Raw genomic sequence first — 57,671 nt, forward strand, 5'->3', positions numbered from 1 at the left:
CAGTGTTATCTGGCCTTTCATTCGCTCAGTAACCAAAGGGAGTTTTGCGCTGGCACTACTACTGGCACTTGGCGATGTTGCGGTTTTCTCTATTTTTGGTAACAACACCTTCGCCACACTCCCCTGGCTGATTTATGGTTACGCGGGTAGCTACCGTATGGCGGAAGCCGCTCTGGCCTCTCTGCTTCTGCTGGCAATCTGCGCACTTCTGGTCTTTATATTCGAGCGTCACCAAAAGACACAGACAGCCACTTCTGCCTCTGACAAGATGACCAGGACCCCGAAAAATGACTGAGATGATCAAACTGAGTGGAACAGATACCACACACAGCGCTGCGCCAGAAACTCAGGGACTGCTTGTGGATCAGCTGGTGGTTATACTGGATGGCTATCGACTGCAATACAATCTTCAGCTGGCTGCAGGTGAATGCCTGGCCATTCAGGGACGTAGTGGGGTTGGCAAAAGCACACTACTGAATACCTTAGCGGGTTTCGAAACCGCTAAAAGCGGACAGGTGCTCTGGCAGGGTAAAAACCTTCTGAGCCTCTCGGCCCAACAACGGCCTGTCAGTATGCTTTTCCAGGATCACAACCTGTTTGAACACCTGAGCGTCCTCGATAATCTGAAATTGGGCTTTAAGATACCGCCATCACGACAACAGCTGGAAGAAGCTGCTGCTGCACTGGATGTAGCCGATCAACTGGATAAACAACCGACAGAGCTATCAGGCGGGCAGCGCCAGCGTATCGGGTTGATCCGAACACTGCTCAGACCAGAGCCTCTGATTCTGCTGGATGAACCTTTTGCAGAGCTGGACCAGCACACCCGACGCAAAGCCGCCCACTGGACAGCAGCAACAGCGAAAACACAGGGTAAGACTCTGATTTTGGTTACTCATCAGGATGAAGACGCTGAGCGTATTGCCGATCGAACCCTAGAGTTGGAGTACTCTCATAAAAAACTAGGAAAATAAGAGACTAGAAACAAGCTTTCGTTATAAATCCGGAGCCGGCTCACTAAACAGGTATCCCTGAGAAAAACGAATTCCCAGTGCATCAACCACCCGCTGTACAGACTCTGAATGAACAAACTCGGCCACAACTGGGATGCCTGCATTTTGAGCAAAAAAGACAATGGCACGGGTAATTTCGTAACTGGTTTTATCAGTGTCAATGGACTTAATATATTTGGCATCGATCTTAATAACATCGACATCCAGCTCAAGAATTCGCTCAAAATTAGAATACTCTGTGCCAAAGTCATCAATTGCGAGACGGAAGCCTTTAGCCTTCAGAGTTGCAAGCTGCTTGATATGGTTTTTCTTGCCATCGGCACTGACACCCTCCAGAATTTCCAGGGTAATCCGTTCAGGAGCAATATCGTACTGAGCGCACTTTTGTGCCAGATAAGCCTCCAGGTACTGATGGCTCAGATCATCCTCTGTAATGTTAATGGCGAATTCACAACGGTTCGACGACATCGCCCGACAGCTTTTATCAATGACAATACGCGTAATAACCGGTAACAAACCTGACAGCTTAGCCGGTTCTAAAAACTGATAAGGACCATAGACCTGGCCATTAATCTGCATCCGAATCAAGCATTCATAATAGCTGATATTGCCGGTTTGGTTGTCACGAATCCCCTGAAAATAGGGCACCAGACAATCCTCACTCAGAGCCCGGTGCAGCAGTGCATTCCACTGCATATACTCCAGTCTCTGATGCTGCTCCAGTTCATCCCGTTGATCCGCATAAAGATAGAAGCGACCACGACCACCTTGCTTCGCTTTTTTCAGTGCCATCAGCGCCTTACGAATAAGATCATCATGTCCTACGGCACCGCCATATGAAAAACTAATATTGAAATTAAGACTATCGACCTGGATCTGTTGCAGGAAAAAGTTTTCCCGGATTTTATTAAAAACCGATTTCAGAAAAACATCTTTTTCATAATGGATAGCAAACTCATCAGCATTTAGCCGGTAGATCCGGGCACCCGCCAACACACGCTGCAGCCTTTGAGTAATAGCGGCCAGAAGTCGATCAGCAAAGTCCAAACCATATGCGGAATTAATCAGACTGAAATTATTAACATTAAGCACCAAAAGAGCACTATCGCCATGACAATGGTTCAGTGCTTCCTGTAATTGGCTCTTATTGGGCAAGCCTGTCAAAGTATCTGTGGTCAGAGCCGCCAGATGACGATCACGCTCTTTTCTGATATCACTCAGATCCGTAAAAATTCCGATATAGTTCTGCACCTTTCCTGCGCCATCGCGCACGACACTGATACTCAGCCACTGGGGCGATAACGAGCCATCTTTACGCCGGTTAACGACTTCACCACTCCAGTGATTGTGAGTAAGAAGGCCGTGCCACATTGCGTCATAAATATGCGCATTATCTTTATCAGATGACAGCAAAATAGGGTCAAGGCCGACAACCTCATCACAGCTATAACCTGTTATTTTCTCGAAAAAGGGATTAACGTCCAGAATCCGATTATTAGCATCGGTGATCACAATACCTTCAGAAGCGCTTTCTAAGGCATGGCCTAACAGCTGTAAGCGCCGGTTCTGTTCTGCCATATACTCATCTTGTTGCTGTCGTGCCAGAACAAGTCCCGCCATATCAGCCCCAACCTGAAGAATTCTTTTATGAAAGCTAGAGGGCAAACGATGCTCAAAAGAGGACAGTGCAAAACTACCTATTGCCTCGCCAGATGCATTTCTGACCGGTATTGACCAACAAGCACAAAGATTAAAATCATAGGCCAACTGACGCAGATCCTGCCAACGATCATCCGTGAAAGTATCACGTACATAAACCGCTTCATTACGCAGTACTGCGTTACCACAAGATCCACTACCCGGGCCTATCTGAAGCCCGGACAAAGCTTGATGTCCTTCGACGGGAACACTGGGAGCCGATAAGACCCGGAGACTATTCGACGAGGAATCCTGCACCATAAAAGATGCAACAGAGTTTGGTAGAAGCTGCTCTGCTAATAAACATAAATGATCCAGAACTTTGACAACGGGCTGGCCACTCATTACATCACTAAAAATAGACTGCTGAAATGCCAAAACCTGTTCCTGCTGCTCAACCGTAACCAAAGCATTGCCAGAACTGCCACCGGAGCAGACTTCACTCAATGGGGTATCCTTCAGCAAGTTTTCTGCACCCTTCATAAAATACCTTTACCCATTGCCATATCACGCTATATCCCGGAGATTGATACTACCCAGCATTATATTTGCCTTGCCAATAAGCCTATCCAGCTCTGTTTTAACCTTACTTCAGCTACCATAGAATCTAGACTCTAGAAATATCATTTACACCAGATACCTTCCAGAGTTTTTATGTAATACCTACATAACACCTACATCTTTTTCTGTTACAAAAGAAAAAAAACAACTGCATATCGAGTAAAACTTGCCATATATGAACAAGAGGTTACAGTTCTGTATAATCCTTACATTTTGAAGGACTTTTCCTATATTCCCTAACAAAACCCCACATTTTGAAGCCCCCCTCTACAGAGGACAGCATGCAAGGACAGCATAATTTATGTTTCGACAACTGATTCTGCCAACCATCTTTCTGGTACTCGGCTACGGTTTCTGGATCAGCCCGGACTTTAAAGAGATCGCCGCCGGTGTTGCGGTCTTTCTGTTTGGGATGCTCTCCCTAGAAGAAGGATTTAAAGCCTTTACCGGGGGATTGCTGGAAAAGCTACTGAAAAGAACCACCAACAAACTCTGGAAAAGCCTGAGCTTCGGTGTCATCAGTACCACGTTAATGCAGTCCAGCTCTCTGGTGTCAGTCATTACCATCTCCTTTTTATCAGCCGGACTTATTTCACTGACCGCCGGCGTCGGCATTATCTTCGGAGCCAACCTGGGCACTACAACCGGTGCCTGGCTTGTTGCCGGACTCGGGCTGAAGGTAAAAATATCGGCCTACGCAATGCCTATGCTTGTTTTCGGTATTTTGCTGATTTTCCAGAAGAGTAAAGAGCTAAAAGGTATCGGCTATGTTTTAGCAGGCCTTGGCTTTCTGTTTCTCGGCATCCACTATATGAAGGAGGGCTTTGAAGCATTCAAAGATACTCTTGATCTTACCGCCTACGCTGTAAGAGGCTACCCCGGCGTATTCCTGTTTACGCTGATCGGCCTCTTTGCAACTGTGATCATGCAGTCCAGTCATGCAACCCTGGTACTCATTATCACAGCACTTTCAGCCCAACAAATCACCTATGAAAATGCTCTGGCACTGGCCATTGGTGCCAATATAGGTACAACGATCACCGCTATTATCGGCTCATTAAGCGCCAATATTGAAGGGCGGCGCCTTGCTGTTGCCCACCTGATTTTTAATACAGTGACAGGCTTCGTAGCCATTCTTTTTATCTACCAGCTAACAATGGCGGTAGACAGCATCAGTTACTTTGTCGGCATCGAAGCGGATAACTACACCCTGAAACTGGCTGTTTTTCATACGATCTTCAACAGTATAGGCGTTATTCTGATGTTACCTGTGATTCCTTCGATGGTACGTTTTCTGGAGCGACGTCTTAAAGCAAAAGAAACCAGCAGACGATCTGCACCCAAATACCTGAGCCAGTCGGCATCAGACCTGCCGGAAGCGATGCTTGCAGCAGTTCGTCAGGAGACTCAACATCTCTACGACAATGCTGCAAGCATCATCGCAGGAGGCCTTAGCCTGCCGCTGAACGCGATCCACAGTAATAAATCTCTTGAGGATGTGATATTTAATGCCCGCACCGTTATACCGACCAATATCGACCAGCAATATGAAGAGTCGGTAAAATCCCTGTATGCGGATATCGTAGACTTCAGCAGCTCTTATCAGGGGGAGTTATCTGCAGACCAGGTTGAGGAGTTGTTTCGCCTGAGGGCAGCAGGCCGAGATATCGTTGAAGCCATTAAAGACACCAAACACCTGCAGAAAAATCTCTCCCGCTACTTTATTGCCGACAACCCTTATATTCACCACGAATATAACACCCTTAGAATGCGGCTAGCGTCAGTACTGAGGGAGCTACATAAAGTTCGCCAGAAAAGTGAAAATGACTCAGCCACAATTCTTTCACTCGACCGTCTGAGGCTGGATATGGAAGAGTACGATCAAAACCTGAACCATAATCTCAGTAGCCTGATCCGGCAAAAACTGATCAGTGGGCCTATGTCTGTATCCCTGATGAATGATAGCGGTTATGCCTCAGACGTTACCCGCAAACTGGTACAAATGGGCGAGGTTCTCTTCTCTGAAAGCGACCTCAGGACCAAAAGTATTGAGCAAAGCTTGTCATTGAGTGACGAAGAACTGACAGAAATGATGCACAGCCAGCACAATAACGGCAAGGACAGGAGCATACTTTAAATGAAAATAAGTAAACTGATCAAAAAAGCAGAAACCTATGCCCGATCTGATGAGCTAAAGCGCAAAGAGAAAAAAAAGTATCTGAAGAAGGTCATCAAAAAGCTGCGCAAGCATGAGGACAAACTCAGACAGGAATACGACAGCTGCACAGACTTTGAAAAAAGCCGTCAACTGAAACAGGAGATCGCCTTGGCTTATAATCAGCGCAAGAAAGGCGTCAAAATACTGAAAAGCCTGAAAAAGAAAAAAAGAGACCGGGACTAATACCCATTCAAGTCAGCTCTCTGTCAGGTGTATTGCTGTTATCAGAGGAGCCATCAGCTCTTAAGAGATATGAAAAGCCATCAGCTCTTAAGGGATATAAAGCCGGTCAATCCAAACCGGCTTTTCTTTTTCACGCCCCGACAACTCATTTTATCAACCCAGTATCAAGCTGGTATTATTACTGTGTATCAGCCGTCAGAGGTGCTTCATACTGAATATTACGGGTTACCAGCCAGCAGAGCAGCGACAGTAGCGCGAAGGCAGTAAACAGTGGATATAAAGTACCATTGTAAGTCTGGCCAAAAGCCATCCCCACCACCATCGATATAAGAGTGGTTACCGAGCCAATCACCGATGAAGCTACACCCGCTATATGTCCCAAAGGCTCCATAGCCAGGGCATTCATATTACCGAACAGTAGTCCGATACAGCCAAAAATCACCGCACCAAACAGCATAAACAGCCAGATAGAGACACTACCGGCAAGTAAAGTCAGCAAGATCAGAAAAATGACTGAAGAAAAAAACATTACGATCAGCGCCCTATTAGCCAGTAGCTTCATACCAAAGCGCATGACCAGACGGCCATTAAGAAATGAGGCCACACCAACGGAAAGCGCCAGCACCGCAAAATAAAGGGGGAACGTTTTTTCGATCTGAAAAACTTCTTTAAACAGCAGCTGCGCCGTGGACAGGTAAGCAACGAAGGCACCGAAGATAAGCCCCGCACCTATGATATAACCCAAGGTCACCCTATGGGTCATCGTCTCTTTAATATTACCCCAGACATTAATAAATGAGAGTTTGACTCGGTGCTCCTTCGCCAAAGTCTCTGGCTGACGGATAGCAAACCAAACCAGAGCAACTAAAGACAGTAAGACAAAAAACTCATAGATCCCCCGCCAATCAGCCAAAATCAGCACACCAGCACCAATACTCGGAGCAACGGCTGGCATAATAATAAAAACAGCCATCACAAAGGACATTACCCGAGCCATAGCTCGACCCGCATAACGATCCCGAACCAGAGCAACAGCCACAACTTTAGGGCCCGATGCACCTATCCCCTGAATAAAGCGCCCCACCAGCATCATCTCGTAACTTTGCGCAAAAGCTGAGACAAGAGATCCCGCCAGAAAAATAACCAGCCCCAGATAGATAGCCGGTTTACGACCAAAACTATCTGATAACGGACCATAGAGAATCTGACCAAAGGCCAGGCCAGCAAACAAAATACCTACAATCCATTGCAGATCTTCAGCGTGTACCACGGAAAAGTCCTGACCGATCACGCTCATTGCAGGCAGCACCGCATCAATCGCCAAAGCGACCATAGACATTAATAAAGCCAATAGTGCAATAAATTCAGCAAATGGAGGTTTAGAAGGGGTTGTTTCAATTTCCCCCTGAGATCGAGGCGTCATAGAAAACCTATTAGTTACAACACGATACGTGTTTAAATTGTTGAATGTTCAGGTTTCTGAAGAAAGTCAGAATAAATACCGAGGGATGCCTATTCTAACAAGCCTTATCTGCCGTCACCTGCAAATAATTATTCACAGGCAAATCTTTTGCCCATAAAAATCCCCCACGTATCAGGCTAGGGCAATAAACTTTTGTCTCAGATCACTGGATGCCCGCGCAAGGCTTTGCTAACGTTCAGTGAAAGAGCTGGCAACGTTAAGTGCTGATACTTTGATAAAACAAAAATAAGACAAAAGACCCTAGGGTCAGGGGGACACCATGCCTGAAGAGAAATCCACAATCAGCCGCAACACCTTGTTCATTATTATCGGTCTGATTCTTTGCGCTGGCACATTAATGAAAATTACCAGTGGATGATATGCGCTCCCAGCGCAATCAAACACTGGCTTCCTGCATGAATTAACGGAGTCACATATGGGTAACAACGCTTTTATGCAGAAACTGATACTAGTGGTCGTATCTATCACCTTACTGGCGGCCATGGCTATGCGATTATTAGACAGCATCTGACTGGATGCTTCTTTTATAGCTAACTTAGCAGATAGCCTGAATGTACGCGCTCAGGCTGATTTTAGCTTTCGATAAAGTGTACGTTCACTCACGCCTACTTTGTGAGCAAGCAGAGCTTTGTCCCCTTCCAGCTGCGCGAGAGCCCAAAGCAGGTAACGATTCTCCAACTGCTCCAAACCAACAATATTTGGCTGATAAAAACCAGATCCTCTGCGAGAGGCCTCAGTACTTCCTGCCGTTATGTCCAATGAACATCCCTGCTTACAGACCACAGGCAAGTGCTGAGACTCAATCCAGTGATCGTCAACCAGCAAACAGGCACGCTCTAAAATATTACGCAACTCCCGTATATTGCCCGGAAACTGATACGCCTGAAGCAATCGCAGAGCTTCCTGGGAAATTTTAATCTCCCTCCCTGCAGAAAACTGAGGCAAAAAGCTATCCACCAGTAGAGGGATATCGGTCACCCTTTCTCTCAATGGCGGCAAAACTACCGGAAAAGCATTAATCCGGTAATAGAGATCCATTCGGAACTCACCATCCGCCACCTGCTGATCTAAATTACGATGCGTTGCACATACCAGTCGGAAATCCGCCTTTAACGGCTCAACCCCCCCTACCCTACGGTAAGTTCCGGTTTCCAAAAGGCGTAACAACTTCACCTGCAGGGATAAAGGAATATCCCCCACCTCATCAAGAAATAAGGTTCCTCCCTTCGCAGCTTCAACTAAACCTGTTTTGCGACTATGCGCTCCGGTAAAGGCTCCCTTCTCATGACCAAAAAGCTCACTTTCGAACAGAGTTTCCGTCAAACCTGAGCACTCCACCGGCACAAATGCGTTCTGGCTTCGGAGACTACCTTGGTGAACCGCTTGTGCCATAAGCTCTTTACCGGTTCCGGACTCCCCTAACAAAAGGACGGTCGTTTCACTGGAAGCAACCCGCTCGATAAGCGCCAGTGAATCTATAAAAGCAGAGGATCGCCCGATTAAGCCCTGCCCTCCAGCTCTGGGACTGGCCAATTTGCTGTAACGCATAACTTCAAGAAAATAACGAACCTCACCCTTCCCTGCCTCAACCGGGTAAAGCTCTACATCCACATGCTCTTCACCATTCGGCGTATGGTGCAGATGAAAGACTCTTTGCGCTTTATTCGTTTGCATACATTGAAGCATCGGACAAGACTCCCCCATCTGATCGCAGGGCCGATCATAGTGATGGGAGACCTCATAACAGTGACGTTTTGTCACGCTGACATCACCATAGCTCTGGCGGTATGCTGCATTCGCTGAAAGAATTTCATAGTCTGCCGACAGCAGAACAGCGGGATCTGGGTAGCTTTGCAGCATCGAGACCAATTCTGCCGGAGGCTGACCGGAATGGTCCGAGATAGGCATTTTCATAACGGGAATCTGAGCGTTTTCCGTTTTGTTCATAATACATCCTGAAAAGCAAAATTGACCTGCGAAACAGGTATTACTCCGAGAATCCAGCGCTGCTGGTCTGCTTATTCAGCTCAACCAGTCATTTCAGCACCCTATTTTTTAATGACAATTATGACGCTTCTGCCTGATAATTGTCATAATTGACAATAACAAAAATAAACAATCGCCCAGAAAAATAAAAAATCCATTAAAAACAAAAAGTTAGAAAAATCATAAACGGGCATATACCTTGCTTAACGGTAAGTAACAAGTCTGTCTCAGGCTTTGTACTATCATCGAAAAAACATTTTACCCTATCCAAAAGCGAGTTATCGCTAACGGCTACTGCAGGTGAGAAGGTTATGCAACGGAACATGCTGTTTGAGCAAACAAAGCGGGCTTTCAGTCAACGCTGGAAAACATCTTTGTTTGCCCGACAAAAACTGGTACGGGAACTCAGCATCGTACTTCTGATAAAGCTGGCTCTGCTCTATGGCATTGTGAACTTTATCGTTCCTTCAGCTACCGTCGTTGATGGCAGCGATGTCAGCACTCGCCTGCTTAACTCTCAACTACCGGCTCCGAATACACCGCAAGAGAATATCGATGAATCGGCGATTCACTTTAAGGTGTCCGGAGAAAACCTGACAAAGACCGCTACCTCAGAAACAGCGGTCTCCATACAACAGGAAACACCATGATTACAGAAGAAGTTGTTGATCTGTCCCGGTTACAGTTCGCGATTACCGCACTGTATCACTTTATCTTTGTACCTCTGACACTCGGCCTGGCTTTCCTCCTGGTCATTATGGAGTCTGTTTATGTGATGACCCGTAAGCAGGTCTACAAGGATATGACTCAATTCTGGGGTAAGCTCTTTGGTATTAACTTTGCTCTTGGTGTGACAACAGGTCTCACCATGGAGTTCCAGTTTGGTACAAATTGGGCCTACTATTCTCATTATGTAGGGGATATTTTTGGCGCTCCTCTCGCGATTGAGGGCCTGATGGCCTTCTTCCTGGAGTCCACTTTTATTGGTCTCTTCTTTTTTGGCTGGGATCGCCTCTCCCCCCGTCGCCACCTGATGGTGACTTTCCTGATGGCGCTGGGCTCCAATCTGTCTGCACTCTGGATTCTGATCGCCAATGGCTGGATGCAGAACCCGGTAGGTGCCGAGTTCAGCTATGAAACCATGCGTATGGAGATGACCAGCTTTGCTGATCTGGTGTTTAACCCGGTCGCTCAGGTGAAATTTGTTCACACCGTGGCAGCAGGCTATGTAACAGGCTCTATGTTCGTTCTGAGTATCAGTGCTTATTACCTACTGAAAAAGCAGGATCTGCCTTTTGCCCGCCGTTCCTTTGCTATCGCGTCAGCCTTTGGCCTGGCGTCCATTTTATCAGTGATCATTCTGGGTGATGAGTCTGGCTACGAGCTGGGTGATGTTCAGAAAACCAAGCTAGCTGCAATTGAGGCCGAATGGGATACGCATCCGGCTCCGGCGTCTTTTACCCTGTTTGGTATCCCTGATCAGGAAAATCAGACCACAGACTACGCCATTAAAATCCCCTATGCTCTGGGTCTGATCGCTACTCGTTCGCTGGACGAAGAAGTGACAGGTATTAAAGACCTGATCAAAGAGCATGAAGTACGTATCCGTAACGGCATGGTCGCCTACGGTCTTTTGGTTAAGCTACGCTCAGGCCAAACCGACCCGGAAACCATCGCCGCCTTTGAGGACGTGAAGAAGGATTTAGGATACGGTCTATTACTGAAACGCTATACAGAAAATGTGGTTGATGCCACTGAAGAGCAGATTCAGGCAGCAGCTCACGACACGATTCCTAATGTTGCACCTTTGTTCTGGAGTTTCCGCATTATGGTGGCTTCCGGCTTTACCATGTTGCTGATCTTTGCGTTGGCCTTCTACTTTAACGCAACCCGCAAGCTTGAAAGTAAGCGCCGATTCCTGAAAGCTGTTCTCTGGTCTCTTCCACTACCTTGGATCGCAGCAGAAACAGGCTGGGTAGTTGCTGAATACGGTCGCCAACCCTGGTCGATTGGTGAAATCCTGCCCACTCATCTCAGCACGTCTACACTGGAAGCTGGCAGCCTTTATACCAGTATTGGCGCTATTGTGGCCTTCTATACTCTCCTTCTGGTCATTGAGATGTTCCTGATGTTTAAATACGCCCGCCTTGGGCCTAGCGCTCTGCATACGGGCCGCTACCATTTTGAGCAGGGTGCAGCAAAGGATACATCCGATAAAGAAGACAAACCTGAAATCGCCGGAGGTGCGGCATGATTCTGGATTATGAAACCCTGAAACTGGTCTGGTGGGTGCTTGTTGGCATCCTTCTGGTCGGCTTTATGATTACTGATGGCTTCGATATGGGTGCAGGCATACTGCTACCGTTTCTGGGCAAGAATGATGCAGAGCGGCGCATTATCATCAATACAGTAGGCCCTCACTGGGATGGTAACCAGGTCTGGTTTATCACCGCGGGGGGGTGCACTCTTCGCTGCCTGGCCTGCAGTATATGCTGTCGCATTTTCCAGCTTCTACTTTGCCATGATGCTGGTACTGTTTGCTCTTTTCTTTCGTCCGGTAGGTTTTGACTATCGCAGTAAGATTGCCGACCCACGCTGGCGCAGCACCTGGGACTGGGGACTGTTTATCAGTGGTGCAGTTCCGGCACTGGTATTTGGCGTCGCCTTCGGTAACCTGCTACTTGGTGTTGATTTCTATCTGGATGATTTCCTGCGTCCACATTACACCGGCAGTTTCTTTGATCTTTTTCATCCTTTTGCCCTGATATGCGGCGTGGTCAGCCTGACGATGCTGGCAGCCCATGGCGCAATCTGGCTTCAGATGCGTGCTGACAAAGTAGTGGCTGAGCGTGCCGGGCGCGCGGGTATTCTGATGTTGCTGGTTATGCTCGCAGCTTTTGCTGCAGGCGGTTTAGTACTCCTGAAGGGGCTGCCTGGCTTACACATTGATATGATGCCGCCGAAAGATGCATTACCCAACCCACTGAGCAAACAGGTTAGTGTGGTTGAAGATGGCTGGCTGGCAAACTACACCACCTATCGCTGGATGATTGCAGCGCCGGTTATCGCCTTTGTAACTGGTTTGCTAAGCTTGCTGTTGATAAAAGCACGTCGCTCAGGACTGGCCTTTGCAACCCATAGCATTACAATGACCGCGATTATCTGTACTGCAGCTTTTTCATTATTCCCATTTGTACTGCCTTCGCTATCAAACCCGAACAGTAGTCTGACACTATGGGACGCAGCCTCCAGCCACTTGACACTGAATGTCATGTTTATCGCGGCTATGATCTTTGTACCCATTATTCTGCTGTATACCCTATGGACTTACAAAGTGATGTGGGGACGTGTAACCAGCAAGCAGATTGATGGTAACCCACTGGCTTATTAAGCTCTGTATTGGTAAAAGAGCCTGACTGACAACTAAGACAAGAGGAAGCCGCCTTTGAAAGATAAGCGGCTCTCTCAGGAGAAATGATATGTGGTATTTTGCCTGGATTTTGGGTGTATTACTGGCGATCTCATTCGGTATTATCAATGCGATGTGGTTAGAGTCAGACCCAGATTTTGACCTGGATAATGATCAGCCTCAAGTCTGAGGCTATATCTTTAGCCAGCAACCCTAGCCGGGTGCTGGCTTTTCTGACGAAGCCCCCCTTCCCTTCAGGAACTGCTGTTATGACAATTCCTTACCCACGCTCCCGCTGGACACAAGCGTTATCTCTTATCAGTGCTATCATAATCAGTGTTGTACTGACCGCCTACCCAAGATTGATAGCCGACTCCATTCATGAAGTGGATCATGGCTTGTTCACTCTGTTTATGTGGGCAATTAGTGCAGGATTTATTCATGGCGTTGGTTTTGAACCCAAAGCCATCATCTGGCGACTGATATTTAACCCCATCATTGCCTGGCTGATCATTGTATATGGCCTGGTTGAGTATCTGATTTATTAAGAATGCCTGATAGCCTAACAAGCCACCGATCAAATCTGCGAAAAAATACGCACCCTATTTTTCATAGCTTCTTTAAGTCTGCCAACACTTGCACTTAAAAAGGTTGTTATCTAAATTTAGAAGGTACTGCAAAAATCACTCAAGGAGGAAGTGATATGTCCTGCAATGGAAACCTGATCAAGGCTAACGGCCTCACAAAATATTCTGCAAAAGCGAAACAGAGCCGGCGTTATCGGATAATCTGCGGCTTAGGGGCCCTCTCTTTGTTTGCCCCCTCCAGTCTATGGGGCGGTACACTTCCCCCTCCATCCGATAACTCCCCCTTGCCACTCATGCTGGCTAAGCACTACCAACAACAGGACAATATCCGAGACTACTGGGTGAGCGAAAAACTCGATGGCGTAAGAGCCTTCTGGGATGGTTCACAACTCAAAACCCGACAAGGTAATCCTATCCATGCCCCCCAATCAATGCTGAATGCCCTGCCCAGGACGCCTCTGGATGGTGAACTCTGGCTGGGCCGTGGTCGCTTTGCAGAAGTTTCAGGCCTGGTACGTCAACATGAACCCGTGGCAGCCGACTGGGCTGATATTCAGTATCGCATCTTTGATCTGCCAGACCAGCTCACCCCTTTTGACCAGCGGGTAAGAGCTATCGAAGAGCTTTGCCAACAGCTAAATCTACCCTGGTTACAGCCGGTACATCAGTTCCGCCTGCCTGACCGCGAAGCCCTGAACCAATATCTGGAGCAGCTCACAGAAGAGGGAGCAGAAGGTCTTATGCTGCACAGAGGCAGTGCTCTGTACCAGGTTGGGCGCTCCGATGATCTGATGAAAGTAAAACTCTACGAAGATGCAGAAGCCGTTGTTTTAGGCTATACCGAAGGTAAGGGCCAGTTTACCGGCATGATGGGGGCGCTGAGGGTTCGGCTGGCGGATGGCCGGGAGATAAAAATAGGCAGCGGGTTCAGTCATGCTGAACGCAGAACACCACCATCAATTGGCAGTGTTATCACCTATCGTTACAACGGTCAAACCTCCACCGGACTACCCCGTTTCGCACGTTTTATGCGCATCCGGGATGACTACGAAGCAAGGGATTTGAAGTAAAGGCTTACATAAAATCAGAAAAGGCTCCTCGGCGAGAAGCACGGGAGCCTTTTTCAGCAAAGTAACCTGGGCAAGTTACTTTTTATAAATCCGTGGAACACGGGATGTGATACCGGTAAACAGGGTATAAGATATGGTATCCGAACAGGCAGCAACCTGATTCACATCCACCTGTTCACCCCATAGCTCAACAGGATCACCGATTTTTGCCTCCGGTTGATCCGTTAGATCAAGGGTCATCATATCCATAGAGACCTTACCGATAAGCCGGGTCATCTTGCCATTCACCGCCACAGGCGTACCATCAATGGCATGGCGGGGATAACCATCGGCATACCCCATAGCGACAACACCCACACGGGTTGGTTGCTCAGAGGTAAATCGACGCCCATAACCCACAGGCTCACCTGCAGGAAGTTCACGGATAGCAATAATCTCAGAACTCAGGGTCATCACGGGTTTCAGACGGGCGGCATTTTCAGTTTGCTGATCCAGTGGTGAGGCACCATACAGCATGATACCGGGGCGCACCCAATCACCGTGGGCTTCCGGCCAGTGTAGGGTTACTGCGGAGTTTGCCATACAGTGCTGCAGACCAAAACGGTCACAGGCAGCATGGAAATTAGCCATCTGAGTTTGAGTGTACTCACACTCCAGCTCATCGGCACAGGCAAAGTGCGTCATCGCGATCACATCTGAAATATGATCCATCTTCTGTAAACGCTCAACCGCTTTAGCAAAACCTTCTGCATCAAACCCCAAACGATGCATACCAGAGTCAAATTTCACCAAAACCGGTAACGGCTGAGAAAAAGCATGCTGCTCCAGAGCTTCCAGCTGCCACTCACTGTGTACGGCAGTCATCATCCGGTACTTATCAACAAACTCCAGCTCATCGGCGGTAAAAAAACCTTCCAACAGAACCACGGGCTGCTTAATACCGTTTTCAGCCAGCTGCAATGCCTCTTCAATGCAGGCAACACCAAATGCATCGGCCACATCCGACAGATATTCTGCTGCTTCTACCGCACCATGGCCATATGCATTCGCCTTAATAATGGCTACAGCCTTACGGCCCGGAGCCAGTTCTTTTGCCAACAGATAGTTATGCTTTAATGCAGTCAGATCAATTACAGCTTTTGCCGCCCGCGCCATGAGCAGGTCTCCATCTCGTTATGATATTGAGTGTCAGATACAGGATTTTGCAGTACAAAAATCAGGAAAGAAACAGAGCGGTCTACTCTAGCGCAAACAGCTCTGTCACGCAGCGCATCAGGCACTGCATGAGCAAAAAAACGGTTGAATTAAAGTGCCAGAATGCCTTCAACTTCAACATCAACCCCTTTAGGCAGCTCTTTAACGCCCAGTGCGGCACGAGCCGGGTAAGGTGCAGAGAAGTAACGCTCCATCACTTCGTTAACCTTGGCAAAGTTACCCAGGTCTGGCATATAGATATTCAGCTTAACAACGTTCTCCAGAGAACCGCCTGCCGCTTCAGCAACAGCCTTCAGGTTTTCAAACACCTGCACTGTCTGCGCTTCAAAGGATTCCGTAATCACTTCCATTGTTTCAGGGTTCAGAGGAATTTGGCCAGACATAAAGACCAGATTACCTACCTGTACCGCCTGTGAGTATGGGCCAATTGCTGCAGGAGCATTATCAGAATGAATGATTTTTTTATCTGCCATGGTAAAAAAGCCTCTTTTAGAGCAGTGTATGATAAGTCATAAAAAAGGCAGGCCCGAAGACCTACCTAAGCACAAGATGTGAGTAAGAACAGAACAACAAGTGCAAAAACTTTGCAGGCTGAAGCCTTACTTCAGCCTTAGGAAAATCAGTTGTAGCGGGCAACATCCAGATCAGCCGGATCAATACCTGTTTCATTACCTGAGATCAGGTCTGCCAGCAAACGTGAGGAGCCACAGGACATGGTCCAACCCAGGGTTCCGTGACCAGTATTCAGGGACAAGTTAGAGAACTTAGTTTTACCAATGATAGGTGTACCATCCGGTGTCATTGGCCGCAGACCTGTCCAGTATTCAGCCTGAGAAATATCCCCGCCATCCGGGAACACATCAGAAACGACCATGGAAATAGTATCCAGGCGCTTCTGTGGCATCTCCAGGTTATAGCCAGACAATTCAGCGGTACCTGCCACACGAATACGGTCATCAAAACGGGTAATCGCAACCTTATAGGTTTCATCCATGACAGTAGAAGCCGGTGCCGCATCATAATCCGTGATCGGCATCGTCAAGGAGTACCCTTTAATCGGGTAAACTGGCAGGTCAATACCCACCTGCTTCATCAGCTGACGGGAGAAACTCCCCATGGCAACAACATAGTGATCAGCTGTCAGCGTGCCAGCGGATGTCTTAACCCCTGTCACCTCTCCGGCTTTATCCTGCAGGCCGTGGATCTCAGTATCAAACATAAATTTCACGCCCATCTCTTTACAGAGATCGGCTAGCTTGTTGGTAAAGGCGTAACAGTCACCGGTCTGGTCTCCCACCATACGCAGGCCACCAACAAACTTATCTTTCACACGGCCCAAAGCAGGTTCGTATTGCAGGACGCCATCCATATCCAGTTCCTGGAAATCAACACCAAAGTCACGCAGCACAGCAATATCTTTCTGAACAGCCTCAACCTGTTTCTCAGTCCGGAACAACTGGGTCAGACCTTGCTGACGATCCTCGTAACGGATGCCGGTTTCTTCTCGAAGCGCATCGATTGAAAGGCGTGCGTATTCAGATACACGTACCATACGAGCTTTGTTAACGGCGTAACGGCTCTCGGTACAGTTAGCCAGCATCTGTGTCATCCAGGCGTATTGGAACGGATCCAGTGTAGCGGACATTTTCAGAGGCGCATGTGTCTGAGTCAGCCACTTCATCGCCTTAAAAGGGATACCCGGTGCCGCCCAGGGAGTGGAGTAACCAAATGAAACCTGCCCCGCATTCGCATGACTGGTTTCCATAGCAGGAGAATCCTGACGGTCAACAACGGTTACCTCATGGCCCTGTTTTGCCAAATAGTACGCTGTGGTAACACCCACAACACCGCTACCTAAAATCAGAATATTCATACGTATCCACTCCAAAGAGTCCTGGCTTTCACTCACCAGACAGGTTTAAAACGAAGTTGTTGTTTTTCTGGCAAGCCTCTAAGGAACAGATGATTTTCCTAAACAAAAGCAACTAACCAGCGAATACGCATAGATTATTATACTTCAACCAAAAAATGACACTTATTTAAACCTATAAAAAAGACTAAAAAACCTTTAAAAACAACAACAACAGAAAAAACCATCTGTCTCCAAATCAAAAACCAGCTTATATATCCATAAGTAGGTAGGACGCCTGAAATACGGCGCCGCCCAGAAAGCTTTTAAAGAGGTTGTCGAAGGCCGGGCAGCACAATGTGTCTTATAGACCCGAAGACATTGGGTCACCAGAACAACAGGAGAAATGGATAAAGATGAAAAAAAACAGATTTACAACAAGAAAAAAGGGCAGGATCGAAATTGAGTTATGGGAGGAAAAAAGACATGCAGATTTTATTTGTACACTCAGGGGCCAAGCTTTATAAAACCCGACCTAACGCGGGAGTTCAGTGCTGACAAGATAGTCAGCATCCTTGCCGACCATACCCCACATCACCTCCATGTGTGGCGTATCATAGGTCGAAAATAGCGTAGAAAATACTATTTCAAACCCTAAAAAACCCAAGGGAATTCCCTAGTTAGAGCATTTTAGTGGATTTAAAATGCTCGCCTGAAAGGCGGTAAACTATTTAAAATCTGTTTGCCATAGCGTTTAGTCTGCACCCGGCGATCTAATAACGAGATCCTGCCGGTATCCGACTCCGTTCTCAGCAAACGCCCCACGGCCTGAACCAACCGAATTGACGCATCCGGAACCGTGATCTGCAGGAAAGGATTACCACCTTTCGCTTCGATCCACTCAGACAGAGTCTTTTCCACAGGATCATCCGGTACTGAAAATGGAATGCGGGTAATCACGACATGGGAAAGATATTTTCCGGGCAGATCGATACCTTCAGCAAAACTGGCAAGGCCAAAAATAATACTGCCTTCATCCTTATCAACACGGCTACGATGTCGCTCCAAAAGCACCTGTTTAGTGAGATCATCCTGAACCAGAATGGAGTTTACTAAGTGGGCAGGCATTTTATCCAGCACATCCCGCATCTGGCGACGGGAAGAGAAAAGCACCAAAGTACCTTCATCAGTAATAACTTTATTTTTGATGAAGCTGACAATCTGACGGGTATGGAGGTCAGCCTGGGTTGGATCGCAAGCCTCTTCCGGCAGTTCCAAAACACCGTTGGAGGCAAAGTCGAACGGGCTAGGCACGACAAGACAGTCCGCATCTTCCGGGAGTCCTGCACGGGTGCGAATGCGCTCAAAACTTCCCAAAGCTGTCAGAGTAGCGGATGAAAGCACGGCTCCAAAGCAGGGCTGCCAGAGGTTTCGGGCCAGCGTGCCTGCAGCGCTGATGGGGCTGCAGGATACCTCCAGATCAATATCGACCTGTTGATTCTGCAGCGTAATCCAGCGTGCAATCGGCATAACATCCTCTGCCTGAGGCGTGGCATACATCCCCCAAAGCTCCCAGGCAGCCACTGAGCGACTATGCAGCATGGTTGCCAGAGGTAGCCATTGCTCCCCTTCCTCACGCCCCAAAGGGCCAGAGGTTTCCGGGTCCATGGCATCTTTTAGCTGCTTAACCATAATCTCAAGTTTCTGACACAAGCCGGCAAAGCTTATCTTCAGATTCAAAGCACTCTGAACGAGTGCTTCCGGGACAACCCCTTTCTCAAAACGATGGACCGGGCGAATATCCCGATCCATGTTCTCCGGTGAGAACTGAGTGATTTCATGCAACTGGCGATAACACTCCGCCAGCTCCACCTCAAGATTATTCAGAATGTCCGGCAGCTGATTCAGCTGTTTCACAATCAGAGGGTCCTGCCCCAATTCACTGTTCAGGTCCGATAGTGACTTTTTCAGCAACCGTAACCACTGCAGAGAAGCGTTCACACGGAAGCTTCCGGCAAAATGATCAATTGCTTTATCCGGCAAGTGGTGGCCTTCGTCAAAAATATAAATGGTATCCTGAGGGTCTGGCAGCACAATACCTCCACCCAAAGACAGATCCGCCAGCACCAGATCGTGATTCGCCACGATAATATCCGCATCATCCAGTTCGTTACGGGCTTTGAAGAAGGCGCAGCTGCTAAAGTTGCTGCAGCGACGATTAGTGCACTGATTATGGTCCGTGGTAATGCGCCGCCAAACCGGCTCTTCAAGGGAGTCCTTCCAGCTATCCCTGTCACCTTCCCATTTGCCGGACAAATAATGCTGGGCCATCTCCTGATAAAGTGCAGTCGCTTCTTTTGATGTATTAGTCTGCAGAAACTCATCAAACAGAGAAAGCGTACTCTGGGCAGGATCAGCGCCGTTAGCATCTTCTAAGGCCTGCTCAAGACGGCTCAGGCACAGATAGCGGCTGCGACCTTTTGCCAGAGCATATTTAAACTGAATTTCAGCATAGGTTTTCAGGTCCGGCAAATCTTTAAAGATCAGCTGCTCCTGTAATGCAACTGTTGCGGTGGATACTACAATGCGCTTGTCACGCTCTTTCGCGACCGGTAGTGATGACACCAGATAAGCCAGAGTTTTACCGGTACCGGTACCGGCCTCAATGGCGCAAACATGAGGGCCAGATGTGCGTATACCATCTGACGCAGTCTGGATATTACCCAGTGTACGGGCGATCTGAGCCACCATAAGACGCTGCCCTTGTCGGGCTCTCAGCTCACGGTTTTTCAGGAAGGTAGAATAGGCAGTCTGGATATCAGATTTGATGGCGTCGGTAAGCATGCTGGCCTCTTTTCGATAAGGCAACAATTTTACCCGATGGTACTCTGCGGTAACAGCTTATTCCAAGGAAGGCTGAAGGCAGCCAGTGAATCGGCTACCTTGTTTATCAGAGACGATTACCCCTGAAGCTCAGCTTCAGCTGCAGAGAGTATCGTTTTCAATGCCTGAGCATGCTCTGTTGCTGTATGCCCAAGGGAGGTCAGATAACCACCATCCTCCTGAGTAATAAGACCTTTCTCAAACAAACGGCAGGTTGCTGCAATCAGATCCGGTTCGGCATTGGAATGAACCTTAATCCCCTCCTGCATAGAACTGAGATTAAACTGGAGTAACACGTTAATTTCCTGATGTTGCGCTTCACTTAACAGCATAGAGGTTGCCTCATTTATTGTTATCACACTTACTTTAGTTACCGTACTTACTTTAGTTATCGTACTTACTTTAAATAGTGTATTAAGACGTCAGGCCTACCCATCAACTCTAGCAAGTTTCCAGGGATAAGTGTTAGGGAAAAATCAGCGCGGAGTCACTTGCTTCAGTTCAATAACAGAATAAAAACAGCAGGATAAAAAATTCAGATAAAAAAACCGGAGACTAAGCTCCGGTTTTCATCTGAACAGAGGGCGACCTACACTCAGCCGTTATCAATCAGACTGATATCCGGTTGCTGACTCTCAATTTTCTTGCCAATAAACTCTTCAATATCCGGTAGGACAAAAGCATCTTCCTCACCGATAAAGCTGATAGAAACCCCAAGAGAGCCTGCTCGACCTGTACGACCGATCCGGTGCACGTAATCTTCAGGATCATCCGGTAGTGTAAAGTTCACCACATGGCTCACGTCATCAATATGAATACCTCGGCCTGCAACATCTGTGGCGACTAATACCTGAATGGAGCCATCGCGAAATTTCTCCAGCGTCGCAATACGCTTTCTCTGCTCCACTTCACCGGACAGCATCGCAACACTAACACCGGCTTTTTTCAGCTGGTCGCACAGATCCCTGACACGATCACGTCGGTTAGCAAACACGATAACCCGATCCCAGCCCTCTTTCCGCATCAGGCTGATCAGCAGTTTCTCTTTATCAGAATCCGCAACAATGTAGGCGTGCTGCTCTACGTTGACGTTAGTCTGCTCTTCAGACTCGATCTCAATGCGAACAGGTTCATAGGTCCACATATCGGCCAGATTTTCCACATCCTGCGGGTAGGTCGCACTGAACAGGAAGGTCTGACGCTCTTCCTTCTTCGGTGTAGCACGAATAATACGCTTCACATCCGGGATAAAGCCCATGCTCAGCATGCGATCTGCTTCGTCCAGAACCAGTACTTCCACTTCACGCAGATCCAGATCACGTTTCTGGTGGAAGTCCAGCAGACGACCCGGTGTTGCCACCATGATATCGATCTGGCCTTTCAGCTGATCACGCTGCTTCTGGTAGTCCATGCCCCCAACGATAGACACCACGTTAAAGCCGCAATGTTTATTCAGCTGGTGAGCATCTTTCGCAATCTGCATAACCAGCTCACGGGTCGGCGCAATAATAAGAGCACGGGGTGCTCCATTTTTCTGCAGACCAGGCCCTTCCTCTTCCAGGAAGTAGCTCAAAATACTGATCAGGAAAGCCGCCGTTTTTCCGGTGCCGGTCTGGGCTTTACCAATCATATCTTTGCCCAGCAGAGTATGCTCCAGCGACTGCCCCTGAATCGGCGTGCAATACTCAAAGCCAGCTTCATGAATTGAACGCATCAGCGGCAATGGCAGGTCAAAATCATGAAAACGATGCTGACCTTCTACTTCCGGTACAACAAACTGAGAGAGATCCCAGTTATTCGTTGGTTTTTTCTTTTTGAAAGGCGGGCGGCGGCGGCGCTTACGGCTCCGCTTGGCATTAGCGGATTTAGCCCTGGATTCATTACGTTGCTGTTCGTTATTTGATTCGGAAATTTTCTGATTTTCGGATGGGTTTGACACGGGTTTTTCTGCTCCTGAAACCCTGAACGCATCAGGGCTTTGTCATTAATCTGTTCGCCGTTTGGCGTATTGTCTCAGTTTTTACGCCCCGACACATTTTTTTCTGCAAAAAAAACAGCTGCCAGAGCAATATATAAGTAAAAATTTATCAGAACCCTGAGGAAATTTTATCCCTTTAAAAGTGCAGACTCTAATCTGCTTTTTCCCTCAGTGGCACATAATTCCCCGGATAAAGCACCGCCAGATTCTCCGATAGCCCCGAGGCTGTTACCATCTGACCATGGTGACGACGAAGCTCACGAGGTTCACGGGCACCACAGGAGTGAGCAATCACACCAACTTCACTGATCAGGTGCTGGTGGTAACTGGCAACACGGACCGATTTATCCTGAGGATTCAACCCCTCCTGCAAATCCGGGTCATGGGTTGTCACACCCGATGGGCAGGTATTTCTGTTACACTGCAGAGCCTGAATACAGCCCAGTGCAAACATAAACCCTCGCGCTGTTACCGTAAAGTCTGCACCAATTGCAATGGCCCAGGCCACATCCGTTGGGTTAATCAGCTTGCCGGATGCGATAACCCTCACCCGGCCCCGCAAGCCAAAGGCCTTCAGCATATCCACCACCAATGGCAGGCTCTCTTTCAGAGAAAGACCAACACTATCCATTAATGGCATAGGGGCTGCACCCGTTCCCCCCTCAGCACCATCCAGAGTGATAAAATCCGGAGCACTCTCCTCACCTCTGTGATTAATCTCGGCAAAAAGCTCATCCAGCCAGGCGTGGCTGCCTAAGACAAATTTAATGCCCACAGGCTTACCTGTCACACTCCGTACCCGGTCTATCATATCTAAAAGATGAGACGGGCTATTAATATCAGGGTGGCGATTGGGACTAATAGAATCCTCACCAACCTTAATTCCCCGAATTTCGGCAATTTCCGGCGTGACTTTTTCACCAGGAAGAATACCGCCTTTACCTGGTTTTGCGCCCTGACTCAGCTTGATTTCAAACATGCGAACCTGATCAATCTCAGCAATCTTCTTCAGTTTTTCATCACTGAGCTGACCATGTTCATCACGAACCCCATATTTAGCCGTCCCAATCTGAAAGACAATATCGCAGCCCCCGGAAAGGTGATAAGGGGATAGTCCGCCCTCACCGGTATTCATCCAGCAACCCGCTATCTGAGCACCCGAGGACAACGCTTCAACCGCCGGGCGAGACAGAGCACCAAAACTCATACCGGAAATATTAACAATAGATTTAGCGTAAAAAGGTTTATCACAGTACATACCCACCTGAAGCGGCGGTGACTCCACAGCATCTTCTTTCAGCGTTGGGTAAGGCGTATTCAGAAAAATGACAGCACCCGGTTTGTGAATATCCCGACTGGAACCAAAGGCGACGGTATTATCAACATTCTTAGCCGCACGGTAAGCCCAACTCCGCTGCGCGCGATTGAAGGGTAACTCTTCCCGATCCATAGCAAAAAAGTACTGACGGAAAAACTCCCCAATATATTCAAAGAAATAGCGAAAACGTCCCAGAACCGGAAAATTCCGGCGTATAGTGTGCTGTGTCTGATGTTTATCGACGTAATACATCACCCCTACAGTCACAATACCCGCCAGCAGTAAAAGTCCAAGGCCGATCACCAGAACATCTAAGATTAATATAGCAAACTGATCCATGAGCGCTCCTTTATTCCAGAAGAACTGATCATACCTGATTCAGTAATTTGTGTACCGTATCCCCCTATGTTTATCCATAGAAGCTAATAAGTCAGGGCGGGTCTTACACCTGAAAAATGAATAACATCAATTCTTATTCATAGAATGTATTGATAAGAGTTCTCATTTGTATTTTAATAGGCAGCACCATCCGAATTAAAACTAACCTATCCATGCAAAGGGAATACGATGCAAAAACGTACACTGGCTCTTGCCGTTGCACTGGCAGCTGGCATTTCTGGCTGCAGCCTGATGCCATCTGCAGAGAACAACCTGACTCAGGAGCAGCAGGTTGTTAAAACTTATGCTGATGTTGCCTATGCCACTTTCGATGATGCTTATCTGACAGCTGTTGAGCTACAGAAGTCAGTTGACATGTTCCTGGCTGCTCCAAGCGCAACAGGTCTTGAAGAGCTGAAAGGCAAATGGAAAATCGCCCGCGAACCTTACCAGCAAAGTGAAGTATTCCGCTTTGGTAACGCTATCGTCGATGACTGGGAAGGGCAGCTGAATGCCTGGCCTCTTGATGAAGGTCTGATCGACTACGTTGATGACAGTTACTACCAGCACGAACTTGGTAATCCTGGTGCGGAACTGAACATCATTGCTAACAGCCAGGTTCAGATCGGTTCTGATACAATTAATTTTGGTGACATTACACCGGACAAGCTGGCTAACATCAATGAGCTGGGTGGTTCCGAAGCTAACGTAGCAACAGGTTATCACGCAATTGAGTTCCTGCTTTGGGGTCAGGATCTGAATGGTACCCGTAGCGGAGCTGGTGAACGTCCTTATACCGATTATGTACAGGGTGCTGGCTGCTCCGGTGGTCACTGCGACCGTCGTGGGGCATATCTGAAAGCCGCAGTGGATCTACTGGTTGCCGACCTGGATTGGATGCGTAAGCAGTGGAAGACCGGAGAATCCGATAACTATCGTGCAACCTTGATGGCAGAGCCTGCCGATCAGGGTCTACGTAAGATGCTGTACGGCATGGGTAGCCTATCTCTGGGCGAACTGGCCGGTGAACGCATCAAGGTTGCGATGGAAGCAAACTCTACAGAAGATGAGCACGATTGCTTCTCTGATAACACCCACTACTCACACTTCTTCAACGCAAAAGGTGTTCAGAACGTTTATCTGGGTAAATACACCCGGGTTGACGGATCAGTTGTAAACGGCACCAGCCTGAGTGACCTGGTGCAACAGCAGAACCATCCTCTGGATACAGCTCTGCGTCAGCAGTTAGCACAAACTCAGCGGACATTACAGGATGTTGTTGATCTTGCAGAAGGCCCACAACAGATCAAGTTTGATATGATGATCGCACCGGGTAATAAACAAGGTGAGCAGTTGCTGACCAGCACTATCAATACCTTAGTACAGCAGACCCGCTATATTGAGCAGGTTGCCGGTACACTGGGCGTTGATGCCCTAAACCCTGACACAGCTGATCACGAGTTCTAATCTAAGCTGTATTTACAGGCTTTACCACAAACGACCTCCGGGTCGTTTGTGCGTTTTCAGAGACCGAAAAAAAATGATTCAGATCAAAATTCAAGACCTGTACAGCAAATGCAAATACCCAGCTAAAACAGGCCTCCTGGCAAGTAATTCAACAACTTCAACCACGTTTCTGGCAAGCAGCTTACTACTGGCACTGACCATCAGCCAGGTGTCGTATGCCGAACCACAAAATCCACGTTTAGGCGGCATGACCAGCGTCAACCAAAATGATCGTAACGCCTTTTCACGCCCCTCTGCGAATCTATCGCCACTGCGCCAGCTGGACTTTAAAGTTGGCAATAGCTTTTTTAAAGCCCCCTGGGTCATGGCACCGGCCAGTACAACGGCAAGGGACGGCCTTGGTCCCTTAATCAATACCAATGCCTGTCAAAACTGTCACCTGAAAGATGGCCGGGGTCATGTGCCTGCATACAACCCAGACCGTGATGCGATGACCGACCAGGCTGTCAGCCTGTTTCTCCGGCTGAGTCGCCCAGCGCTCACAGAAGCCGACAAACAGCAGCAGGCCAAATATGGCCCGCTACCGGACCCGGTTTATGGCGGACAGCTACAAAACATGGCAACGCCGGGAATCACACCGGAAGGTGAAATGAAACTCACCTATACCACCAAAACAGTGACGTATCCGGATGGTCGCGAGACAGAACTACGGGTGCCTCATTACGAACTGATCAACCCGGCTTACGGTCAACCTACCGCAGGCCTGCATATGTCTCCACGGATTGCTCCACTTATGGTCGGTCTTGGGCTTTTGGAGCTGGTTTCCGAGCAGGATATTCTGGCTAACGCCGACCCTGATGACCGTAATAATGACGGTATTTCCGGTAAAGCAAACTATGTCTGGGATAGGCAGAAGCAAGCAACAGCTCTGGGCCGCTTTGGCTGGAAAGCCGCTGAACCATCACTTAAACAGCAAAACTCCGGTGCTTTTGCCGGTGATATGGGACTCACCACATCATTACACCCTGACACAGACTGCACCAGCAGCCAACCTTGTGAAAAGAGCGTATCCGGTGGTACCCCGGAAGTACCGGATAAAACGCTGAACCATGTAACCTTCTACACTCAGCACCTGGCTGTTCCGATACAGCGCGCAAGTGACTCTGAAGAAGTACAGCAGGGCTATCAACACTTTAAGAATGCAGGCTGCAATCAATGTCATATTGAACACTGGACAACGGGAAAAGCCTCTGACCGGCCTGAGTTATCAAATCAGAAAATCCGCCCATTTACCGATCTGTTACTGCATGACATGGGAGAAGGATTAGCCGATAATCGCCCGGAATATCTGGCCAATGGCCGGGAGTGGCGTACCGCACCACTGTGGGGAGTCGGCGTAAATAAAGTCGTCACGGGCCAGGAAAACTACCTGCATGATGGTCGCGCCCGCACTCTGGAAGAGGCGATTCTATGGCATGGAGGCGAAGCCGAAATATCCCGTAATCATTATATGGCACTTGATAACGACCAACGCCAACAACTGTTACAGTTTCTGGAGTCTCTTTAATGCTACAACCATTCAATATATTGCGGCTTTCTCAGAGCCTTGGCTCTGCGCTTGTTCTCCTATACAGCGTATCACTGCAGGCCGCAGAAAAACCCGCATTTAATTATGATGCTTACACACACTCCGTTGAACAGACACAGCTGCAACAAATACAGGAGTTCATCGGTCTGAGTACCCGCCTGAATCAGACAACGCAAAAAGCCTGTACATCTTCAGGTCAGCAAAATCATGCACCATTACAGGACTGGCCATCCTTACCAACCCTGCAAGAGCAATGGCGCAATACCTATCAGCAATGGCAAAGGCTGCAGGTCTTTCCTTTAGGACCGAACAATGATGTTACGACCCGACTGAATATCAGCTTCTGGCCGGATAAGAAAAACCTGGTTGAACGCAAAGCCCGTGCACTTTTAAAACAGGGTGATCAGGCTGAACTGAAAAATGGCGGTATTGCGCTACAGGGCCTGACCGCCAGTGAGTATCTGCTGTTTGACCCCAAGCACCTGAAACACTCAACACCTGCAGATAGCTGTCACCTGTTAATGGCTATCACATATAAAAGTCAGGAAAACGCTACGGCGATGTTAACCCGTTGGCAGCAAAGTGAGTTTCTGAGTCACTGGCATGATGCAGCACTGGGTAACGACAGTTTTGCCAGCACAAAACAGGCCACAGGCTATCTTATGGATGGCCTGGCTCAAACCCTTGAACAGATGGCCAAGTACAAACTCTACAAGCCCTTCCGCCTAAATGATGCCGATGCACAGCCAAACCCTTACCTGGCAGAAAACTGGCGCAGCGATCAGGGACTGGTGAGCCTGAAAACCAACCTGGATCAGATCGAAGACTACTATTTCGGCCTGACCGTGCAGGGGCAGACACAGCCAGTGAATGGCCCGGATCTGTTACTGCGTCATTTAGGTTTTGCCGATGAAGCTGATGCCATCAAAGATGCTTTCAAGCAAACACAAAGTCAGCTGGACACCCTGATGGCGATGGGCTCAGAGGCTTATCAGACCATGGCAGGTAAAACCGAAGCCACGGCCCTTAACCTTCAGATTAAAACCCTTGAGCGGGCACTGAAAAAACCACTCCCTCATTTCCAGCTGGCACAGCGTTTTAACTCTGCCGATGGTGATTGATATGCCGGATGACACCTCCAAAGATATATCCACTGTCAGCAGAAGGCATTTCCTGCAAGGTATAAGCGGTAGTTTTTTGCTGGCTGGTGGCTGTATTCTGGGTGGCGTAAAACCTCTCCACGCGGACTCTATGCCATTAGCAAACAGCCTTGCACTGCACCTGGCCAGCAGCGTCAAAACCGATAGCGCAGGCCATCAGCTGCTGACTCTGCAAAGGGATCAACCCAACCTGCAGAAAAGTGGCTGGCGTGGTCACCAGGCGGTGGCGTCACCCGACGGCCACTTTTTGGTTTCTGTTGCCCGCAGGCCCGATGCCCAATTGCTGATAGAAGATATCAAAAGCGGGCAAAGCTATTTTGTAAACGCTGATGAAGGGCGACACTTCTATGGCCATGGCCTGTTTACTCCAGATGGCCGTTGGTTTTACGCCCCAGAGAATGACTATGATGCGGCACGTGGTGTTATTGGGCGATATGATCCGCAAAACAACTTCAAAAAGGTTGCGGAGTGGGATAGTCATGGCATTGGGCCTCATCAGATCGCCTTTTTGCCACTGACTGAAGCTGAAAGCAAAGCTCACCCCATTATGGTGATAGCAAATGGCGGCATCGAAACCCACCCCGACTACCCACGCATTAAGCTAAACCCTGAGACCATGCAGCCCAACATTAGCTATATCAATGGCAATGGTGAATTGCTGGAACAGGTAGAGCCACCACATCATCAACTGTCGTTACGCCATTTAGATGTGTCTGTCGACGGTCAGGTTTGGGTCGGTGCTCAATATCAGGGGGAGGTTTTTGAAAGCCCGAATCTGATTTTCAGCCATCGAATGGGAGATACCAGCCTGAAGTCAGTTGAAGCAGTCAGCACCCTCTGGCCTCAGCTCAGAGGGTATATTGCCAGCGTAAGTTGCCATACAGGGAGTGACACGGTCTGCATCACAGCACCCCGTGATAACTCCGTCACTTTCTGGCAACGCTCAACAGGCAAGCTGATTAAGACACAAAAGCTTGAGGATTGCGCCGGAGTCTGTGCGCACCCTGAGCTTCCGATCTACTATGTCAGTAGTGGTAATGGTGACCTTGCCGCTTTTGATGCCAAAAGTGGTAAAAAAATCTGGCAACAGAACTTTGCAGGCATTCACTGGGACAACCATCTCACCTGGATCTCCTAATCTGAAGGCATTCTGCTGCAAATACAAAAGGGACAGAAGAGGGTGGGTTTTAGCCTGCTCTCTTCGACATTACCGACAAACTGTCAAATTAAAGCAACATGGATAAATGAGATGGCCGTTGTATCCAGGCGGCCTCTGTCCTAAAATGCCCGCCCTCTGGCGCTTTTTCGTAAAACGTCCTGAAAAGACCTTTCCCAGCAAGATTTATTGCGCCAATTACCCATTTATCCAATGATAAAAGTGAGCCTGATATGTCCCGTTCTAAGAAAAGCCGCTCGCTGAAAGGCAAGGCCAATATCCGCACCGGAAAAAAAGAAGACTTTAAAAAATGGCGTGAAGAGCAGAGTGCTTTAGGCATTGTTGGCCCAAAATCTGCCGCCCATAAAAAGAAAGATAAAAAGCGCAAAGAACAAGCTGCTAAAAAACTGGCACGCATGGGTGTGAAAAAAGCCGATAGTTAAAAGCAGGTCATCAATTTCTTTTAATAACAGGATTTTTTACTGTGAAAATTGTCAGCTTCAATATCAATGGAATCCGAGCCCGCCTACACCAGATTCAGGCGGTTATTGACCAGCTGCAACCTGATGTCATCGGCCTGCAGGAGATTAAAGTTCACGATGACGCCTTCCCGCTGGCAGATATTGAAGCCACGGGTTATCACGTTGAGTTCTACGGCCAAAAAAGCCATTACGGTGTCGCACTGATGTCGAAAAATAAGCCGCTGAATATCCGAAAAGGTTTTCCGACAGATGATGACGATGCCCAACGTCGCATGATTATCGGAGATTATGAGGCTGCCGATGGCTCTGTGGTAACTGTAATGAACGGTTACTTCCCTCAGGGCGAAAATATTAAGCACGAAACAAAATATCCGGCCAAGCGTAAGTTTTATACTGATCTGCAAAACCTTCTGGAAAGCGATTACAACAAAGATCAACAGGTCGTGGTGATGGGTGACTTTAATATCTCCTCCACAGACTGGGATATCGGTATTGGTGAGCAGAATGCCAAACGCTGGTTACGCACCGGCAAAACCAGCTTCCAGCCGGAAGAGCGCGAATGGTTTGATCGCTTACTGGGTTGGGGCTTAGTCGACAGCTACCGGGAACAGCACCCGGAAGATAACAGCAAGTTCAGCTGGTTTGATTATCGCAGCAAAGGCTTTGCTGATGACCCCAAGCGCGGCCTGCGTATCGATACTCTGCTACTAACGGACAGTCTGATGCAAAAGTGCACAGATACCGGTATCGACTATGAGATCCGGGCCATGGAAAAACCATCGGATCACTGCCCGGTTTGGGCTGAGTTTAAATTCTGAGCATATTGACCATTGCACTAATATGCTCTAGTATTGCTGTTAACAACACCCGCCACGCTTCTTGTCAGAAATGACTAGCGCAAATAGGCGGGTTTTTTTGCTTATGGAATGAGTCTTAAATGAGTCAGTCGAGCCAATTCAAGAAAAAATACACCAAAAAAACAGAAAAAATCGACATACTCACACAAAAGCTACAGTCGAGAGGGTTAACAATTAATAACCGCAAGACAGCATTAAATGCTTTAACTTTTATAGGCTATTTTAGATTAAGAGGGTACTTCTATCCCTACTACCATAAAACAACAGAACGCAAACCTAAGCCAATCGAGCCTAAAACATTTAAAGCTGGGACAACCTTCGACGATATAATCGCACTGTACGAATTTGACAGGCAATTCCGCTTACTAATCTTGGAAGAAATTCAAAAAGTTGAAATCGGCTTGAGAACAGCTTTATCAGAGCACATGGCTGAAAAATATGGCCCTCACTGGTTCATGAATCTCTCTATACTTTCAAGTGATTTCGACTATGAAGGTTTTTTCAAGAGAATTAAAGATGCGAAAGAAGTTTTTATCAAGCACTACGAAGAAACTTATTCTTTCCCCAAACACCCGCCTTCATGGATGATAACGGAGGTTCTTACATTCGGTACTTGGTCCAAAGCCTACAGCGAACTTCAAAGTTCAGATCAGAAGCACATTGCCAAAAAGTTTGGAGTTAACTCAATTGATGTAATGACATCATGGTTCCACAGTTTAACTCACCTCAGAAACCTTTGCGCTCACCACAACAGGGTCTGGAACCGAGATATGCATGTTTTTATTCCTAAAGATACAGACTTTCTGAAAGAACACATGAAGCAAAAAAATACCATATATAGCAGGTTGTGTATTTTGAAATACCTTTCAGATCAAATCGATATCTCTGATAACTTCCTCGGTAGATTACAAAAGCTTTTTTTGAATGCTCCAGCCATCATCAACAGCAAGACAATGGGGTTCATTGATAACTGGGAAAAAACAGCCCTTTGGAGGCCAACACCGGTACTTGCGAGCCAAAAAGTAAGGCTCCTTCTGGCGGAAAAGAGGCGCGGTAGAAGCTAAAAAACGCCCCGCAGGCTTAGAGCCTACGGGGCGCTTTGTGTTCTGACTTCCCGTAAAGATGTTGGGAAGCCTGCGATTGAACACATAGCTATCAGGTAGCTATTAAGTAAGCCGTATTTACAGCTTACCTTCCAGCTCAGGCAGAGCGGTGAACAGATCACCCACCAGACCATAGTCTGCTACCTGGAAGATCGGAGCTTCTTCATCTTTGTTGATGGCAACGATCACTTTAGAGTCTTTCATGCCAGCCAGATGCTGAATCGCACCGGAGATGCCCACCGCGATATACAGCTCAGGAGCCACAATCTTACCGGTCTGGCCAACCTGCATATCGTTCGGTACAAAGCCCGCATCAACCGCTGCACGTGATGCACCAACCGCTGCACCCAGCTTGTCAGCAACCTTGTTCAGCAGCTCGAAGTTCTCACCGTTGCCCATACCGCGACCACCGGAGATCACCACCTTAGCAGCGGTCAGTTCAGGACGATCAGATTTCGCCAACTCTTCACCAACAAAGGCAGACTTGCCAGCGTCCTGGGTATTGTCCAGAGCTTCAACGGCAGCAGATCCGTCAGCAGTTACGGCATCAAAACCTGTGCCACGAACAGTGATGACCTTGATCGCATCTTCAGACTGAACCGTAGCAATCGCGTTGCCCGCGTAGATAGGACGCTTGAAGGTATCCGCAGATTCAACCGCAATGATGTCAGAGATCTGAGCAACATCCAGCAGTGCAGCAACGCGCGGCATAATATTTTTACCGTTAGACGTTGCAGGAGCCAGAATGTGAGAGAAGTCTTTACCAAGATCAGCAACCAGCAGGGATACATTCTCAGCTAACATATGCTCATAAGCAGCGTTATCAGCAACAATAACTTTTGCAACACCGCCCAGTTTTGCTGCTTCTTCAGCAGCTGCAGCGCAATTACTACCCGCAACCAGTACCGTGATATCACCGCCGATCTGCTGTGCTGCTGCAACTGTGTTTGCAGTGGCACCAATCAGAGCGGCATTGCTGTGATCAGCTACGACTAAAATACTCATGATCAGATCACCTTCGCTTCGTTTTTCAGTTTTTCTACCAGCTCGTCTACGCTACCCACTTTAATGCCAGCGCTGCGTTCTGCAGGCGGCTCAACTTTCAGGGTCTTCACTTTAGACGCCACATCAACACCCAGATCAGCAGGGTTTTTAACATCCAGCGGCTTACGCTTCGCTTTCATGATGTTTGGCAAAGACGCATAGCGCGGCTCATTCAGACGCAGATCTGTGGTCACGATAGCTGGCAGGTTCAATGCAACCGTTTGCAGGCCGCCATCAATTTCACGGGTTACGTTAACTTTTTCGCCATCAACAGCAACCTCAGAAGCAAACGTGCCCTGTGGCATACCGGTCAGCGCACCCAGCATCTGACCGGTCTGATTGTTATCAGAATCGATAGACTGTTTACCCAGAATCACCAGACCCGGCTGCTCTTCCTCAACCAGCTTAGCCAGAAGTTTGGCAACACCCAGAGAGTCTACTTTTTCTTCAGTCTCAACCTGGATTGCACGATCTGCACCCAGCGCCAGAGCCGTACGCAACTGCTCCTGAGCGGTTTTAGGGCCAACAGATACAACAACGATCTCTGTTGCGATACCTTTCTCTTTCAGACGAACCGCTTCTTCCACTGCAATCTCGCAGAACGGATTCATCGCCATTTTAACATTGGTCAGATCAACGTCAGAGTTGTCCGCTTTAACACGAATTTTGACGTTGTAGTCAATGACTCGTTTGACAGCAACTAATACCTTCATAAATTCCTCGTTCTTTGTTCTTACATAACTTAACGTGACGAGCTTTAGCTGGCAGGCGCTCTGAAATAAGCTATAAATCCTGCCACATTCTTTTGGCAACACAGCTCAGCACACGGAGGGTTGCAATTAATAGCTATGCTACCGGAATTCGTTTCAAACGAGCGTTTGCTGCACTCGCAATCCCATAATGACTATTTTTTGGGTTTAGGTCAAATTCCTTTCTAAACTGACGGGTCACAATTTAGCCGCTATACTTGCTGCACCGCATTAAACACTCGGTTTAATTTATCGACTGTTTTTTCTGCCTTGTCCGGACACCCTGTAATCAGCCTGAGACTTACCTTCTATTAAAATAAGGGTTGACCAGAAGCAAACGTCCGTTTTAAATGAGACTATAAAATAATTACATGCGCCTTATCCTAGTTTACTGCGCCCCCCCGGCGCGCAGATATACAGGCGCACTACGCTGTTTGAGGAGTGTATCGTGGAAAGAGAAGCGATGGAGTTCGATGTTGTCATTGTTGGTGCTGGCCCTGCAGGGCTTTCAGCAGCTATTCGTTTAATGCAACAGGCGAATGATGCCAGCCAGGAGCTTACAGTTTGCGTGGTAGAAAAGGGCTCTGAAGTGGGCGCCCATATTCTGTCCGGCGCTGTTATCGAGCCTACAGCCTTAAACGAACTGATTCCTGACTGGAAAGAGAAAGAAGCACCGCTCTTAACAGCAGTGACTAAAGATCAGGTCGTCATGCTGAAGGATCCCAATAGCGCTAAGACTTTCCCGAATGCTATCGTGCCTAAAAATATGCACAATGATGGCAATTATATCGCCTCTTTGGGCAACGTTTGCCGCTGGCTGGCCACTCAGGCTGAGGCGTTAGGCGTTGAAATTTTCCCGGGCTTTGCTGCGGCTGAACCCCTCATCGAAGATGGCGTCGTTAAAGGTGTTATCACCGGCGACATGGGTGTTGCGGAAGACGGCAGTGAAAAACCTGGCATGTATATGCCCGGCATGGAGCTTCGCGCTAAATATACCATTTTCTCTGAAGGTAGCCGTGGCCACTTAGGTAAACAACTGATCAGTCAGTTCAAACTGGATGAGGGTAAAGATGCTCAGCACTACGGCATCGGTATCAAAGAACTTTGGGATATCGACCCGGCGAAGCATCAACCGGGTCTTGTGGTTCATGGCTCCGGCTGGCCACTGACTGAAAATGGTGCCAGCGGCGGTTTCTTCCTCTATCACGCGGAAAACAATCAGGTCGTGGTTGGCCTGATTACGGATCTGAACTATGACAATCCGTACCTGAGCCCGTTCGACGAATTCCAGCGTATGAAGCACCACCCGGAACTGAAGCAACACCTGGAAGGTGGTAAGCGGGTGTCTTACGGAGCCCGCGCCATCACAAAAGGTGGCTACAACTGTCTGCCTAAGATGACCTTCCCGGGTGGTATTCTGATCGGTTGTGATGCCGGTACGCTGAACTTCTCCAAGATTAAGGGCACACACACTGCGATGAAGTCCGGCATGATCGCAGCGGAAACCATTTTCGAAGCGGTGAAAGCAGGCGATGAAGGTGGTCAGGAACTAACGGCGTTCACAACTGCATGGGAACAGTCCTGGGCCTTTAAGGAACTGTATGCGACCCGTAACTTCGGTCCTGCAATGCATAAGTTTGGTCCTATGCTGGGTGGTGCCTTCAACTTTATCGATCAGAACCTGTTCAGCATTCCAGTGAACCTGCATGACACCCATGAAGATTACGCCATGCTGAAGCCTGCAGCTGATTTTCAGCCAATTGATTATCCGAAACCGGATGGTGTACTGAGTTTCGACAAGCTATCTTCCGTATTCCTGTCTAACACGAACCACGAAGAAGACCAGCCATGCCACCTGAAGCTGAAAGATGAAACCATACCTCTGCAGGTCAATCTGCCAAAGTGGGCTGAACCAGCACAACGTTTCTGCCCTGCCGGGGTATATGAAGTTGTAAAAGATGAGGAAACCGGTAATGACCGCTTCCAGATCAACTCACAGAACTGCGTGCACTGTAAAACCTGTGATATTAAAGACCCATCCCAGAACATCAACTGGGTAACACCGGAAGGTGCTGGTGGTCCGAACTATCCAAATATGTAACATGGCCAGGTACATACGAGTGCTATCCGGCAATGGTGGCCCGACCGGATAACAAAAGGGGAAAGCAGTGCTTTCCCTTTTTTATTGGCCGAAACTCTGGCGCAACAAATTATCCATAAGCAAGGGAAAGGCTTTGCTCAACTCTGATTCAAGTCTTGGGATCTCAATAAACGCTTCAGCCAACTTGTTATCTCGTCGCATCCGCTGTGACATACCCACCAGCGACCGGCGTATCTGATCTGCCTCGGCATAAGAAGCCAGCCAGTCATTTTTTACCATATAGCGCACCATATGCTGCATAGAATCCGGCTGTAAATCACGGTATCGAGTCAGAAGCTGATATTGATGGGACGCAAACACCGATAGAGGGAGGTCAGAATAGGCTGCCCATGAGCGGGCCAGATGATAATCCCAGGCCATATCCAGAACGATGCCTGCATAACGGCGATACTCTTTAGAAAACTGCTCCCGCAGCTCACGAATAAGAGGCGAATGATCAACAGTATGGTCAATAAAGCGATGGTAACGGATACCCGCCAGCAATTCCTCTGCAGGAACATCAGGATGCCCCTGGAGTAGAAAATCCGGCACGTTATCTACCGGGCCTTTGATATGGTCCGCCATCAGATTACCCAAGCGGAAGACCTCTCCCTTCTCACGGGCAAGAAAAGCATGTGCCAGATAATTCATATCAATAAGCCTCAGTATCTAGCCGATAAGGCGTCTGATCGGCGCTTTATCTGCCAACAGCACTTTAGTTCCCTGACCAAAGCGAACCGTGATTCGGGTCTGAGCTCCGGGCTCAATATGAGTTAACTCCCCGCGACCAAACACTTCATGCTCTATCTGATCACCAATTCGATAAAATGAGCTCTGCCCGACTTTAGAAGACAAAGGCTCCTGAGATCGTACTGGCTTTGCTTTCTCTGGGGACCGGGCACTCACTTTGACACCCGCAAGACCGCAGGCTGACAGGTATTGCTGAACCAGTCCGACATTCTCCACCCTAAGTTCTGTATTGTCAGAGGGATTAGACCTGAGCCTGCCAGCAACAAGACGGCTGTCTTCCAGGTTCATCTCCGTGACAAAGCGACTAGGGCGTTTTTTACGCTCTTCAGAAAGCCCATGGTCGGTCAATAACCAAAGCGTCTCCCGGGCCCGGGTCATTGCGACGTAGAAAAGACGCCGCTCACTTTCCTCTGCTTTTTCATCGAAGTCTGCAACGTTCTGATAGCACGGGAAACTCCCCTCTGTCAGGCCCGCGAGCACCACATGGGGCCACTCCAAACCTTTGGCACCATGAACCGTGGTAATCGTGACGGCATCGCTATGATGATTCTGACTGGCTCCGGATTGCTTCTGCAACTCAATATGATTCAGCAACTGGGAAACATTCATTCTCTGCTGCCGGATATAGTTAACCAGCGCCTGCAAAGTTTGTTTACGCTCCTGCGCCTGGTCCTTGGTTGCAGCCGCCTTATCAATCAGGTCATAAGCATCGGTATCCTGAAGCACACGAATCGCCAAAGGCCCAACAGGCTGGTCAGCAGGCTGTCGTTGCAGTTCAAGGAGTAGTTCCAGGCGTTTTTTCAGGCGTTTTGCCGTATAGGGCTTCAGATCCATACCTGAAACAATCGAGTCAGGGCTTAAGCCATGATGTTGCACCTGCTGTTGAACCGCCTGCTGCTCACCCTGACTGAGAAACAAAGGTGGAAAGCTAAGCATCTGTCCAAGCATCTCTGAACCAATCGCGGCATTGGCTTCGCCTGCTGCCAATTGCAGATAGGACAAGAACTGGCTTATCAATGGCTGATTAAAAACAAAATGCCCCTGCTGATGCAGACGAAACGGAATCTGCTGCTGCAGAAACACCAACTGAATTGGCATACTTAATGCCCAGCTTCTGACCAGAACAGAGATGCTCGCCGCTCCGGATCTCCCCAGTACAGGCTGGATATGACTCACCAGCTGGTTGAGTTCCGGTAAAATCAGAACCTGAGTATCTTCATGCTCCGGGGTAGCTAAACAGAGGCCTGCATCCCGGTTTTTGTTACGGCCAATCAGATGGTTGGCGGCCAGAGCCAGCGTCGCCCCATAACGGAATGAGTAAGACAGCGGATAACTGACCGGTTGCTGAAACTGCAGGGCAAAATCCCGCAGCATAAATTCGGGTCGGGCACCGCGCCATTCGTAGATGCACTGATCAACATCACCAACCACCATCACCCGGGCCCGCTCGCCTGCAAGAACACTGAGCAGGAATTGTTGAATGCTGTTGATATCCTGATATTCATCAACAATGACATGATCAAGATGATTGCTAATACGCGCCTCCAGCTCCGGCCGGGCCAAAACGGCCATCGCCGGTCGGTAGAGCAGGTCAGAGAAAGTCATGACGCCCTCTCTGGCCAAAATCTGCTCCAGCTGCTCAAACGCTTCGATGAAATACTTCTGATCATCCGGCAAACCGAGCAACCGGAACTGATCTTTTGGTGTTTCCAGATCAGCTTTTACACGCTCAACAAACTGCATAAAAGCTTCAAGATGATCCTTATCCAGAGCCTTACGTCGGGTAGCTTGATCCGCACTGGGTAACGCCTGGGTGATCCCCTGTCGAACCAGCTTCTCGTAGGGCCAACCCTCCCGCACAAGGCTCCGGGGCTGCAGCACGCCCCAGCGCACAAGACTTTCACAAAGCTTATGACCGATTGAGTGAAAAGTTCTGATATCGGGTCTGGGATAATGTACCTGCTGGCGCTGATATTCCCTTTGCAGCTTAGTTTCAAAGTCGACCCGGGCTGAGCGGTTATACATAAGAACCATTACTCTGCGTGGTTCGTAGCCCTGGGCAAGCAGAAAAAGAACCCGGTGCACCAAGGTTGTCGTTTTACCGGAGCCGGCTACAGCCATTACCCGGGCATGCTCATTACCGTGATGCACCACACTTTGCTGTTGCGATGTCAGATGCAGAGGTGCAGAAAAAATATTGACCGGTTCAGGCTGTACAGATTGGGACACAGGATCTCTCAAAACTTAACTCTCAGGCTTGAAAGGAGAAGTGCCTGAGTCAGAAAATAGGTATTCCGATAAACTCTGCAGCGGTTCACAGGGTTCATCGGGCAAAACACTGCAGAAAACTATTCCGGTAGCTCACCTAATGACCAATAGCGACCACCACTTTTAAGACCAAGATAAGAATTTCCTTCAGCCTCAAATGGCTCCGCTTCTTCAATCAGCTGATAGAAGAGATTTCTGTGCAGTCGCCCCATAAGACCGGCACGTACATGCAGATAAGGTTCCGGCTCTCCGGATTCAGAAACCGAGACGCTCAGAGGGTGCTCTTCGTCTAAAAGAACCTCATCGCCCACATTGGTGACAAAACGGAGTTTATTTTCATACGGTTCAAGCTGCTGAGTAATAATGAAAGGCACATCATCTACCTGAATCCCCACCTTCTCAACAGGCGTCACCAGAAAATAGCGGTCGCCCTCCTGCTTTAAGATAGTAGAGAACATACGTACCAATGCAGCCCTACCGATTGGCGATCCCATATAAAACCACTGTCCATCTTTAGCGATACGCATGTCGATATCGCCACAAAATTCAGGGTTCCATTTATCAACCGGAGGAAGGCCTTTTTCCCCACTGTTTTTATCGATGTGCTGAGCCAATTGTGCCGGTGAAAAGCTGCCGGATAACATACCCTCTCTCCTATGATTTCATAACATTATTTTAACCCAGCGACAGAGAAAATGCTGTGACTAATAAGAGGCCACAGACCTGAATGAAGCTACAGAAAAAGCCATAATAAATGAATGGATTAAAACTATAACAAGTCTGCCTGCCAACAGCGTTTTGAAGAGAGGAATAACAGCGCTCTTAATTCACGAAAAAATAAGAAAGTTCTAATGCAAAAAAACAGATACACACAGCCTGCAGACATAAAAAAAGCAGCCGAAGCTGCTTTTTGACCATCGCAAAAAACAAGCGATGCCAATACGAGGAAGTCACCTCATATACGTGCTAAATCAGGAAACCTTCCAGCTCTGTACCGTTTCTTTACCGTACTTCTGAATCCATTCCTGATAATCCTTTTGACGACCACCCCGAACAGTGATCTCCTCACCGGTCTGAGGGTTCTTATAAACACTTGGAGTACGCTTACGACGTGACTTACCGGACTCAGCAGTATCTTCACTTGCACCAAACAGAGCAAGCAATTCAGATTCAGACTTATCAAACTGTTTCAGTACTTCTTCAACAGCCGTTTTAAAAGCCAGTTCCTGTTTCAGCTCCTGCTTTTCTTCCATTGCCTGCAGTTCTTCCTGCAGCTGACGCATCAGACGTTCTTTCTCACGATATTTGTTAATAATAGACATAATAACTCTCTTGTTACATAAAGGTGCTGTGGGGGAAACAGAAGTTCTTAGCTCAGGCAGGTCTGCTGCACTACGTTCTCAGGTAAAAACACCATCAACGATGGGCATGATTTGTAGATGGATACGTGTGCAAATTTATTCTGGACCTCTAGGTCAATCATATCTCAAACTAGAGTGAAAACTCTTTTTAAGACCCTTTCAAAACGCCTAAACAAGAAACTTTAATGCCGGTAATACTAATATCAGATATTTAGAATTACAAGACATATAAACCTTTAAATTATTCCAAAAAATCCCATAGAGAATATCCGAGTAATTTATTGAACAAAAAATAGATCTTAATTAAATATTTCTCAAAGCAATCGTCGGAAGCTCACATTCAGGGCTAAGCGCCTGCCTGATCGCCTGTAATAAAGCAGGTTTGTCGCGACCCAATATACCTTTCAGCACCAGGTGATTAGAAATATGGTCCGAACGAAAGACCGTTGAGTTTAAATTTAGTTCCGAGATAAACAGATGCATTTCCTTAAGTAACTCCTTGCTATCCAGTTCAGCGAAATCACCTCCAAATGCCTCAACAAACCTCTGCCTTCCACGATGAAAGGTTAAAACCAATATTGACAGATAGTCTGGCTGCGCTCTATTGATCAACTTTGCAGAGTTTACTGCATGCTGCTCCGATAACACCTGCCCACCCAAACCATTAAGCACCATTACAGATGTTTTAATTCCTGCCTGCTTTATCTTCTGTAGCGCAGAATATGTCGTCTCTGCTGTTTCACCTTTTTTAATTCGAGTTAATACTTCATTATCACCAGATTCAACACCTACGTAGAGTATTGATAGACCGTTATTTTTTAACTCAGTTAATTCTTCAACACTCTTTCGGGCTACATTTCGTGGCAAGCAGTAGGCACCAATGCGCCGCAATTCAAGGAATGCATGATTAAGGGCTTTTAAAACGGTCAATAGACGACGAAAGGATAAGGTCATTGCATCGCCATCCGCCAGAAAAACACGGCTAACGCCTACAAGCTGCTCGCCGGCCCGTTGAATATCAGTCAGGACATCAGATTCTTTCCGGACCGAAAATTTCTTCTGAACATCGGTATACATGCTACAGAAACTGCAATGATTCCAACTGCAACCATTGGTTACCGGCAGGATAAACGATTTGGCCTCACTGGGAGGCCGGTACACGGGTTCAATATATTGCACAGGAAAATCATTAAACATCATGACTCCTCTCTATTGCGCCCTCGTTGACCACGATTCCCCATGCGCACACCGATCTCCATCAGGAAGGTAAAGAACTCATCTTTATCCTGAATCACTTCCCTGAAAAAGCGCGACTGGTACAAAGCTGCGGCGCCATGTACCAACGCCCAGTGGGCGCAGTAATGGAAGTAAGATGGCACATCTTCCAGTTTATTCTCATCAATGCGGGCGGTAATCAAATCCGTCAGACTTTCAAGGTTACGGGCTCGGAAACTATGCAGCTCATCCAGCATGTCAGTATCACCCGAGGACTTAGTCAGCTTCTCTTCCAACCTGGAGAACAGCAGATATTTACCGGGGTCCTGCATACGGAATTCAAAATAGGCACGTGACAAAGCCTCTTTGTCTTCAGATATTTTGGGGGACTGAAACAGGTCAGCCAGATCTTTCTCATAATCCAGCATCAAGCGAAGATAAATCTCAGACTTACTACGGAAATGCTTGTAGATCGTACCTTTGCCAATACCAACATGGTCTGCAATCATTTCGACGGTAACACGATCTTCTCCATGCTCCATAAATAACTCGAGAGCGGCATCGAGAATATTGGCTTCGCGTTGACGAAACTCCTGCACTTTACGGGCTTGTTTTTCCACTGCGGATAAGGTCATAACATTTACTGCCTAACAAATATGAACCTGTTGAATTATCAGTATCAAAGCTTAGTGAGGATACTGACACCTGCTGGCGCAACCCCCTATGTTGCGCCGCACACAATACCATTCCACACTTAATTTGACCAGATTCTTTTTTTCAGTCACATTCTGATATTTGTCAGTACAGAACTAAAAAACCCTGTAACTTGCAGAGGCCACAGGGTTAATCATCAAAAAGAACATCCGAAGTCTATATTATATAGGCCGAAACAGGATGCTACATATCAGGCTCTAATCAGAACCTCTTCCCAGTGGGATATAGATCAGCTTAGGATGAATATCCACTGCCGGATTCATCACATGGACTCCTCCAGCTTCCTTAACACAGCGCAGACTATCCATGCTGATATCAGAAAATACGAGTTCACTCTGATGATCCCGAATCATCAGCTGGCCACAATTATTAAAAAAAACCCGGGCATCCGTAACATTAAGCTCCGGACTGATTTTGGGTAATAAGACACGATTGAATGCGCGGCGGGCAATAAGCTCAAACTGTTCGACCTGGTACGTTTTCATGTCGATTTCTCCGTGTTTTTTTATAGTCATTTTCACGTCATAAACTCAGTATATGCTTATTCGGCTAAGCCAATGTGACGCTTTAATGAATTCTCCCTCCCTCCGAGCCAGCACTTGACCCTCGTCATCATTCAGAACCCTGGCCACCCTGTATTTACCCCTATGGCTTCATCACTCAGCAATGAACCGACTCTGACAGAGCCCCGTAAATAGCCTACTCTTATTAAAAGGAGCATTTCCCAATATGAACAATCACATAAGATAGCAATCGCGAGGGATACTGCGATGAAAATAACAAAAATGACACGACCAATTGTTAACTGGCTGACACAACACAGGCCCGCACCTGAATTTCCTATGTCAGATTTTGAGCGCATCCGGTATGAGGTTCGTTCCTGTGATGTACTCCTGGTAGAAGGCCGATCCAGGGTTAGCGATGTGATTAAAATGATCACTCAAAGCCCCTGGTCCCATGCGGCACTATATCTCGGACGCCTGCACGATATTGAGGACCCTGAACTCAGAAATACGCTGAGCGAGCTCTTCCCCTTTTCACCGGATACCCAGCTGATTGTTGAATCTGAGTTGGGCATGGGTACGGTCATTCGGGATTTAGCAAGTTACAGGGAAGACCATATTCGTATTTGCCGCCCCAGAGGATTAAGTCACAAAGATAGCCAACAGATGATTCATTACGCCATTAGTCAGCTGGGTAAAGAGTATGATGTTCGTCAGATTCTCGATCTGGCACGCTTTCTTTTTCCCTGGTGGATTATGCCTCGGCGCTGGCGTTCATCACTCTTTCAGCACAATGCGGGGAAGGCTACTAAAACAGTTTGCTCGACCATGATTGCTGAAGCGTTTGGCTTTATCCAGTTCCCGATTCTCCCCCTGGTCAAAAAGAGTGGTGACCTAGGGTTTCAGCTATTCAGGAGAAACCCTAAACTATGCACCCCCAGAGATTTTGACTACTCGCCTTATTTTGAGATTATCAAATACCCTTTTATGGACTTTTCGGAGCATGCCGATTACAGACTATTACCCTGGCACGGTAAGGGTGTTCTGGATAGCCAGGAGCAGTCCATGTATGTCTACCCTGAGGGCCAAACCAGTGATGAACCCCTGCCATATGCCATGAAAAAGAAACAAAAAACCAAAAAAACACCTTTTGTCCCCTGGACATCACCTCAGAGTGATAATGACTTCTACGAGGGCAGCAATGAGCCCCCATCCGCATCAGACTCCGCACATGATAAATAAAAAAATGGCCAGATATCATCTGGCCATTCAACGATAAAACAAGCACTCTGCCATTAACTGGCATCGCTAACGACAGTCGTGTTACTGCTCCGCTACAGCTTTAGGCACTGCCCCCTTAAACAAACGGAAGAAATTAGCCGTCGTCTGCATTGCAAGCTCGTCATATGAAATACCACGCTGCGCCGCAATAAACTCTGCTACATCGCGAACATATTGTGGCTCACACTTCTTGCCCCGATGCGGAACCGGTGCCAGATAAGGTGAGTCTGTCTCCACCAGCAGAGAGTCCAGGGGAATTTTTGCTGCCACTTCCCGTACCTGATCAGCATTGCGGAAGGTAACAATACCGGAAATAGATACATAGTAGCCCAGAGCAATGCCGCGGCGAGCCATATCAAGATCTTCGGTAAAGCAATGTAGTACACCGCCAGCATCCGGCCCGTATTGCTCCAGCATATCCAATGTGTCTTCTTTTGCATCCCGGGTATGAATAATTACAGGTTTATTCACCTTCTGGGCAGCAAGAAGGTGGCGTTTAAAGCGCTCTTTCTGTAAATCTTTAGTGTCAGGAGCATAATGATAATCGAGACCGGTCTCACCCACAGCCACAATCAGTTCATCTTCTGCCTCTTTTACCAGCTCCTCAATCGTTGGCTCATGTGGCAGATCCTGTAACGGATGAACGCCAGCTGATGCAAAAACAGAAGGATATTGACGGGCCAGGTCTTTCAGGCCAGCCACATCATCAAGGGTTACGCTAACCGCCAGAAAGTGACTAACCCCCCGATCATGGGCCGCGTTAAGAGCCTGATTAAGATCACCTTTATAGGGAGTCAGATCAAGGCGGTCAAGATGACAATGTGAATCGATCAGGTACATAAATATCCTAAACAACTTAAATTCTATGGGGATAAAAAAACAACTCTACGATGTTCTAGATGGCAGCAGGTGTTGTGGACGCTCAGAACGTATAGGTCGGGCGCTCAGAGTCAAGTTGGCCTGACAAATAGCGCTCAATCTTATCTCTCAATGAAGCATGCTCCTCTGTAAACTGAACACCAATACCAGCGGCACGCTGACCATGAGCTCTCTCAGGAGTAATCCAAACCACATGTGCCTGAACCAGAATTTTCTCGGGTTCATCCATCAGGTTAAGCATCAGTGATAACGTCTGTCCAAGGCGGAAATTACTCCGGGTTGGTAGAAATAAACCACCATGGTGCAGGAAAGGCATATATGCTTTATAAAGCTCTTCTTTCTTATCAAGATTTACTACAGCTGCTTTTAGTCGGGCTTTATTATTTCCTGTTTCCTGCTCCATCGCCTGATACTCCTTTATCACACACCGTTTACCTTTATCACGCACCGTTTACCTCAGAGATAAAAGCATCAGCCTTATTACCCTCTATCTGTAAACTCTGCCAAACCTTATAATAGCATCTTGTCGACCCACCGAATAAGTAATGCTTCCATCGCTAATTGGATATTGGGGTTTGCCCCGGACAGTAACTGGGTACGTAGATATCCAACCTCCTGAAATAGCAGGCGGGCCTTTTCCAGATCAGATGAATGCTGCCACTGACGATAGAGGGGGAGCATATCCGGAAAGGAAAGGTCAGACTCATCCTGAGTCACCATCCAGCGACACCAGTCATTCAACCACTGCTGCATCCAACGCAACGTCCACTGCAGATTACCTTCGATGAAGCCTGGCGCTAACTCTACTGGGTCGCCACCACGGGTCAGATTTTCCATGGCGAAAAAAAGCTTATCCCGCTGCTTGTGCAATGCTTCATCTGCCAACTCCTGAGCAAGCAGAGGGTTCCCCTGAGCCATCCTCAGTAATTTTTCCGCATGTAAAGCCCCATGGCTGGAAAGATGACGCCCCAGCCAGTCTAACGCCAACTCTTTATCAGGAACCGGTAACGAAAACTGTTGGCAGCGGCTTTTGATCGTCGCCATCACAGCGTTTAGCCTGTGGCTCAGTAAAATAAAGAGCACATTATCACCCGGCTCTTCCAGGTTCTTCAGTAACGCATTAGCCGCATTGATATTCATTGCATCAGCTGGCTGCAGAATAACCACCCGAAAACCACCCTGTTGAGCCGTTTTATTGGCAAAAGTCTGTAGTTTACGAATCTGCTCAATTTTGATTTGCTTCCCTTCACTTTCCGGCATCACTTCCATCAGGTCGGGATGAGTACCTGCATAAAACAGAGAGCAGGACGCGCAATTACCGCACGCGGTCTTCCCAGGTTGACGGCATAAAAGATAGGCGGCCATCGCCCTGGCCAGATGATACTTGCCAATACCCTGAGCACCAGCCAACAGGAGCGCATGGGGCAAACGACCAGAGCGGTGCTGCTCTGTAAGCTGATTCCAGTAATCCTGCTGCCAGACAAAAGGGATGAGAGGTGAGTCTTTAACGAGCTCTGTCATTGGATATCCCTAATATATCATTATCAAGTGTTACGCTAACCCAGGAAGTCAAATCAGGTGCTCAGTCACCTTGATCAAAAAAGCGCTGCAGTACATCAGCAATATCCTGCTGAACCTGCTCTAAGGCCTGGCTGGCATCAATCACAGCAAAGCGTTCCGGCTCAGCTTTGGCCCGAACCAGATAACCCTGCCGCACCCGATCAAAAAACTGAGCCTGCTCCTGCTCAAACCGATCAGTCGTGCCGCGTTTGTTCATCCTCTGACGGGCAACGTCTGTTGACAGGTCCAGTAAAATAGTCAGGTCTGGACGTACCGTTTCCTGTACCAACTGTTCCAGCTGAGCTATCCAGTCGAGATTCAGGCCACGGGCGTACCCCTGATAGGCGTAGGTCGCATCGGTAAAACGATCTGAGACCACACACCGGCCTCGGGCAAGCTCTGGCAGGATTTTTTCATCCAAATGCTGAGCCCGGGCGGCAAACATCAATAGGAGTTCAGCTTTTTCACTGACGTCTTCATCCCGCTGAGTCAGCAGTAACTCACGTATCTCTTCAGCCATTGGCGTGCCGCCTGGCTCACGGGTCATTAGCGGCTGGAAGCCGTTTTTTTCAAGCCATTGCTGTACAAAAGCCAGATTAGTGCTTTTACCAACACCTTCTGAGCCCTCTAAAGTAATAAAACAGCCCTGTTTTCGGTTGTTTGCTATCAAGGTCATGATCAATTCCAACAGGTCAAACCGGTTTGCTCAAATTTATTACTGAGCCTCAGGGGATGACTGATAATTCTGTTTACGTTTATAAATCTGATAGTGACGCACCGCTTTATTATGTTCCTGCAATGTCTTGCTGAATTTGTGACTACCATCACCACGGGCAACAAAATAAAGCTCTCCCTCTTTCAGGGGGTTCAGAGCTGCATGAATCGCATCACGCCCTGGAAGAGCGATGGGCGTTGGCGGTAAGCCATTGATTCGATATGTATTATAAGCTGTTTTCTCTTTCAGATGGCTCCGGGTAATATTGCCCTGATAACGATCACCAAGCCCATAAATCACTGTTGGATCCGTTTGCAAGCGCATACGCTTCTCCAAACGTTGAACAAAAACACCTGCAATACGCGAACGCTCCTCTGGCACCCCGGTCTCTTTCTCAACAATAGATGCCATGATCAGGGCTTCGTAGGCATTACTGTAGGGTAACGCGGCCTGGTCAGCCTTCTGCCACTCGTCATTTAAAACCCGGTTCATTTTTTCATAAGCAAGTTTCAGAATCTGCAGATCAGTCATACCTTTATGATATTGATATGTATCAGGAAAAAAGCGTCCTTCATGATGCTCTACAGCACTGGCGGACTTGCCGGAAACCCATTGCATAATGTCTGCGATACTCATATCACGGGTTTTAACCGCTAATTTTTCCTGTTGCTGCAAAAGCTGCAAAGCCTCGGAAAAGTTCAAACCTTCCGGTAGTGTCACCTGATATTGGACCGTTTTGCCAGACGTCAGTAAGCCCATAAGTTCATAGGCACTAATACCGGCAGGAATCCGGTACTCTCCTGCTTTCAGCTGAGCTTTTTCGGGATTAATTTTCAGCCAGATTTTCAGTGGCCAGGTATCCGGTAAAATACCCTCAGCATTGAGTTCCGCCATCACATGATGAGCGCCAAAGCCAGACTTAACGTCATAAATCATAGACTCAGAGAGCGGTAACGGCTGCTGTAACAGCTGCTTCCAATATACAAAAGAAAGCAAAGGTATGAGAACAGCAACCCCCGCAAGTGCTGCAATAACCCGACGATTCAGAAAAAACATATCTATTCCTTAAACAACCTACCGGCAGAGCTCCGGCATCACAAATATCTCACCTGGTACAGGGGTCGGTTAACCCGACAAATTTCAAAGCAAAACAGCTCACACAATCGGTAATTTCATAGCAGGATGAAAGGCACCGATCAACGCCTTAACCACAGAGTGTTCAGCCGAATCCCAGGACTGAATCAAGCCACCCTGTTCATCATACCAATGTGACAACGGTATAATTCCACGAACACTGTTACAAATAAACGCTGAATCAGCCTGCAACAGATCCGAAGCGCTTAACACCGGGGTTTCACAGGGCATAGCCAACGCACCGGAAATGGCAGGCCCCTGCTCCAGAATGGCATCACGCATCACCCCTTTAACCCCACAAAGATTTAATCTCGGCGTTAAAAGTCTGTCTTTGTGTACCAGAAAAATATTAGCCATGGTCGCCTCAACCAGATAACCCGAACGGCTGAACATCAAACCTTCAAAGTACTCGTTCTGCCATTCCTGACGTGCCATGACCTGCTCAAGCCGGTTCAGATGTTTCATTCCTGCTAACGCAGGCTGCTCTGCAAGTTGCAGGCGACAACTTCGTACACTGACACCTGACGCATAATGTTCAGACTCGATTTCCGGCAGAGGAAAGCCCTGGAGACTCCATTGGCTATCCGGGTTGTCTGGACATCGATAACCCCGACCCCCACTACCTCGGGTCACCATAAGCTTAGCGACCCCATCACCGCCATCAACAACGTCTGCAATAGCTCTTATCAGCTGCTCTTCAGACAAAGGCACAGGGATATCAAGTCGTTGCAGAGAGTATTTCAAACGTTGCCAGTGCCGGTTAAATAGCCCCACACGCCCTTCAATAACCCTGAAGGTTTCAAACACGCCATCGCCATAAGCAAGACCTCGATCAGCGACCGGCCATGAGGTCTGTGTAACACCATTTATCAGAGTTTGAAATGCCATAGGGGGGGCTCAATAGCAAAAGACAGAGATAAAAAAGGGCCCATCGGGCCCTTTTATGTACAGCAGCACAAGATCCGGAATCCTGCTACACCTTAGAAAACAGCAATGAACCGTTGGTTCCGCCAAAGCCAAAGGAGTTAGACAGCGCATGCTCAACCTTCATATCACGAGCTGTATGCGGTACATAGTCCAGATTACAGCCTTCAGCCGGGTTTTCCAGGTTGATGGTTGGTGGTGCAACCTGATCCCGGATCGCCAGAATGGAGAACACCGCTTCAACCGCACCGGCAGCTCCCAGAAGGTGGCCGATCATGGACTTAGTGGAACTGACCGCGACGCTTTTAGCAGCATCACCCATCACTTTCTCAACCGCTCGACTTTCCGCAACATCGCCAGCAGGAGTCGATGTGCCGTGGGCATTAATGTAATCCAGCTGTTCAGGGTTCAGACCTGCATCTTTAACAGCATTTGCCATGGATGCCGCAGCACCACGACCATCTTCCGGTGGAGACGTCATATGGTAAGCATCATCGCTCATACCGAAGCCGGTCAGTTCAGCGTAGATGGTAGCACCACGTGCTTTTGCATGTTCATACTCTTCCAGTACGAGCACACCGGCACCGTCAGACAGTACAAAGCCATCACGGTCAGCATCCCATGGGCGACTGGCTGTCTCAGGCGAGTCATTACGGGTCGATAGTGCGCGCGCCGCTGCAAAACCACCCAGTCCAAGAGGCGTAGTCGCCATCTCAGCACCACCGGCAATCATGACATCCGCATCGCCATAAGCGATGGTGCGTGCAGAATAACCAATATTATGGGTACCTGTTGTACATGCAGTGGTAATCGCAATATTAGGCCCCTGGAAGCCAAAGCGGATCGCCAGATTACCGGAAATCATATTGATAATGCTGCCGGGTACAAAGAACGGTGATATCTTACGAGGTCCCTTTGCCTGCAGGTTATTATGGTTTGCCTCAATCATTGGCAAGCCGCCAATGCCAGAACCAATGGCAACACCGATACGAGCAGCATTTTCTTCTGTGCATTCCAGGCCAGCATCATCTACCGCCTGAATCGCTGCCGCCATACCATACTGGATAAAAGTATCCATTTTGCGGGCATCTTTTGCAGGCATGTATTCGGAGACATCAAAGCCCTTAACTGAGCCACCAAACTGGGTGCTGAAACCCGTTGTATCAAAGTGCTCAATTGGCGCGATACCGCTTTTACCAGCCAGAATACCGTCCCAGCTCTCTTTTACACTATTACCGAGGGGCGTGATCAAGCCCAGGCCAGTAACAACGACCCTTCTGCGAGGCATTATGCTTCCTCCAAATACGCTAAAAAACTACCGGGGTATGCCATCTATTTTACTTACAAAAAAATCATACCCGGCAATAAAAAAGAAAAGCCGCCCCTGCTAGGCAGAAAGCGGCTTCTTTGTAGTCAGTCTAGGACTGAATGCTCACTCGATCTTACTGGTGAGAAACTACGTAGTCGATTGCTTCCTGAACGGTCGTAATCTTCTCAGCTTCTTCATCAGGAATCTCTGTCTCAAACTCTTCTTCCAGAGCCATTACCAGCTCAACGGTGTCCAGAGAGTCTGCACCCAGATCGTCAACGAAAGAAGATGCATTGGTGATTTCTTCTTCTTTAACACCCAGCTGCTCACTTACGATCTTTTTTACACGCTCTTCGATAGTGCTCATAACTTAAAATTTCTCCTGTGGGTACAAATATCCGAACAGCAATAAAAGCTGATCGGTATTTTATAGAGGGTTACTGAGTGGCGCAATAGCTACCAGCCAACAACCGGCTTTAGCGCATATTCATGCCGCCATTAACTTGCAGAGTTTCACCAGTGATGTAACTCGCACCTTCACTCGCCAGGAAAGCGACAGCATTAGCAATCTCTTCTGGCTGGCCCAGACGGGCCAGAGGAATCTGTGTCAGCAGCGCTTTATGCTGCTCTTCAGGTAATGCATGGGTCATATCTGTAGCAATAAATCCGGGAGCAACCGCATTAACCGTGATATTACGTGAAGCTACTTCACGGGCCATTGCCCGGGTAAAGCCTTCCATGCCAGCCTTTGCTGCAGCATAGTTGCTCTGCCCCATATTGCCCATCGTAGCCACTACAGAACTGATATTTACAATGCGACCCCAACGAGCTTTTGTCATGCCGCGCATCGTTGCTTTAGCGATACGGTAAACAGACTTAAGGTTGGTATCAATAACAGAATCCCACTCATCTTCCTTCATACGCATCAGCAGATTATCCTGTGTGATACCTGCATTATTGATGACAATCAAAGGAGCGCTGAATTCTTCAGTAATCGCTTTAACAACAGAGTCCACAGACTCCTGAGAGGTAACGTTAAGAACGTAACCCTTTCCTTTGTAGCCTTGCTCTGCAAGCCCTTCGGAAATACTTTGTGCACCAGACTCAGAAGTGGCCGTACCCACAACGATGGCACCCATTTTACCCAGAGCGTAAGCAGTTGCACGGCCGATACCACGACTTGCACCTGTTACCAGGGCCACTTTTCCTTCAATACTCATCTGATTCTCCGTAGGAGTAAATTTAGGCACCCTTTACCAACTCAAGGGTCGACGTTAATGACTCCGGATCATTCACCGCCAGAACTTTCAGGCTACGCTGAATTTTCTTATTAAGACCTGCGAGTACTTTACCCGGACCACACTCAACGGTGATCTCTGCACCTTGCTCAATCATATGTTCAACACAGGAAACCCAGCGAACCGGACTATAAAGCTGAGCCAACAGGTTGTCGCGAATGGTATCTACATTACTATGGGGCTGGCCATCAACATTCTGAACAACCGGAATACGCGGCTCTTCAATCGTAATTTTATCCAGCTCTGCAGCCAACAGATCTGCCGCAGGCTTCATCAGATCACAGTGGGACGGGACACTCACCGGCAGAGGCACAACACGTTTGGCACCTAATTCCTGGCACTTAGCACCGGCACGTTCAACTGCTGCCGCACTGCCGGCAATCACAACCTGGCCTGGGCAATTATAGTTAACCGGTGCCACAACAGCGCCTTCGGCTGCAGCCTGACAAGCCTCTTCAACTTTATCATCCGCCAAACCCAGGATAGCAGCCATGGCACCTGTACCCTCGGGTACAGCTTGCTGCATAAATTCACCACGCAGCTTAACCAGTCGGACAGCGTCAGCAAAACTCATGGCTCCCGCACAAACCAAAGCACTATATTCACCCAAGCTATGACCGGAAACCATCGCTGGACGAGGACCTTCCAATTCTTGCCATACACGCCAGATGGCAACACTGGCGGTCAGAATGGCCGGCTGTGTTTTGTCTGTCTGGTTTAATGACTCTGCAGGGCCTTCCTGAACTAACTGCCAGAGGTCATAACCTAAAATTTGTGAGGCTTCTTCAAATGTCGTGCGAACTACCGCATAACGATCAGCCAGTTCACTCAGCATGCCTACTGCCTGCGAACCCTGTCCAGGAAAAACAAAAGCCAGGGACTGTGTCATAGCAAACCCTTTACACTGTTTATTATTAATCAGAACCCAGACTTACGAATAAACAGTAAACTGGATCCTTTGTGATCCTTGTGCTTTACCCTCCGAAACACCGGGCAAAGCCTTAGTCTGGCCACTCAGGCCAGAATAGCGCGCGATTATAGCACAGCAAAAAAAAATCGAGGCCAAATTTACAAACTCGTATCAGCACCACGATTTGCTACCTTATCGCCGACCCGCTCACAAAGCCCTGATCGCACGGCATGAGTAGCATGGAGAATAGAGCGATAAAAACCTTCAACTTCTGCAGCACCATGGCTTTTCACCACAACTCCCTGCAAACCCAGCAGAACGGCGCCGTTGTATCGTTCAGGGTTAAGGGATCGCTTAATACTTTTCAGTACAGGCCTAACAAGAATACTCACCACTCTTCCGTAAAGGGTATTCCTGAATCCTTGCCGAATCTGCTGAAACAGGAAGCGCACCACACCTTCACTGGTTTTGAGTGCCGTATTACCTGAGATACCATCACAAACAATCACATCCACCTGACCGGAGAAAATATCACTACCTTCAATAAAGCCTTCATAGCGAATAGCTGTAGAGGTGGCCATAATATCTGCCGCCTCACGCACCAACTCTGTACCCTTGAGTTCTTCTTCACCGACATTGAGCAGGCCGACTGACGGGGACACTTTACTCTGCATAACCTCAGCCATAGCGCTACCCATTAAAGCAAACTGGTACAAATCATCAGCATCACACCCCAGATTTGCCCCCAGATCCAACATCAGACACTCACCACCATTAACGGGCAGCTGACTGCAGATCGCCGGGCGACTAACCCCAGGGTACATTTTCAGCAAATAACGACTGATCACGGCTAACGCCCCGGTATTACCGGCACTGACACACGCATCTGCTTCCTGATCGGCAACAGCCTGAACAGCCAGATGAATCGACGAGCCTTTCTGATGACGCAGTGCATGCTTGGCACTATCTCCCATAGCTACAGATATATCAGAATGACGAAACTGAATCCGGTTAAGCAGCGGGGAGTTTTCGGGAAGGAGAGGTCGGATCGTACTAAGATCACCAACCAGGAGTACGGAGAGACAAGGATCTTTATTGAGCGCGCGGAGCGCTGCAGGAACGGCAACGCGGGGACCGAAGTCCCCGCCCATCGCATCAATAGCGATTAACACAAGCAGACCTTATTCGTCGCCTTTGTCAACCACTTTGTTGCCACGGTAGAAGCCATCTGCAGTCACATGGTGACGCAGGTGAACTTCACCAGTGCTTTTATCTTCTGAAAGCGTAGACGCACTCAGTGCATCGTGAGAACGACGCATACCGCGCTTAGAACGGGTTTTACGGTTCTTTTGAACAGCCATGACAACTCACTCCTAAATACAACTAGAGGTTGCAGTTAACGTTTTCCCTTCAGTTGCTCTAGAACACTGAAAGGATTTTCCGGTTTAGTTTCAGGTTGGGCTTCATCTTCCTCACCTGAAACCAGCATTTCACTTGTAACCGAGCAATCACCTTCATCGTGATATGACGCTATGGGTAACGTCAGAAGAATTTCATCTTCTATCACAGGCAACAGCTCAAGCTTCTCGTCTTCGACGATCAGCGGTTCATACTGTTTCGGCAAGTTAGCCGCAGCCTCATCAGAAGCAGCGATCGCTAACAAAAATTCGCTATCAACCTCAAAAGACATCGCCTGCATGCAGCGCTGACAAGGAACCTGAAACAGGCCCTTCAGCTGACCACGCACAAAACGGATTTTCTGAGGGTCAATATCGAACTCAAGACGTACATGGCAATGCCCTTCACTACTGACCAGGGCATCAAGCACGCGATGGCATTTTTCAAGGGAAACATCCCCTTCAATAACACCAGCATCACGAGCTAACTTGTACGGCTCGATTGTAATGGGAAGTCGGTCACCAAACATAAGCGCGCAATAATAGGGATATGACCCGCAACTGTCAAAGGATTGAAGACAAGAACAGTAAATAATCTCTGAAAAGATCGGATACAATCCTCTTTTCAGGGGGTTATCCATTCCCCACATCTATCACCAGTGCCAAACCTGTTGCTTTGGCACTGAAGCTGCAGCTGACAAACATCCACATTAACAGGATATTATTTACATGCTCCCACTGGTTCTGGCTTCCACATCATTTTACCGCAAGCAACTTCTCGAAAAACTTGGCCTGCCCTTTATTCAGGCAGCCCCAAACATCGATGAGTCACCTCTCGATCAGGAGAGTGCCAGCACACTGGTAGAACGCCTTGCCAGAGAAAAAGCTCTTGCCCTGACAGAGAACCACCCTAACAGCCTGATCATCGGTAGCGACCAGGCCGCTACGTTTGACGGGCGCATTATCGGCAAACCGCACACCAAAGACAACGCCCAAAAACAACTAAAAGGCTTCAGCGGACAAAAAATTACTTTTTATACCGGCCTGGCCCTGCACAATACCGCTACAGGTGAAACCAAAAGCCTGGTGGAACCTTTTCATGTTTATTTCCGAAAACTTAGTGATCAGCACATCGCCCGATATATTGAAAAGGAAAACCCACTGGACTGCGCCGGTAGCTTTAAATCTGAAGGAATGGGAGTTGCATTATTTGAAAAGCTGGAAGGCAGAGACCCTAACACCTTGATAGGATTACCCCTTATCGCACTTTGTGACCTTTTACACGACTTTGGGATATCACCACTGGACTAACCCTATACCTGCATATTTGAGAGAATGACGGACAGAAAACTGTCCGCTATTCTCATCAGGTAGCCCTCCACCGGAGATTCAATACAGCTGAGGCTCTCTTAGCAAGGCCTTTAACTGCACCCCCATCTCACGGCTAATCTGCTTCCAGGGCGATGGTTCCGGCGTAAAATCAACGAGATGCCGAACACCTACCCGCTCTTCCGCCACTTGGCGAACACTTGCCAAGCCATCAATCAGCCCAAGATCAACGGCTTGCCCCCCACTCCAGACAAGACCTGAGAAAATCTCCGGATTATCGGCCAGGCGATCACCACGGCCATCCTGCACTGCTTTAATAAATTGTTGATGGGTCTGGGTTAACACCGACTGCCAAAAATCTGCCTGCTGATCACTCATATCGGTAAAAGGGTCGAGAAATGCCTTGTTTTCACCGGAAGTGAAGACACGACGCTCAACACCAATCTTTTCGATCAGCCCGCCCAGGCCAAAGCCTGCGGACACAACACCAATCGACCCAACCAAACTTGCCCGATTGGCATAAATCTCATCCGCACCGGCAGCAATATAGTAAGCGCCGGAAGCCCCCATATCCCGTATTACCGCATAAACGGGTGTATCCGGATGTAAGGATCTTTGTCGGAGAAGCTCGTCATAAACCTCCCCGGAATGAACCGGACTACCACCCGGGCTATTAATATTTAAAATCAAAGCACGGGTCCCCTTATTGCCAAAGGCAGCACGAATACCTCGAATCAAACTGTCCGCATTGGCCTCCTGCTCTTCTCCAATCTGACCCAACACATTGACAACAGCAACATGATCACCGGATACAGCGCCATCATCACCGCCTCCAACCTTATTGGCAGATTGCCAAAAAAACACAAGAGCAACCAGCACCACTATTGCACGAAAAAACCGGAAAAATAGCTTCCAGCGCCGAGTCCGGCGCTGCTCTTTCAAGGTTTCCATCAACCATGTTTGCATCATTTCGTTTTGCTGCCTTACCGGGTCAGCAGCTTCAACCGTCTTTTGTGTTTCAACATCAGAAACGGGGCCGTCAGCCACCTGGCGCACACCCTCTTTCGGTTCATTCCAGTCTGATTCACTCATTACAATTCCTTAAATCCAGTATTACCTGGCCATATATGACTTACCTGACCCTGCATCATTTATCCGGGTATAAGCAGTTACAGGCCATTTTTAAATAACCTAATATCTCAGCTCCGGCTCTTAATCCCTCAGCAGCCAGTCCACCAGTTGTTCAAAGCGATCCGCAACAAAAACCGGCTGATAGGCTTGCAGCCGGTCAGGGTGATGCGCACCGTAAGTGACAGCCAGACGATCCATACCGGCATTTTTTGCCATTCCAAGATCATATTCTGTATCACCAACCATAACGGCCTGGCGAACATCAAATCCCGTCACATCAAGTAACTCACGCAGCATCAAAGGATCAGGCTTAGAAAGCGTTTCATCTGCACAACGGGTATGTGCAAACAGAGCCCCCAGACCAACCTCCGGCATCACCCTGTCCAGTCCACGGCGGCTCTTACCTGTTGCAACCGCCAACACACAGCCAGCCTCTTTCAGGCGCTGTAAACCATCTCCAACACCATTAAACAAAGGCATGTCTAAATTTGACTGCTCAAGAAACTGATGCGTGTAACCATTTCGAATCGCCTCAACACCATCATCATCAATCCCCTGGCAAAGGTGACGAATCGCTTCCGGCAGTGCCAGCCCTATAATGTTGCGCACCGCTTCATCCGTCAGTGCCGGCTCCCAGCCATAATCCTTCGCAGCAGCTTGCATACTGGTAATGATACGGGCCTCGGAGTCCACCAGGGTGCCGTCCCAATCAAAAATAACAAATGGATATTTCACAACTTATTCCAAAAAAAGCTTGAACAACCTATTACTACCAAGCGGCAGCACAGACTCAATAAATAAACAACTAACCCGCTGACAGACGCTCAAGAATCAACCGAAGACTATCTTCATAAGGCGCCCTGATATCGACAAAAGTGCCTGACTTAGGATCGGGAAAGCCAAGGGATGCCGCATGCAAAAATAATCGTTTAAAACCCAGGCCTTTAAAGTGCTGATGCACCTTATCATCACCATATTTCACATCCCCCACAAGACTATGACCAACAGACTGCGCGTGCACACGAATTTGATGGGTTCGGCCTGTTACCGGCTCCGCTTCAAGCAAGGTACAAAGTACGCCATTAGCATTAAGGCGTTTAAGAATCTGAAACCGGGTGACGGATGGCTTTCCTTCCTTCAGGTCAACTTTGACCACTCGTTCACGCCCACCTACACCATGTTTCTTTAAGGGTTTATCCACCTCGGTGACAGCTTCAGGCCAACGCCCCACAGCAAGCGCATGATATTTTTTCCGAAACGCCTTAGCCTTCAGTTGCTCCTGCAGGTAATTCAGAGCCTTACGATTCTTCGCAACCAACAAGCAACCGGACGTATCTTTATCCAACCGGTGTACCAGCTCCAAATAGCTCCCTTCCGGACGAATCTGTCGTAGGTTTTCAATCAGCCCGGCCTGAACC

55 protein-coding genes and 1 pseudogene (2 of these 56 only partly in view) are annotated in these 57,671 nt (G+C 48.2%); 21 read left to right on the top strand and 35 right to left on the bottom strand.

Annotated elements, in window-relative coordinates:
* A protein-coding gene (locus BTA35_RS01405; RefSeq protein WP_077242639.1) for an ABC transporter permease subunit crosses the window boundary here: on the top strand, positions 1-295 show its end. 1,328 nt of this gene lie to the left of the window's left edge; the window shows 295 of its 1,623 coding nt (coding positions 1,329-1,623); the start codon falls outside the window, past its left edge; its stop codon occupies positions 293-295.
* Entirely contained in the window at positions 288-974 is a 687-nt protein-coding gene (locus BTA35_RS01410; RefSeq protein ID WP_238377461.1) for an ATP-binding cassette domain-containing protein, read from the top strand. The genes BTA35_RS01405 and BTA35_RS01410 overlap by 8 nt, the downstream gene beginning before the upstream one ends.
* Positions 975-995: 21 nt before the next feature.
* Here BTA35_RS01410 and BTA35_RS01415 read toward each other — a convergent pair whose 3' ends face one another.
* Positions 996-3,194, bottom strand: a complete 2,199-nt coding sequence (locus BTA35_RS01415; RefSeq protein ID WP_077242640.1) for a sensor domain-containing diguanylate cyclase — start codon at positions 3,192-3,194, stop codon at positions 996-998.
* A gap of 379 nt (positions 3,195-3,573) precedes the next feature.
* Here BTA35_RS01415 and BTA35_RS01420 point away from each other — a divergent pair, with 379 nt between their 5' ends.
* Together BTA35_RS01420 and BTA35_RS01425 are read left to right on the top strand one after the other, a co-directional pair.
* Positions 3,574-5,409, top strand: coding sequence for a Na/Pi cotransporter family protein (locus BTA35_RS01420; RefSeq protein ID WP_077242641.1), 1,836 nt, complete (start codon positions 3,574-3,576; stop codon positions 5,407-5,409).
* Positions 5,410-5,673 carry a hypothetical protein gene (locus tag BTA35_RS01425; RefSeq protein ID WP_077242642.1) on the top strand — a complete coding sequence of 88 codons (264 nt, stop codon included), beginning with the start codon at positions 5,410-5,412 and terminating at the stop codon, positions 5,671-5,673.
* Positions 5,674-5,851: 178 nt separating this feature from the next.
* Here BTA35_RS01425 and BTA35_RS01430 read toward each other — a convergent pair whose 3' ends face one another.
* The gene (locus BTA35_RS01430; RefSeq protein ID WP_077242643.1) at positions 5,852-7,096 is read right to left on the bottom strand and encodes a multidrug effflux MFS transporter; all 1,245 of its coding nucleotides are present in this window, start codon (positions 7,094-7,096) and stop codon (positions 5,852-5,854) included.
* Positions 7,097-7,717: 621 nt separating this feature from the next.
* On the bottom strand, positions 7,718-9,103 hold the full coding sequence (locus tag BTA35_RS01435) for a sigma-54 interaction domain-containing protein (protein ID WP_238377462.1): 1,386 nt from the start codon (positions 9,101-9,103) through the stop codon (positions 7,718-7,720).
* Between the two features lie 350 nt (positions 9,104-9,453).
* Here BTA35_RS01435 and BTA35_RS01440 point away from each other — a divergent pair, with 350 nt between their 5' ends.
* From BTA35_RS01440 to BTA35_RS01465, 7 genes and pseudogenes are all read left to right on the top strand, one after another.
* Positions 9,454-9,792, top strand: coding sequence for a hypothetical protein (locus BTA35_RS01440; protein ID WP_077242644.1), 339 nt, complete (start codon positions 9,454-9,456; stop codon positions 9,790-9,792).
* Positions 9,789-11,396 carry a cytochrome ubiquinol oxidase subunit I gene (locus BTA35_RS01445; protein WP_077242645.1) on the top strand — a complete coding sequence of 536 codons (1,608 nt, stop codon included), beginning with the start codon at positions 9,789-9,791 and terminating at the stop codon, positions 11,394-11,396. The genes BTA35_RS01440 and BTA35_RS01445 overlap by 4 nt, the downstream gene beginning before the upstream one ends.
* Positions 11,393-11,536, top strand: a pseudogene (locus BTA35_RS18895) (cytochrome d ubiquinol oxidase subunit II); the annotation flags it as partial. The gene BTA35_RS01445 and the pseudogene BTA35_RS18895, both read left to right, overlap by 4 nt.
* A 31-nt stretch (positions 11,537-11,567) precedes the next feature.
* Positions 11,568-12,533, top strand: coding sequence for a cytochrome d ubiquinol oxidase subunit II (gene cydB, locus BTA35_RS01450; RefSeq protein ID WP_338012990.1), 966 nt, complete (start codon positions 11,568-11,570; stop codon positions 12,531-12,533).
* 88 nt (positions 12,534-12,621) lie between these two features.
* A complete protein-coding gene (cydX, locus tag BTA35_RS01455; RefSeq protein ID WP_077242646.1) occupies positions 12,622-12,741 on the top strand; it encodes a cytochrome bd-I oxidase subunit CydX in 120 nt (39 codons plus the stop codon).
* 79 nt (positions 12,742-12,820) lie between these two features.
* On the top strand, positions 12,821-13,099 hold the full coding sequence (locus tag BTA35_RS01460; protein WP_160054892.1) for a cyd operon YbgE family protein: 279 nt from the start codon (positions 12,821-12,823) through the stop codon (positions 13,097-13,099).
* A gap of 155 nt (positions 13,100-13,254) precedes the next feature.
* The gene (locus BTA35_RS01465; RefSeq protein ID WP_077242648.1) at positions 13,255-14,208 is read left to right on the top strand and encodes a DNA ligase; all 954 of its coding nucleotides are present in this window, start codon (positions 13,255-13,257) and stop codon (positions 14,206-14,208) included.
* A gap of 75 nt (positions 14,209-14,283) precedes the next feature.
* Here BTA35_RS01465 and alr read toward each other — a convergent pair whose 3' ends face one another.
* The 7 genes from alr to BTA35_RS01500 all read right to left on the bottom strand — a co-directional run bounded on the left by alr (position 14,284) and on the right by BTA35_RS01500 (position 23,790).
* Complete coding sequence (alr, locus tag BTA35_RS01470; RefSeq protein ID WP_077242649.1) at positions 14,284-15,363, bottom strand: alanine racemase; 1,080 nt, start codon at positions 15,361-15,363, stop codon at positions 14,284-14,286.
* 149 nt (positions 15,364-15,512) lie between these two features.
* Complete coding sequence (locus BTA35_RS01475) at positions 15,513-15,896, bottom strand: RidA family protein (RefSeq protein WP_077242650.1); 384 nt, start codon at positions 15,894-15,896, stop codon at positions 15,513-15,515.
* Between the two features lie 146 nt (positions 15,897-16,042).
* A complete protein-coding gene (locus BTA35_RS01480; protein ID WP_077242651.1) occupies positions 16,043-17,296 on the bottom strand; it encodes a D-amino acid dehydrogenase in 1,254 nt (417 codons plus the stop codon).
* Between the two features lie 675 nt (positions 17,297-17,971).
* Entirely contained in the window at positions 17,972-20,116 is a 2,145-nt protein-coding gene (gene dinG / locus BTA35_RS01485; RefSeq protein ID WP_077242653.1) for an ATP-dependent DNA helicase DinG, read from the bottom strand.
* Between the two features lie 116 nt (positions 20,117-20,232).
* A complete protein-coding gene (locus tag BTA35_RS01490; RefSeq protein WP_077242654.1) occupies positions 20,233-20,487 on the bottom strand; it encodes a TIGR02647 family protein in 255 nt (84 codons plus the stop codon).
* A gap of 263 nt (positions 20,488-20,750) precedes the next feature.
* Entirely contained in the window at positions 20,751-22,094 is a 1,344-nt protein-coding gene (gene rhlB / locus BTA35_RS01495; protein WP_238377463.1) for an ATP-dependent RNA helicase RhlB, read from the bottom strand.
* Between the two features lie 190 nt (positions 22,095-22,284).
* Positions 22,285-23,790 carry an FMN-binding glutamate synthase family protein gene (locus BTA35_RS01500; RefSeq protein ID WP_077242655.1) on the bottom strand — a complete coding sequence of 502 codons (1,506 nt, stop codon included), beginning with the start codon at positions 23,788-23,790 and terminating at the stop codon, positions 22,285-22,287.
* Between the two features lie 228 nt (positions 23,791-24,018).
* Here BTA35_RS01500 and BTA35_RS01505 point away from each other — a divergent pair, with 228 nt between their 5' ends.
* From BTA35_RS01505 to BTA35_RS01535, 7 genes are all read left to right on the top strand, one after another.
* Entirely contained in the window at positions 24,019-25,296 is a 1,278-nt protein-coding gene (locus BTA35_RS01505) for an imelysin family protein (protein WP_077242656.1), read from the top strand.
* 73 nt (positions 25,297-25,369) lie between these two features.
* A complete protein-coding gene (locus tag BTA35_RS01510) occupies positions 25,370-26,863 on the top strand; it encodes a di-heme oxidoreductase family protein (protein WP_077242657.1) in 1,494 nt (497 codons plus the stop codon).
* Positions 26,863-28,005 (top strand): imelysin family protein, encoded by a 1,143-nt coding sequence (locus tag BTA35_RS01515; RefSeq protein ID WP_077242658.1) that lies wholly within the window; start codon positions 26,863-26,865, stop codon positions 28,003-28,005. The genes BTA35_RS01510 and BTA35_RS01515 overlap by 1 nt, the downstream gene beginning before the upstream one ends.
* 1 nt (position 28,006) lies before the next feature.
* Positions 28,007-29,182 carry a DUF1513 domain-containing protein gene (locus BTA35_RS01520; protein WP_160054895.1) on the top strand — a complete coding sequence of 392 codons (1,176 nt, stop codon included), beginning with the start codon at positions 28,007-28,009 and terminating at the stop codon, positions 29,180-29,182.
* 251 nt (positions 29,183-29,433) lie between these two features.
* Positions 29,434-29,643 carry a hypothetical protein gene (locus tag BTA35_RS01525; RefSeq protein WP_077242660.1) on the top strand — a complete coding sequence of 70 codons (210 nt, stop codon included), beginning with the start codon at positions 29,434-29,436 and terminating at the stop codon, positions 29,641-29,643.
* 41 nt (positions 29,644-29,684) lie between these two features.
* On the top strand, positions 29,685-30,500 hold the full coding sequence (gene xthA, locus BTA35_RS01530) for an exodeoxyribonuclease III (protein ID WP_077242661.1): 816 nt from the start codon (positions 29,685-29,687) through the stop codon (positions 30,498-30,500).
* Positions 30,501-30,619: 119 nt separating this feature from the next.
* Positions 30,620-31,603, top strand: a complete 984-nt coding sequence (locus tag BTA35_RS01535) for an Abi family protein (protein WP_077242662.1) — start codon at positions 30,620-30,622, stop codon at positions 31,601-31,603.
* Positions 31,604-31,720: 117 nt separating this feature from the next.
* On the opposite strand, the gene BTA35_RS01540 is transcribed toward BTA35_RS01535, so the two are convergent.
* Positions 31,721-32,647: an electron transfer flavoprotein subunit alpha/FixB family protein gene (locus tag BTA35_RS01540; protein WP_077242663.1), complete on the bottom strand. Its 927-nt coding sequence runs from the start codon at positions 32,645-32,647 to the stop codon at positions 31,721-31,723.
* A 2-nt stretch (positions 32,648-32,649) separates the two neighbouring features.
* Entirely contained in the window at positions 32,650-33,399 is a 750-nt protein-coding gene (locus BTA35_RS01545; protein ID WP_077242664.1) for an electron transfer flavoprotein subunit beta/FixA family protein, read from the bottom strand.
* A gap of 499 nt (positions 33,400-33,898) precedes the next feature.
* Here BTA35_RS01545 and BTA35_RS01550 point away from each other — a divergent pair, with 499 nt between their 5' ends.
* Complete coding sequence (locus tag BTA35_RS01550) at positions 33,899-35,536, top strand: electron transfer flavoprotein-ubiquinone oxidoreductase (RefSeq protein WP_202931177.1); 1,638 nt, start codon at positions 33,899-33,901, stop codon at positions 35,534-35,536.
* An 81-nt stretch (positions 35,537-35,617) separates the two neighbouring features.
* Here BTA35_RS01550 and BTA35_RS01555 read toward each other — a convergent pair whose 3' ends face one another.
* The 7 genes from BTA35_RS01555 to BTA35_RS01585 all read right to left on the bottom strand — a co-directional run bounded on the left by BTA35_RS01555 (position 35,618) and on the right by BTA35_RS01585 (position 42,368).
* Complete coding sequence (locus BTA35_RS01555; protein WP_077242666.1) at positions 35,618-36,226, bottom strand: acyl carrier protein phosphodiesterase; 609 nt, start codon at positions 36,224-36,226, stop codon at positions 35,618-35,620.
* Positions 36,227-36,244: 18 nt separating this feature from the next.
* Positions 36,245-38,554 (bottom strand): ATP-dependent helicase, encoded by a 2,310-nt coding sequence (locus BTA35_RS01560; protein WP_160054898.1) that lies wholly within the window; start codon positions 38,552-38,554, stop codon positions 36,245-36,247.
* 119 nt (positions 38,555-38,673) lie between these two features.
* The gene (locus tag BTA35_RS01565; RefSeq protein WP_077242668.1) at positions 38,674-39,237 is read right to left on the bottom strand and encodes a DUF1285 domain-containing protein; all 564 of its coding nucleotides are present in this window, start codon (positions 39,235-39,237) and stop codon (positions 38,674-38,676) included.
* Between the two features lie 327 nt (positions 39,238-39,564).
* A complete protein-coding gene (locus BTA35_RS01570; RefSeq protein ID WP_077242669.1) occupies positions 39,565-39,915 on the bottom strand; it encodes a histone-like nucleoid-structuring protein, MvaT/MvaU family in 351 nt (116 codons plus the stop codon).
* Between the two features lie 342 nt (positions 39,916-40,257).
* The gene (locus BTA35_RS01575; protein WP_202931147.1) at positions 40,258-41,151 is read right to left on the bottom strand and encodes a radical SAM protein; all 894 of its coding nucleotides are present in this window, start codon (positions 41,149-41,151) and stop codon (positions 40,258-40,260) included.
* On the bottom strand, positions 41,151-41,804 hold the full coding sequence (locus BTA35_RS01580; protein WP_238377464.1) for a TetR/AcrR family transcriptional regulator: 654 nt from the start codon (positions 41,802-41,804) through the stop codon (positions 41,151-41,153). The genes BTA35_RS01575 and BTA35_RS01580 overlap by 1 nt, the downstream gene beginning before the upstream one ends.
* A gap of 276 nt (positions 41,805-42,080) precedes the next feature.
* Entirely contained in the window at positions 42,081-42,368 is a 288-nt protein-coding gene (locus tag BTA35_RS01585; protein ID WP_077242671.1) for a hypothetical protein, read from the bottom strand.
* 285 nt (positions 42,369-42,653) lie between these two features.
* Here BTA35_RS01585 and BTA35_RS01590 point away from each other — a divergent pair, with 285 nt between their 5' ends.
* Entirely contained in the window at positions 42,654-43,628 is a 975-nt protein-coding gene (locus BTA35_RS01590; RefSeq protein ID WP_077242672.1) for a YiiX/YebB-like N1pC/P60 family cysteine hydrolase, read from the top strand.
* A gap of 81 nt (positions 43,629-43,709) precedes the next feature.
* On the opposite strand, the gene BTA35_RS01595 is transcribed toward BTA35_RS01590, so the two are convergent.
* The 13 genes from BTA35_RS01595 to BTA35_RS01655 all read right to left on the bottom strand — a co-directional run bounded on the left by BTA35_RS01595 (position 43,710) and on the right by BTA35_RS01655 (position 54,323).
* The gene (locus BTA35_RS01595) at positions 43,710-44,507 is read right to left on the bottom strand and encodes a TatD family hydrolase (RefSeq protein WP_077242673.1); all 798 of its coding nucleotides are present in this window, start codon (positions 44,505-44,507) and stop codon (positions 43,710-43,712) included.
* An 82-nt stretch (positions 44,508-44,589) separates the two neighbouring features.
* Complete coding sequence (locus BTA35_RS01600; protein WP_238377465.1) at positions 44,590-44,970, bottom strand: PilZ domain-containing protein; 381 nt, start codon at positions 44,968-44,970, stop codon at positions 44,590-44,592.
* A gap of 86 nt (positions 44,971-45,056) precedes the next feature.
* Positions 45,057-46,067, bottom strand: a complete 1,011-nt coding sequence (locus BTA35_RS01605; RefSeq protein WP_077242675.1) for a DNA polymerase III subunit delta' — start codon at positions 46,065-46,067, stop codon at positions 45,057-45,059.
* 61 nt (positions 46,068-46,128) lie between these two features.
* The gene (tmk, locus tag BTA35_RS01610) at positions 46,129-46,782 is read right to left on the bottom strand and encodes a dTMP kinase (RefSeq protein WP_077242676.1); all 654 of its coding nucleotides are present in this window, start codon (positions 46,780-46,782) and stop codon (positions 46,129-46,131) included.
* Between the two features lie 39 nt (positions 46,783-46,821).
* The gene (mltG, locus tag BTA35_RS01615; RefSeq protein WP_202931148.1) at positions 46,822-47,877 is read right to left on the bottom strand and encodes an endolytic transglycosylase MltG; all 1,056 of its coding nucleotides are present in this window, start codon (positions 47,875-47,877) and stop codon (positions 46,822-46,824) included.
* 99 nt (positions 47,878-47,976) lie between these two features.
* Positions 47,977-48,843, bottom strand: a complete 867-nt coding sequence (gene pabC / locus BTA35_RS01620; RefSeq protein ID WP_077242677.1) for an aminodeoxychorismate lyase — start codon at positions 48,841-48,843, stop codon at positions 47,977-47,979.
* Positions 48,844-48,928: 85 nt separating this feature from the next.
* Positions 48,929-50,167: a beta-ketoacyl-ACP synthase II gene (fabF, locus tag BTA35_RS01625; protein WP_077242678.1), complete on the bottom strand. Its 1,239-nt coding sequence runs from the start codon at positions 50,165-50,167 to the stop codon at positions 48,929-48,931.
* A gap of 154 nt (positions 50,168-50,321) precedes the next feature.
* Complete coding sequence (acpP, locus tag BTA35_RS01630; protein ID WP_077242679.1) at positions 50,322-50,555, bottom strand: acyl carrier protein; 234 nt, start codon at positions 50,553-50,555, stop codon at positions 50,322-50,324.
* A gap of 109 nt (positions 50,556-50,664) precedes the next feature.
* Positions 50,665-51,408: a 3-oxoacyl-ACP reductase FabG gene (fabG, locus tag BTA35_RS01635; RefSeq protein ID WP_077242680.1), complete on the bottom strand. Its 744-nt coding sequence runs from the start codon at positions 51,406-51,408 to the stop codon at positions 50,665-50,667.
* A gap of 22 nt (positions 51,409-51,430) precedes the next feature.
* Complete coding sequence (fabD, locus tag BTA35_RS01640) at positions 51,431-52,375, bottom strand: ACP S-malonyltransferase (RefSeq protein WP_077242681.1); 945 nt, start codon at positions 52,373-52,375, stop codon at positions 51,431-51,433.
* A 179-nt stretch (positions 52,376-52,554) separates the two neighbouring features.
* A complete protein-coding gene (plsX, locus tag BTA35_RS01645; protein ID WP_077242682.1) occupies positions 52,555-53,568 on the bottom strand; it encodes a phosphate acyltransferase PlsX in 1,014 nt (337 codons plus the stop codon).
* 9 nt (positions 53,569-53,577) lie between these two features.
* Complete coding sequence (gene rpmF, locus BTA35_RS01650) at positions 53,578-53,757, bottom strand: 50S ribosomal protein L32 (protein WP_077242683.1); 180 nt, start codon at positions 53,755-53,757, stop codon at positions 53,578-53,580.
* A gap of 35 nt (positions 53,758-53,792) precedes the next feature.
* Positions 53,793-54,323 (bottom strand): YceD family protein, encoded by a 531-nt coding sequence (locus BTA35_RS01655; RefSeq protein ID WP_160054901.1) that lies wholly within the window; start codon positions 54,321-54,323, stop codon positions 53,793-53,795.
* Between the two features lie 199 nt (positions 54,324-54,522).
* Between BTA35_RS01655 and BTA35_RS01660 the strand changes: the two genes are divergently transcribed.
* Positions 54,523-55,104 (top strand): Maf family protein, encoded by a 582-nt coding sequence (locus BTA35_RS01660; protein ID WP_077242685.1) that lies wholly within the window; start codon positions 54,523-54,525, stop codon positions 55,102-55,104.
* Between the two features lie 78 nt (positions 55,105-55,182).
* On the opposite strand, the gene BTA35_RS01665 is transcribed toward BTA35_RS01660, so the two are convergent.
* The 3 genes from BTA35_RS01665 to BTA35_RS01675 all read right to left on the bottom strand — a co-directional run.
* Positions 55,183-56,214, bottom strand: a complete 1,032-nt coding sequence (locus BTA35_RS01665; protein ID WP_077242686.1) for a S49 family peptidase — start codon at positions 56,212-56,214, stop codon at positions 55,183-55,185.
* A gap of 120 nt (positions 56,215-56,334) precedes the next feature.
* Positions 56,335-56,988, bottom strand: coding sequence for an HAD family hydrolase (locus BTA35_RS01670; RefSeq protein ID WP_077242687.1), 654 nt, complete (start codon positions 56,986-56,988; stop codon positions 56,335-56,337).
* Between the two features lie 70 nt (positions 56,989-57,058).
* Positions 57,059-57,671: the 3' portion of an RluA family pseudouridine synthase gene (locus tag BTA35_RS01675; RefSeq protein ID WP_077242688.1), read on the bottom strand. Its footprint extends 350 nt past the window's final position; 613 of the gene's 963 nt are visible here — the last part of the coding sequence; its start codon lies off the right edge, out of view; it ends in the stop codon at positions 57,059-57,061.

The organism is Oceanospirillum linum (assembly GCF_001995095.2).
GTDB lineage: Bacteria > Pseudomonadota > Gammaproteobacteria > Pseudomonadales > Halomonadaceae > Oceanospirillum > Oceanospirillum linum.

What these genes read in the sequence shown, in the direction of transcription:
- BTA35_RS01415 (WP_077242640.1), bottom strand. Translation starts at nt 3,194, where the DNA reads ATGAAGGGTGCAGAAAACTTGCTGAAGGATACCCCATTGAGTGAAGTC.
- BTA35_RS01460 (WP_160054892.1), top strand. Translation starts at nt 12,821, where the DNA reads ATGACAATTCCTTACCCACGCTCCCGCTGGACACAAGCGTTATCTCTT.
- mltG (WP_202931148.1), bottom strand. Translation starts at nt 47,877, where the DNA reads ATGTTTTTTCTGAATCGTCGGGTTATTGCAGCACTTGCGGGGGTTGCT.
- BTA35_RS01655 (WP_160054901.1), bottom strand. Translation starts at nt 54,323, where the DNA reads ATGTTTGGTGACCGACTTCCCATTACAATCGAGCCGTACAAGTTAGCT.
- BTA35_RS01535 (WP_077242662.1), top strand. Translation starts at nt 30,620, where the DNA reads ATGAGTCAGTCGAGCCAATTCAAGAAAAAATACACCAAAAAAACAGAA.
- BTA35_RS01550 (WP_202931177.1), top strand. Translation starts at nt 33,899, where the DNA reads ATGGAGTTCGATGTTGTCATTGTTGGTGCTGGCCCTGCAGGGCTTTCA.
- BTA35_RS01430 (WP_077242643.1), bottom strand. Translation starts at nt 7,096, where the DNA reads ATGACGCCTCGATCTCAGGGGGAAATTGAAACAACCCCTTCTAAACCT.
- BTA35_RS01570 (WP_077242669.1), bottom strand. Translation starts at nt 39,915, where the DNA reads ATGTCTATTATTAACAAATATCGTGAGAAAGAACGTCTGATGCGTCAG.
- fabD (WP_077242681.1), bottom strand. Translation starts at nt 52,375, where the DNA reads ATGACACAGTCCCTGGCTTTTGTTTTTCCTGGACAGGGTTCGCAGGCA.
- pabC (WP_077242677.1), bottom strand. Translation starts at nt 48,843, where the DNA reads ATGGCATTTCAAACTCTGATAAATGGTGTTACACAGACCTCATGGCCG.
- BTA35_RS01435 (WP_238377462.1), bottom strand. Translation starts at nt 9,103, where the DNA reads ATGAACAAAACGGAAAACGCTCAGATTCCCGTTATGAAAATGCCTATC.
- BTA35_RS01480 (WP_077242651.1), bottom strand. Translation starts at nt 17,296, where the DNA reads ATGAATATTCTGATTTTAGGTAGCGGTGTTGTGGGTGTTACCACAGCG.
- cydB (WP_338012990.1), top strand. Translation starts at nt 11,568, where the DNA reads ATGGTAACCAGGTCTGGTTTATCACCGCGGGGGGGTGCACTCTTCGCT.
- fabF (WP_077242678.1), bottom strand. Translation starts at nt 50,167, where the DNA reads ATGCCTCGCAGAAGGGTCGTTGTTACTGGCCTGGGCTTGATCACGCCC.
- BTA35_RS01490 (WP_077242654.1), bottom strand. Translation starts at nt 20,487, where the DNA reads ATGCTGTTAAGTGAAGCGCAACATCAGGAAATTAACGTGTTACTCCAG.
- BTA35_RS01565 (WP_077242668.1), bottom strand. Translation starts at nt 39,237, where the DNA reads ATGTTATCCGGCAGCTTTTCACCGGCACAATTGGCTCAGCACATCGAT.
- BTA35_RS01555 (WP_077242666.1), bottom strand. Translation starts at nt 36,226, where the DNA reads ATGAATTATCTGGCACATGCTTTTCTTGCCCGTGAGAAGGGAGAGGTC.
- BTA35_RS01440 (WP_077242644.1), top strand. Translation starts at nt 9,454, where the DNA reads ATGCAACGGAACATGCTGTTTGAGCAAACAAAGCGGGCTTTCAGTCAA.
- BTA35_RS01595 (WP_077242673.1), bottom strand. Translation starts at nt 44,507, where the DNA reads ATGTACCTGATCGATTCACATTGTCATCTTGACCGCCTTGATCTGACT.
- BTA35_RS01505 (WP_077242656.1), top strand. Translation starts at nt 24,019, where the DNA reads ATGCAAAAACGTACACTGGCTCTTGCCGTTGCACTGGCAGCTGGCATT.
- fabG (WP_077242680.1), bottom strand. Translation starts at nt 51,408, where the DNA reads ATGAGTATTGAAGGAAAAGTGGCCCTGGTAACAGGTGCAAGTCGTGGT.
- BTA35_RS01520 (WP_160054895.1), top strand. Translation starts at nt 28,007, where the DNA reads ATGCCGGATGACACCTCCAAAGATATATCCACTGTCAGCAGAAGGCAT.
- BTA35_RS01410 (WP_238377461.1), top strand. Translation starts at nt 288, where the DNA reads ATGACTGAGATGATCAAACTGAGTGGAACAGATACCACACACAGCGCT.
- BTA35_RS01540 (WP_077242663.1), bottom strand. Translation starts at nt 32,647, where the DNA reads ATGAGTATTTTAGTCGTAGCTGATCACAGCAATGCCGCTCTGATTGGT.
- tmk (WP_077242676.1), bottom strand. Translation starts at nt 46,782, where the DNA reads ATGACCTTGATAGCAAACAACCGAAAACAGGGCTGTTTTATTACTTTA.
- BTA35_RS01545 (WP_077242664.1), bottom strand. Translation starts at nt 33,399, where the DNA reads ATGAAGGTATTAGTTGCTGTCAAACGAGTCATTGACTACAACGTCAAA.
- BTA35_RS01425 (WP_077242642.1), top strand. Translation starts at nt 5,410, where the DNA reads ATGAAAATAAGTAAACTGATCAAAAAAGCAGAAACCTATGCCCGATCT.
- BTA35_RS01500 (WP_077242655.1), bottom strand. Translation starts at nt 23,790, where the DNA reads ATGGATCAGTTTGCTATATTAATCTTAGATGTTCTGGTGATCGGCCTT.
- alr (WP_077242649.1), bottom strand. Translation starts at nt 15,363, where the DNA reads ATGGCGCGGGCGGCAAAAGCTGTAATTGATCTGACTGCATTAAAGCAT.
- BTA35_RS01580 (WP_238377464.1), bottom strand. Translation starts at nt 41,804, where the DNA reads ATGACCTTATCCGCAGTGGAAAAACAAGCCCGTAAAGTGCAGGAGTTT.
- BTA35_RS01465 (WP_077242648.1), top strand. Translation starts at nt 13,255, where the DNA reads ATGTCCTGCAATGGAAACCTGATCAAGGCTAACGGCCTCACAAAATAT.
- BTA35_RS01525 (WP_077242660.1), top strand. Translation starts at nt 29,434, where the DNA reads ATGTCCCGTTCTAAGAAAAGCCGCTCGCTGAAAGGCAAGGCCAATATC.
- BTA35_RS01510 (WP_077242657.1), top strand. Translation starts at nt 25,370, where the DNA reads ATGATTCAGATCAAAATTCAAGACCTGTACAGCAAATGCAAATACCCA.
- BTA35_RS01590 (WP_077242672.1), top strand. Translation starts at nt 42,654, where the DNA reads ATGAAAATAACAAAAATGACACGACCAATTGTTAACTGGCTGACACAA.
- cydX (WP_077242646.1), top strand. Translation starts at nt 12,622, where the DNA reads ATGTGGTATTTTGCCTGGATTTTGGGTGTATTACTGGCGATCTCATTC.
- rpmF (WP_077242683.1), bottom strand. Translation starts at nt 53,757, where the DNA reads ATGGCTGTTCAAAAGAACCGTAAAACCCGTTCTAAGCGCGGTATGCGT.
- acpP (WP_077242679.1), bottom strand. Translation starts at nt 50,555, where the DNA reads ATGAGCACTATCGAAGAGCGTGTAAAAAAGATCGTAAGTGAGCAGCTG.
- BTA35_RS01660 (WP_077242685.1), top strand. Translation starts at nt 54,523, where the DNA reads ATGCTCCCACTGGTTCTGGCTTCCACATCATTTTACCGCAAGCAACTT.
- BTA35_RS01475 (WP_077242650.1), bottom strand. Translation starts at nt 15,896, where the DNA reads ATGGCAGATAAAAAAATCATTCATTCTGATAATGCTCCTGCAGCAATT.
- BTA35_RS01575 (WP_202931147.1), bottom strand. Translation starts at nt 41,151, where the DNA reads ATGTTTAATGATTTTCCTGTGCAATATATTGAACCCGTGTACCGGCCT.
- BTA35_RS01515 (WP_077242658.1), top strand. Translation starts at nt 26,863, where the DNA reads ATGCTACAACCATTCAATATATTGCGGCTTTCTCAGAGCCTTGGCTCT.
- BTA35_RS01420 (WP_077242641.1), top strand. Translation starts at nt 3,574, where the DNA reads ATGTTTCGACAACTGATTCTGCCAACCATCTTTCTGGTACTCGGCTAC.
- BTA35_RS01605 (WP_077242675.1), bottom strand. Translation starts at nt 46,067, where the DNA reads ATGACAGAGCTCGTTAAAGACTCACCTCTCATCCCTTTTGTCTGGCAG.
- BTA35_RS01665 (WP_077242686.1), bottom strand. Translation starts at nt 56,214, where the DNA reads ATGAGTGAATCAGACTGGAATGAACCGAAAGAGGGTGTGCGCCAGGTG.
- dinG (WP_077242653.1), bottom strand. Translation starts at nt 20,116, where the DNA reads ATGCTTACCGACGCCATCAAATCTGATATCCAGACTGCCTATTCTACC.
- BTA35_RS01585 (WP_077242671.1), bottom strand. Translation starts at nt 42,368, where the DNA reads ATGAAAACGTACCAGGTCGAACAGTTTGAGCTTATTGCCCGCCGCGCA.
- BTA35_RS01445 (WP_077242645.1), top strand. Translation starts at nt 9,789, where the DNA reads ATGATTACAGAAGAAGTTGTTGATCTGTCCCGGTTACAGTTCGCGATT.